Source organism: Actinoplanes sp. 13, assembly GCF_056134165.1.
Map to the genome: position 1 here is coordinate 1 of NZ_JBVYOQ010000021.1, position 57,466 is coordinate 57,466.

General features: G+C 70.4%; 50 protein-coding genes (1 of these 50 cut by a window edge). 18 read left to right on the top strand and 32 right to left on the bottom strand.

Going from position 1 to position 57,466, the window contains the following annotated elements; translation table 11 throughout:
- Positions 1 to 150 precede the first annotated feature (150 nt).
- Entirely contained in the window at positions 151 to 705 is a 555-nt protein-coding gene (locus AC0NH5_RS30965; RefSeq protein ID WP_474410344.1) for a DUF4262 domain-containing protein, read from the top strand.
- Here the strand turns inward: AC0NH5_RS30965 and AC0NH5_RS30970 are convergent.
- Positions 660 to 1,445, bottom strand: a complete 786-nt coding sequence (locus AC0NH5_RS30970; protein ID WP_474410345.1) for a WecB/TagA/CpsF family glycosyltransferase — start codon at positions 1,443 to 1,445, stop codon at positions 660 to 662. The genes AC0NH5_RS30965 and AC0NH5_RS30970 overlap by 46 nt on opposite strands.
- 61 nt (positions 1,446 to 1,506) lie before the next feature.
- Between AC0NH5_RS30970 and AC0NH5_RS30975 the strand changes: the two genes are divergently transcribed.
- The 4 genes from AC0NH5_RS30975 (at position 1,507) to galT (ending at position 5,311) form a co-directional block, all read left to right on the top strand.
- Positions 1,507 to 2,436, top strand: coding sequence for a sulfotransferase (locus AC0NH5_RS30975; RefSeq protein WP_474410346.1), 930 nt, complete (start codon positions 1,507 to 1,509; stop codon positions 2,434 to 2,436).
- Positions 2,433 to 3,347 (top strand): glycosyltransferase family 2 protein, encoded by a 915-nt coding sequence (locus AC0NH5_RS30980; RefSeq protein ID WP_474410348.1) that lies wholly within the window; start codon positions 2,433 to 2,435, stop codon positions 3,345 to 3,347. Before AC0NH5_RS30975 ends, AC0NH5_RS30980 begins: the two co-directional genes overlap by 4 nt.
- 99 nt (positions 3,348 to 3,446) lie before the next feature.
- Positions 3,447 to 4,223, top strand: a complete 777-nt coding sequence (locus AC0NH5_RS30985; RefSeq protein ID WP_474410350.1) for a DeoR/GlpR family DNA-binding transcription regulator — start codon at positions 3,447 to 3,449, stop codon at positions 4,221 to 4,223.
- Positions 4,220 to 5,311 (top strand): galactose-1-phosphate uridylyltransferase, encoded by a 1,092-nt coding sequence (gene galT, locus AC0NH5_RS30990; RefSeq protein ID WP_474410351.1) that lies wholly within the window; start codon positions 4,220 to 4,222, stop codon positions 5,309 to 5,311. Before AC0NH5_RS30985 ends, galT begins: the two co-directional genes overlap by 4 nt.
- Before the next feature lie 53 nt (positions 5,312 to 5,364).
- On the opposite strand, the gene AC0NH5_RS30995 is transcribed toward galT, so the two are convergent.
- Positions 5,365 to 6,579: an NADP-dependent isocitrate dehydrogenase gene (locus tag AC0NH5_RS30995; protein WP_474410352.1), complete on the bottom strand. Its 1,215-nt coding sequence runs from the start codon at positions 6,577 to 6,579 to the stop codon at positions 5,365 to 5,367.
- Between the two features lie 241 nt (positions 6,580 to 6,820).
- On the opposite strand from AC0NH5_RS30995, the gene AC0NH5_RS31000 reads away from it, so the two are divergent.
- On the top strand, positions 6,821 to 7,459 hold the full coding sequence (locus AC0NH5_RS31000) for a hypothetical protein (protein WP_474410353.1): 639 nt from the start codon (positions 6,821 to 6,823) through the stop codon (positions 7,457 to 7,459).
- Between the two features lie 99 nt (positions 7,460 to 7,558).
- On the opposite strand, the gene mdh is transcribed toward AC0NH5_RS31000, so the two are convergent.
- The 3 genes from mdh to purN all read right to left on the bottom strand — a co-directional run bounded on the left by mdh (position 7,559) and on the right by purN (position 11,010).
- The gene (mdh, locus tag AC0NH5_RS31005; RefSeq protein WP_474410356.1) at positions 7,559 to 8,509 is read right to left on the bottom strand and encodes a malate dehydrogenase; all 951 of its coding nucleotides are present in this window, start codon (positions 8,507 to 8,509) and stop codon (positions 7,559 to 7,561) included.
- Between the two features lie 327 nt (positions 8,510 to 8,836).
- Complete coding sequence (gene purH / locus AC0NH5_RS31010) at positions 8,837 to 10,396, bottom strand: bifunctional phosphoribosylaminoimidazolecarboxamide formyltransferase/IMP cyclohydrolase (RefSeq protein ID WP_474410358.1); 1,560 nt, start codon at positions 10,394 to 10,396, stop codon at positions 8,837 to 8,839.
- Positions 10,393 to 11,010: a phosphoribosylglycinamide formyltransferase gene (gene purN / locus AC0NH5_RS31015; protein ID WP_474410359.1), complete on the bottom strand. Its 618-nt coding sequence runs from the start codon at positions 11,008 to 11,010 to the stop codon at positions 10,393 to 10,395. The genes purH and purN overlap by 4 nt, the downstream gene beginning before the upstream one ends.
- Before the next feature lie 141 nt (positions 11,011 to 11,151).
- On the opposite strand from purN, the gene AC0NH5_RS31020 reads away from it, so the two are divergent.
- A complete protein-coding gene (locus AC0NH5_RS31020) occupies positions 11,152 to 11,499 on the top strand; it encodes a DUF4190 domain-containing protein (protein ID WP_474410361.1) in 348 nt (115 codons plus the stop codon).
- A gap of 103 nt (positions 11,500 to 11,602) precedes the next feature.
- Here AC0NH5_RS31020 and AC0NH5_RS31025 read toward each other — a convergent pair whose 3' ends face one another.
- From AC0NH5_RS31025 to AC0NH5_RS31040, 4 genes are all read right to left on the bottom strand, one after another.
- Positions 11,603 to 13,057, bottom strand: a complete 1,455-nt coding sequence (locus AC0NH5_RS31025) for a cell division protein PerM (protein WP_474410362.1) — start codon at positions 13,055 to 13,057, stop codon at positions 11,603 to 11,605.
- A 106-nt stretch (positions 13,058 to 13,163) separates the two neighbouring features.
- Positions 13,164 to 14,045, bottom strand: coding sequence for a succinate--CoA ligase subunit alpha (sucD, locus tag AC0NH5_RS31030; RefSeq protein WP_474410363.1), 882 nt, complete (start codon positions 14,043 to 14,045; stop codon positions 13,164 to 13,166).
- Positions 14,046 to 14,049: 4 nt separating this feature from the next.
- Positions 14,050 to 15,228, bottom strand: a complete 1,179-nt coding sequence (sucC, locus tag AC0NH5_RS31035) for an ADP-forming succinate--CoA ligase subunit beta (protein WP_474410364.1) — start codon at positions 15,226 to 15,228, stop codon at positions 14,050 to 14,052.
- A 685-nt stretch (positions 15,229 to 15,913) separates the two neighbouring features.
- Positions 15,914 to 16,318, bottom strand: coding sequence for a cobalamin B12-binding domain-containing protein (locus AC0NH5_RS31040; protein WP_474410365.1), 405 nt, complete (start codon positions 16,316 to 16,318; stop codon positions 15,914 to 15,916).
- Positions 16,319 to 16,728: 410 nt separating this feature from the next.
- On the opposite strand from AC0NH5_RS31040, the gene AC0NH5_RS31045 reads away from it, so the two are divergent.
- Together AC0NH5_RS31045 and AC0NH5_RS31050 are read left to right on the top strand one after the other, a co-directional pair.
- Complete coding sequence (locus AC0NH5_RS31045) at positions 16,729 to 17,472, top strand: M23 family metallopeptidase (RefSeq protein ID WP_474410366.1); 744 nt, start codon at positions 16,729 to 16,731, stop codon at positions 17,470 to 17,472.
- A 266-nt stretch (positions 17,473 to 17,738) separates the two neighbouring features.
- Positions 17,739 to 18,581 carry a M23 family metallopeptidase gene (locus AC0NH5_RS31050; RefSeq protein WP_474410367.1) on the top strand — a complete coding sequence of 281 codons (843 nt, stop codon included), beginning with the start codon at positions 17,739 to 17,741 and terminating at the stop codon, positions 18,579 to 18,581.
- Between the two features lie 2 nt (positions 18,582 to 18,583).
- On the opposite strand, the gene pcrA is transcribed toward AC0NH5_RS31050, so the two are convergent.
- Positions 18,584 to 21,058: a DNA helicase PcrA gene (pcrA, locus tag AC0NH5_RS31055; protein WP_474410368.1), complete on the bottom strand. Its 2,475-nt coding sequence runs from the start codon at positions 21,056 to 21,058 to the stop codon at positions 18,584 to 18,586.
- Between the two features lie 169 nt (positions 21,059 to 21,227).
- Between pcrA and AC0NH5_RS31060 the strand changes: the two genes are divergently transcribed.
- Entirely contained in the window at positions 21,228 to 23,069 is a 1,842-nt protein-coding gene (locus AC0NH5_RS31060; protein ID WP_474410369.1) for a bifunctional metallophosphatase/5'-nucleotidase, read from the top strand.
- Between the two features lie 315 nt (positions 23,070 to 23,384).
- Positions 23,385 to 23,675, top strand: coding sequence for a chorismate mutase (locus AC0NH5_RS31065; protein ID WP_474410370.1), 291 nt, complete (start codon positions 23,385 to 23,387; stop codon positions 23,673 to 23,675).
- A gap of 398 nt (positions 23,676 to 24,073) precedes the next feature.
- On the opposite strand, the gene AC0NH5_RS31070 is transcribed toward AC0NH5_RS31065, so the two are convergent.
- The 8 genes from AC0NH5_RS31070 to AC0NH5_RS31105 form a co-directional block, all read right to left on the bottom strand.
- Complete coding sequence (locus AC0NH5_RS31070) at positions 24,074 to 24,568, bottom strand: hypothetical protein (protein ID WP_474410371.1); 495 nt, start codon at positions 24,566 to 24,568, stop codon at positions 24,074 to 24,076.
- A gap of 284 nt (positions 24,569 to 24,852) precedes the next feature.
- The gene (locus tag AC0NH5_RS31075) at positions 24,853 to 25,860 is read right to left on the bottom strand and encodes an ABC transporter ATP-binding protein (protein WP_474410372.1); all 1,008 of its coding nucleotides are present in this window, start codon (positions 25,858 to 25,860) and stop codon (positions 24,853 to 24,855) included.
- Complete coding sequence (locus AC0NH5_RS31080) at positions 25,853 to 26,863, bottom strand: ABC transporter ATP-binding protein (protein WP_474410492.1); 1,011 nt, start codon at positions 26,861 to 26,863, stop codon at positions 25,853 to 25,855. The genes AC0NH5_RS31075 and AC0NH5_RS31080 overlap by 8 nt, the downstream gene beginning before the upstream one ends.
- Positions 26,864 to 26,978: 115 nt before the next feature.
- Entirely contained in the window at positions 26,979 to 27,920 is a 942-nt protein-coding gene (locus AC0NH5_RS31085) for an ABC transporter permease (RefSeq protein WP_474410373.1), read from the bottom strand.
- Positions 27,913 to 28,839, bottom strand: a complete 927-nt coding sequence (locus AC0NH5_RS31090; protein WP_474410374.1) for an ABC transporter permease — start codon at positions 28,837 to 28,839, stop codon at positions 27,913 to 27,915. Before AC0NH5_RS31090 ends, AC0NH5_RS31085 begins: the two co-directional genes overlap by 8 nt.
- A gap of 129 nt (positions 28,840 to 28,968) precedes the next feature.
- Positions 28,969 to 30,606, bottom strand: a complete 1,638-nt coding sequence (locus AC0NH5_RS31095; RefSeq protein ID WP_474410376.1) for a peptide ABC transporter substrate-binding protein — start codon at positions 30,604 to 30,606, stop codon at positions 28,969 to 28,971.
- 242 nt (positions 30,607 to 30,848) lie between these two features.
- On the bottom strand, positions 30,849 to 31,517 hold the full coding sequence (locus AC0NH5_RS31100) for a response regulator (protein ID WP_474410377.1): 669 nt from the start codon (positions 31,515 to 31,517) through the stop codon (positions 30,849 to 30,851).
- Positions 31,514 to 32,779, bottom strand: coding sequence for a PspC domain-containing protein (locus tag AC0NH5_RS31105; protein ID WP_474410493.1), 1,266 nt, complete (start codon positions 32,777 to 32,779; stop codon positions 31,514 to 31,516). Before AC0NH5_RS31105 ends, AC0NH5_RS31100 begins: the two co-directional genes overlap by 4 nt.
- Positions 32,780 to 32,928: 149 nt before the next feature.
- On the opposite strand from AC0NH5_RS31105, the gene AC0NH5_RS31110 reads away from it, so the two are divergent.
- Genes AC0NH5_RS31110 through AC0NH5_RS31120 form a run of 3 tightly spaced genes read left to right on the top strand, consistent with a single transcriptional unit; the run spans position 32,929 to position 35,956 of the window.
- Complete coding sequence (locus AC0NH5_RS31110; RefSeq protein WP_474410379.1) at positions 32,929 to 34,398, top strand: PspC domain-containing protein; 1,470 nt, start codon at positions 32,929 to 32,931, stop codon at positions 34,396 to 34,398.
- Entirely contained in the window at positions 34,395 to 34,733 is a 339-nt protein-coding gene (locus tag AC0NH5_RS31115) for a hypothetical protein (RefSeq protein WP_474410380.1), read from the top strand. The genes AC0NH5_RS31110 and AC0NH5_RS31115 overlap by 4 nt, the downstream gene beginning before the upstream one ends.
- The gene (locus AC0NH5_RS31120; protein WP_474410381.1) at positions 34,730 to 35,956 is read left to right on the top strand and encodes a phosphatidylserine decarboxylase; all 1,227 of its coding nucleotides are present in this window, start codon (positions 34,730 to 34,732) and stop codon (positions 35,954 to 35,956) included. Before AC0NH5_RS31115 ends, AC0NH5_RS31120 begins: the two co-directional genes overlap by 4 nt.
- A gap of 244 nt (positions 35,957 to 36,200) precedes the next feature.
- On the opposite strand, the gene AC0NH5_RS31125 is transcribed toward AC0NH5_RS31120, so the two are convergent.
- From AC0NH5_RS31125 to AC0NH5_RS31145, 5 genes are all read right to left on the bottom strand, one after another.
- Positions 36,201 to 36,989, bottom strand: a complete 789-nt coding sequence (locus AC0NH5_RS31125) for a CDP-alcohol phosphatidyltransferase family protein (RefSeq protein ID WP_474410494.1) — start codon at positions 36,987 to 36,989, stop codon at positions 36,201 to 36,203.
- A 364-nt stretch (positions 36,990 to 37,353) separates the two neighbouring features.
- Positions 37,354 to 38,250 carry an NUDIX hydrolase gene (locus AC0NH5_RS31130; RefSeq protein ID WP_474410382.1) on the bottom strand — a complete coding sequence of 299 codons (897 nt, stop codon included), beginning with the start codon at positions 38,248 to 38,250 and terminating at the stop codon, positions 37,354 to 37,356.
- 5 nt (positions 38,251 to 38,255) lie between these two features.
- The gene (locus tag AC0NH5_RS31135) at positions 38,256 to 39,203 is read right to left on the bottom strand and encodes an NUDIX hydrolase (protein ID WP_474410383.1); all 948 of its coding nucleotides are present in this window, start codon (positions 39,201 to 39,203) and stop codon (positions 38,256 to 38,258) included.
- Positions 39,204 to 39,334: 131 nt separating this feature from the next.
- On the bottom strand, positions 39,335 to 40,882 hold the full coding sequence (gene guaA, locus AC0NH5_RS31140) for a glutamine-hydrolyzing GMP synthase (protein ID WP_474410384.1): 1,548 nt from the start codon (positions 40,880 to 40,882) through the stop codon (positions 39,335 to 39,337).
- A gap of 83 nt (positions 40,883 to 40,965) precedes the next feature.
- Positions 40,966 to 42,780: a S8 family serine peptidase gene (locus AC0NH5_RS31145; RefSeq protein ID WP_474410386.1), complete on the bottom strand. Its 1,815-nt coding sequence runs from the start codon at positions 42,778 to 42,780 to the stop codon at positions 40,966 to 40,968.
- Between the two features lie 151 nt (positions 42,781 to 42,931).
- Between AC0NH5_RS31145 and AC0NH5_RS31150 the strand changes: the two genes are divergently transcribed.
- Complete coding sequence (locus AC0NH5_RS31150) at positions 42,932 to 44,038, top strand: LCP family protein (protein WP_474410387.1); 1,107 nt, start codon at positions 42,932 to 42,934, stop codon at positions 44,036 to 44,038.
- Between the two features lie 16 nt (positions 44,039 to 44,054).
- Entirely contained in the window at positions 44,055 to 45,470 is a 1,416-nt protein-coding gene (locus tag AC0NH5_RS31155) for a M1 family metallopeptidase (protein ID WP_474410388.1), read from the top strand.
- 55 nt (positions 45,471 to 45,525) lie between these two features.
- On the opposite strand, the gene AC0NH5_RS31160 is transcribed toward AC0NH5_RS31155, so the two are convergent.
- Both AC0NH5_RS31160 and guaB read right to left on the bottom strand, forming a co-directional pair.
- Positions 45,526 to 46,644 (bottom strand): GuaB3 family IMP dehydrogenase-related protein, encoded by a 1,119-nt coding sequence (locus AC0NH5_RS31160; RefSeq protein ID WP_474410389.1) that lies wholly within the window; start codon positions 46,642 to 46,644, stop codon positions 45,526 to 45,528.
- Between the two features lie 56 nt (positions 46,645 to 46,700).
- Positions 46,701 to 48,188, bottom strand: coding sequence for an IMP dehydrogenase (gene guaB / locus AC0NH5_RS31165; protein ID WP_474410390.1), 1,488 nt, complete (start codon positions 48,186 to 48,188; stop codon positions 46,701 to 46,703).
- A 119-nt stretch (positions 48,189 to 48,307) separates the two neighbouring features.
- Here guaB and AC0NH5_RS31170 point away from each other — a divergent pair, with 119 nt between their 5' ends.
- Positions 48,308 to 48,697 carry a DUF5319 domain-containing protein gene (locus tag AC0NH5_RS31170; protein WP_474410391.1) on the top strand — a complete coding sequence of 130 codons (390 nt, stop codon included), beginning with the start codon at positions 48,308 to 48,310 and terminating at the stop codon, positions 48,695 to 48,697.
- 226 nt (positions 48,698 to 48,923) lie between these two features.
- On the opposite strand, the gene AC0NH5_RS31175 is transcribed toward AC0NH5_RS31170, so the two are convergent.
- On the bottom strand, positions 48,924 to 49,772 hold the full coding sequence (locus AC0NH5_RS31175) for a helix-turn-helix transcriptional regulator (RefSeq protein WP_474410392.1): 849 nt from the start codon (positions 49,770 to 49,772) through the stop codon (positions 48,924 to 48,926).
- 231 nt (positions 49,773 to 50,003) lie between these two features.
- Between AC0NH5_RS31175 and AC0NH5_RS31180 the strand changes: the two genes are divergently transcribed.
- Positions 50,004 to 50,390 (top strand): WhiB family transcriptional regulator, encoded by a 387-nt coding sequence (locus tag AC0NH5_RS31180; protein ID WP_474410393.1) that lies wholly within the window; start codon positions 50,004 to 50,006, stop codon positions 50,388 to 50,390.
- Between the two features lie 159 nt (positions 50,391 to 50,549).
- On the opposite strand, the gene AC0NH5_RS31185 is transcribed toward AC0NH5_RS31180, so the two are convergent.
- The 6 genes from AC0NH5_RS31185 to AC0NH5_RS31210 form a co-directional block, all read right to left on the bottom strand.
- Positions 50,550 to 52,202, bottom strand: coding sequence for a molybdopterin-dependent oxidoreductase (locus tag AC0NH5_RS31185; RefSeq protein ID WP_474410394.1), 1,653 nt, complete (start codon positions 52,200 to 52,202; stop codon positions 50,550 to 50,552).
- A 72-nt stretch (positions 52,203 to 52,274) separates the two neighbouring features.
- Positions 52,275 to 54,014, bottom strand: coding sequence for a peptidase M16 family protein (locus AC0NH5_RS31190; protein WP_474410395.1), 1,740 nt, complete (start codon positions 54,012 to 54,014; stop codon positions 52,275 to 52,277).
- The gene (locus AC0NH5_RS31195; RefSeq protein ID WP_474410396.1) at positions 54,011 to 54,955 is read right to left on the bottom strand and encodes a hypothetical protein; all 945 of its coding nucleotides are present in this window, start codon (positions 54,953 to 54,955) and stop codon (positions 54,011 to 54,013) included. The genes AC0NH5_RS31190 and AC0NH5_RS31195 overlap by 4 nt, the downstream gene beginning before the upstream one ends.
- Before the next feature lie 51 nt (positions 54,956 to 55,006).
- Positions 55,007 to 56,443, bottom strand: coding sequence for a peptidase M16 family protein (locus tag AC0NH5_RS31200; protein WP_474410397.1), 1,437 nt, complete (start codon positions 56,441 to 56,443; stop codon positions 55,007 to 55,009).
- The gene (locus AC0NH5_RS31205; RefSeq protein WP_474410398.1) at positions 56,440 to 57,378 is read right to left on the bottom strand and encodes a hypothetical protein; all 939 of its coding nucleotides are present in this window, start codon (positions 57,376 to 57,378) and stop codon (positions 56,440 to 56,442) included. The genes AC0NH5_RS31200 and AC0NH5_RS31205 overlap by 4 nt, the downstream gene beginning before the upstream one ends.
- Before the next feature lie 54 nt (positions 57,379 to 57,432).
- Positions 57,433 to 57,466 carry the 3' end of an ROK family transcriptional regulator gene (locus AC0NH5_RS31210; RefSeq protein ID WP_474410399.1) on the bottom strand. Its footprint extends 1,145 nt past the window's final position, so only the last 34 of its 1,179 coding nucleotides appear in the window; the start codon falls outside the window, past its right edge; it ends in the stop codon at positions 57,433 to 57,435.

The window sequence follows — 57,466 nt, forward strand, 5'->3', positions numbered from 1 at the left end:
CCCCCCCCCCCCCCCCCCCCCCCCCCCCCCCCCCCCCCCCCCCCCCCCCCCCCCCCCCCCCCCCCCCCCCCCCCACGCCGGCCGGAAAGTGTCGTACACCTGTTCCATAGTGAGCAGGTCAGTACGAGCGCGACCCCGGGGGTGTCACCGATGTCCTTCCGCGACGACTTCTTCGACCACCAGAGCGAGCTCATCGAGGAGTACGGGTGGGCTGTCGTCCACGTCGTGCCCACCGACGAGGACCCCGAGGACGCGGTCCCGTTCGCCTACACGGTCGGCCTGACCGGCTTCGGTCTCGCCGAGCTGACCGTCACCGGCCTGCCGCCCGAGGTCGGCCACGCGCTGCTCAACGAGCTGGCCGTCCGGCTCCGCGACGAGGGCCTGCAGCTGCGCCACGGCCAGCCGCTGGACGATCTGATCGCCGACCAGACCGTCGTGATCGTCGCCGGCGGCCCGACCGAGGACGTGTTCCCCGGCGCCGCCCTCCGGCGGTACGGGGACGAGCGCGTCCACCTTCACCAGATCGTCTGGCCCGACCCGTGGGACAAGTTCCCGTGGCAGCGCGACTACGAGGCCGCCCTCTACCCCCAGCCCGTGATCAGCCGCCCGGCCCGCACCTCCGGCGCCCGATGCCACACCTTCCGCGGCATCCCGCAGCCTCACGGCCGGCGCCGGGGCGCCCGGGCGAGGAGGCGCAGGGCATAAGGGGCGTCGTGCGCGAGATATCGCTTGGCCAGCCGCCGCGGCTCGGTGCCCAGCCGGTGGGCCCACTCCAGGCCGGTCCGCTGCATCCAGCGTGGCGCACGGTGCACGTCACCGGCCACGAAGTTGACCGCCGCGCCGCAGCCGACGAACCATGCCCGCGGCAGGTGGTCACGCAGGCGTGCGATGACGTTCTCCTGCTTGGGGAAGCCGAGGCCGACGAAGACCAGATCCGGCTCGGCCGCCACCACCGCGGCCCGGAAACGGGCGAAAGCCGCCTTGTTCTTCTCGAAACCGAACTCCGGGCTGATCGCGCCGGCGATCCGCAGGCCGGGGCTGGCGGCCGACAGCCGGGCGGCCGCCCGCGTGGCGCCGTCGGCGTCGTCGTGCGTGGCCGGCACGCCACCGACGACGAAGATCGAGCGGCGGTCGCGGCCCAGCCCCGCGGAGAGCGACCAGATCAGGCTGCTGCCGGCCACCCGCTCGGGCAGCGGGGCGCCGCCCAGGCGGCTGGCCCAGATCAGCGGCATGCCGTCGGCGCAGATCAGGTCGGCGTTGTCGAGGTGGCGGCGCACCTTCGGATTGCGCGAGGCGCGGCGCAGGATGTCGATGTTCGGAGTGATGATCCGCCCGCCCCGGCCGTGGGCGAGAGCGTCCCGGACCACGGCCACGACCTCGTCCTCGGTGATCCGGTCGATGCCGGTTCCGTCCAGGTGGACGCGATCGAAAGCCTCGATAGTCACCTAACGCCTCCTTTTGCTTGCTTCACTCGTTACCAGAGCGAAACGAGCGAAGGTGGCCAAAGTGGCAAGGGTGCTTTTTCTGGGTGGATTAGGACGAAGCGGAACAACGCTCGTCGAACGTCTACTCGGCGAGCTGCCCGGGATGTGCGCGCTCGGCGAGGTCGTGCACCTGTGGCAGCGCGACGTCCGCGACGACGAACGATGCGGGTGCGGCGCCCGGTTCTCCGGCTGCACCTTCTGGCGCCGGATCGGTGAGATCGCCTTCAACGGCTGGGCCAACGTCGACGTGGACCGGGTGCACGCGTTGCGCGACGCCGTCGAGCGCACCAGGCACATCCCCCGGCTCGCCTCGGCCACCACGGCCCCCGCCGAGGTCCGGGAGTACGCATCCTTCTACGCCCGGATCTACGCCGCCGCGGCCGAGGTCGCCGGCACCCGGGTCGTCGTCGACTCCTCCAAGCACTCGGCGCTGGCCCACGTGCTGCGCTGGGCCGACGACATCGACCTGCGGGTGGTGCACGTGGTGCGGGACGCCCGCGGCGTGGCGTACTCGTGGACCAAGACTGTGGCCCGCCCGGAGACCGACGGCACGGACGAGATGACCCGGTATTCTCCGGGCCGCTCCGCGCTGCTCTGGAACGCGCACAACGCCGCGTTCGGCCTGCTCGCCCGGCGCGGCGTGCCGGTGCGCCGGATCCGTTACGAGGAGTTCCTGGCCGACCCGCGGGCCGGCCTGATCCGCCTCGCCGACTTCGCCGGCGTCCCGCTGCACCCCAGCGACCTCGACTTCCTTCGCCCCGGCCACGCCGACCTCAAGGTCGGGCACAGCGCCGCCGGCAATCCGATGCGGTTCACCGTCGGCCGGCTGCCGCTGCGCCGCGACGACGCATGGAAGCACGCGCTGCCCAGCACACAGCGCCGCCTGGTCGGCGCGGTGTGCGGGCCGATGCTGCGCGCGTACGGGTACCCGATCAACGTGGAGGCACGATGAACTGGCCGTCCGTCGGGGTCGTCATCCCCACCCGGAACCGCCCCGAGCTGGTCCGCCGCTCGATCGCCGCGGTCCGTCAACAGCACTACCCCGGCGAGATCAAGGTCGTGGTGGTGTACGACCAGACCGAGCCCGACTACCTGCTCGCCTCCACCGAGGACGTGCCGGTCCTGGTCCTCACCAACTGGCGCGCGCCCGGCCTGGCCGGCGCCCGCAACACCGGCCTGATGGCGTTGGACACCGAACTGGTGGCGTTCTGCGACGACGACGACCGATGGCTGCCGGACAAGCTGCGCCGTCAGGTCGCCGCACTGCTCGCCGAACCCGCCGCCGAGTTCGCCACCTGCGCGATCGAGGTCGAGTTCGAGGGCCGCTCGACACCACGTCTCGCCGGCCGCAGCCGGGTCACCGTGGACGACCTGGCCCGGTCCCGGATGGCGATGCTGCACTCGTCGTCGTTCCTGGCCCGCCGGGAGGCGCTGACCGCGGAGGGCATCGGCCTGGTCGCCGAGGACGCGCCGGGCAGTCAGAACGAGGACTGGGACCTGCTGCTGCGGGCCGCCCGCCGGTCCCCGATCGTGCATCTCGACGAGCCCCTCGTGCGGGTCCTCTGGGGCCGCACCTCGCACTACGCGTACGAATACGCCACCAAGATCTCGTCGCTGCGGTGGATGATGCAGCGGCACCCCGAGATCAGCGGCTGCCGGCCCGGCGCGGCCCGCGTCTACGGCCAGCTCGCCTGCTGGTCCGCGGCGACCGGTAACCGCAGCCAGGCCTGGCAGTACAGCAAGGAGGCGGTCCGCGCGAACTGGAAGGAGCCGCGCACCGCGATCGCGTTGGCGGCCATGACCGGCGCGGTGAAGGTGGAGAACGTGCTGTCCGCTCTGCACAAGCGCGGCAGAGGTATCTGACTCACTCTTTCGCACCGAGCCGATCACACGGTAATGTTCGAGTGTGTTCGAATTAGTTCGGTTGCTCGCCGCGGCGGGTCAGAAGCTCAGGTCCTGCGGATGCTAGCCCAGCAGCGACAAGCCGCGATCCTCGATCGGGTCCGCGCCACCGGTGGTGTGCGGGTCAGCGAGCTCGCCTCGGAGTACGGCGTCTCCGACATGACCATCCGCCGCGACCTGGAGGCGCTCGCCGACCGTGGCCTCCTGGCGAAGGTGCACGGCGGCGCCACCACGGTAAGCCCTGGCTCGGCGCACGAGCCAGGTTTCGCCGCGAAATCCGACAGGCAGCGCGACGAGAAGTCGGCGATCGCGATCCGGGCCGCCACGCTGGTCTCCCCCGGCGACGCCATCGCGCTCTCCGCCGGCACCACCACCGCGGAGCTCGCGCAACGCCTGGTCGACGTGCCCTCGCTGACCGTGGTGACCAACTCCATCCCGGTCGCCGACGTCTTCTACCGGGCCGGGCGCCCCGACCAGACCGTCGTCCTGACCGGCGGCACCCGAACCCCCTCCGACGCCCTGGTCGGCCCGGTGGCCGTGTCCGCGATCGGCGCCCTGCACCTGGACGTGCTGTTCCTCGGCGTGCACGGGATGAGCGAGCGCGCGGGTTACACCACTCCCAACCTGATGGAGGCCGACGTCAACCGCGCCCTCGTCGAAGCCGCCGAACGCCTGGTGGTGCTCGCCGACCACACGAAGTGGGGCACCGTCGGCATCTCCTCGATCGTGCCGCTCGGCCGGGCGGACGTCCTGATCACCGACAGCGGCCTGGACGAGGAAGCCCGCACCCTGCTCGTGGAATCCGTCTCCGAACTCGTGGTGGTGAACCCCCAGTGACCCCGACCCGCTCCGCCGTCCGCCTCTCCGACGGCCGGGAGCTGATCTACTTCGACGAGTCCCCGGACAGCGGGCGCTCGGCGTACCCCGACACCCGGCACCTGCCGCCGCCACCCCCGGCCTCGCAACTGCGGTACGACCCCCTCGTAGACGAATGGATCGCGATCGCCGCGCACCGCCAGACCCGCACGTTCCTGCCGCCCACCGACGCCTGCCCGCTCTGCCCCACCACCGACCGGTTCGCCGGCGAGATCCCCGCGCCCAGTTACGACGTCGTGGTCTTCGAGAACCAGTTCCCGTCGTTCAGCGACCGGATCGCGCCCGACGAGATCACCGAACTCACCGGCATGGTGCCGGTCCGGCCCGGACTCGGACGCTGCGAAGTGGTCTGCTTCACCAGCGACCACAACGCCGCCTTCGGCACGTTGCCGCCCACTCGCGTACGCACCGTGGTCGAAGCGCTTGCGGACCGCACCGCCGAGATGTCGGCGCTGCCGGGCGTCGCCCAGGTCTTCCCCTTCGAGAACCGGGGCGTCGAGATCGGCGTGACCCTGCACCACCCGCACGGCCAGATCTACGCCTATCCCACCGTTCCCCCGCGGACCGCGGCCATGCTCCGCGCCGCGGCGCGGCACGCCGAGAGAACCGGCGGACGCAACCTCTACGCCGACGTCCTGGCCGCCGAGCAGGAGGCGAAAGTACGGGTGATCGCCGCCAACGAGCACTGGACGGCGTACGTGCCTGCGGCCGCCCGGTGGCCGTTCGAGGTGCAACTGGCCCCGCACCGCCAGGTCCCGGACCTGCCCGCCCTGTCCGACGCCGAGCGCGACGCGTTCGGGCCGCTCTACCTCGACGTGCTGCGCCGGTTCGACGGGCTGTTCGGCAAGCCGATGCCGTACATCTCGGCGTGGCACCAGGCGGTCGTCGGGGAAGGGCGCGAGCTGGGGTATCTGCACCTCCAGCTGTTCAGCATCCGGCGGGCGGCCGACAAGCTGAAGTTCCTGGCCGGCTCCGAGTCCGCGATGGGCGCCTTCGTCAACGACGTGGTCCCGGAGAACGCCGCCCAGTTGCTCCGCGACGCCGCCTGACCAGTGTGTGAATTTCGGGCTCGATTCGAGCCCGAAATTCACACACCGCGTGGTCAGCCCAGCTTGCGGGCCAGGTTCTCGTCGAGCGCGTTCATGAACTCGTCGGTGGACAGCCACGGGGCGTCCTTGGCGATCAGCAGCGCCAGGTCCTTGGTCATCTGCCCGCCCTCGACGGTCTCGATGCAGACCCGCTCCAGCGTCTCGGCGAACTGGGTCACCTCGGGGGTGCCGTCCAGCTTGCCGCGGTGCTTGAGACCGCCGGTCCAGGCGAAGATCGAGGCGATCGGGTTGGTGGAGGTCTTCTCGCCCTTCTGCCACTGCCGGTAGTGCCGGGTGACGGTGCCGTGGGCGGCCTCGGCCTCGACGGTCTTGCCGTCCGGCGTCATCAGCACCGAGGTCATCAGGCCGAGCGAGCCGAAGCCCTGGGCCACGGTGTCGGACTGCACGTCACCGTCGTAGTTCTTGCAGGCCCAGACGTAGCCGCCCTCCCACTTGAGCGCGGCGGCGACCATGTCGTCGATCAGCCGGTGCTCGTACGTGAGGCCGGCCTCCTTGAACTGCTCGGCGAACTCGGTCTCGAAGATCTCGGCGAACAGGTCCTTGAACCGTCCGTCGTACGCCTTCAGGATCGTGTTCTTGGTGGAGAGGTAGACCGGGTAGTTGCGGGCCAGGCCGTACCGGAACGAGGCGCGCGCGAAGTCGCGGATCGACTCGTCGAAGTTGTACATCGCCATGCCGACGCCACCGGCCGGGAAGTCCGCGACGTGGAACTCCATCGGCTCGGAGCCGTCGTCCGGCGTGAAGGTGACGGTGAACTTGCCGGCCTTCGGCGCCACGAAGTCGGTGGCCTTGTACTGGTCGCCGTGGGCGTGCCGGCCGATGATGATCGGCTTGGTCCAGCCGGGCACCAGCCGGGGGACGTTCTTCATGATGATCGGCTCGCGGAACACGACGCCACCGAGGATGTTGCGGATGGTGCCGTTCGGCGACCGCCACATCTTCTTGAGACCGAACTCCTCGACCCGCGCCTCGTCCGGCGTGATCGTGGCGCACTTGACGCCGGCGCCGTGCCGCTTGATGGCGTTGGCCGCGTCGATCGTCACCTGGTCGTCGGTCTCGTCGCGGTACTGGATCGACAGGTCGTAGTACTCGAGGTTGACGTCGAGGTAGGGCAGGATCAGCTGCTCACGGATCTGCTTCCAGATGATCCGCGTCATCTCGTCGCCGTCGAGCTCCACGACCGGGTTCTTGACCTTGATTTTCGCCATCGGCCGGCGCTCCTCTCCCGAAACACATGCTTAGCAGTACGAGCGTACTGCCCGCCCGTTGAAGATCGCCGGGCGGCCCCGGACCCGCGTTCTCCCCTTACCTTCCCAGGAGTGGCGGATCCGAACTGCCGATAAGCGCTATCAGGCCGGCCCGGACCCATCGAATCAGGCGAAAGCGGGCGTACGGCCACCGCAGCGCCACGGGCCAGCAGTCTGGTGTCCACACCCTACGATCATTTTCATGACGTCCGATGCGCGGCGGACCCGCTCCCGGGGACTGGCCCGAGAGCGGCAGCGACGCATGCCCCCGGTGGAGAAACCCGCTGAACCGGTGCCGTGGAGGGAACGCCGCACCCTGGAGAAGGTCCAGGACGCGGCCGGTCTGCTGCTGCCGGCCGGCTGGATCGCGCTGTTCATCGTCGCGGACGAGATCGGCGCCGCCCTGGTCGACGCGGCCCGCGGCCTCACCGGCGGACAGGTCCAGGGCATGGCGGCCGCCGGCTGGCTGATCTACTTCGCCCCGTTCGGCGCGCTCTTCGCACTGGCGCTGCCCGGGATGCGCCTCAACACCTGGCGGCGATGGGTGCCGGGCGCGATCGTGGCCGTGCTGACCCCGCTGACCTGGCACCTCGCGCCCATCATCGACAACGTCGACCTGCGCGGAATCGTCAGCGGGCCGGGCGGCGGTGGTTTCGTCGCCGGGCTCAAGAACGGCGCCCTCGGCGGCCTCATCGTCATCGGCCTGGTCGCGGTCCTCGCGCTCAACGAGCAGCCGCGCTCGGCACTCCGGGAGGACGCCGGCCTGCGCTGGACGGTCATCGTCGTCGTCGTCGCGATCATGGTCGCCACGTTGGGCGCGGCACTCGCCCTTGCCGGATAGGCATCGGCTGGATTCGGGACGCTTCACGCGTACCCCGGAAAGGGCGAAAGGCCGGGGCGACGGCCCCGGCCTTTCCCGAACAGATCTCGCGGGCGGAGATCAGAGGTTGGCGACGTCAGCCTGCTTCGCGCGTACGGCCTCGGCCGCCTCCTTCAGACCGGCCAGCTCGGTGTCGGTGAGCTTGTCCTCCACGATCTTCTTGATGCCCTGCGCGCCCAGCTCGGCCTCGACGCCCAGGTAGACGCCGTTGATGCCGTACTCGCCGTCGACCCAGGCGCAGACCGGCATGACCACGCCGGAGTCCTCGGCCACGGCCTTCGCCATCCGGGCGGCGGCGGCGGACGGGGCGTAGTAGGCCGAACCGGTCTTCAGCAGCGCGACCACCTCGGCGCCACCGTTGCGGGTGCGGACCACCAGCTCCTCGATCTTGTCGGCCGGGAGCAGCTCGGAGAGCGGCTTGCCGTCCACGGTGCACCGGCTCGGGACCGGGACCATGGTGTCGCCGTGCGAGCCCAGCGTGAGCGCCTTGACGCTCTTCACCGGGACGTTGAGCTCCTCGGCGATGAAGTTCGTGAAGCGGGCGGTGTCGAGCACGCCGGCCTGGCCGAAGACGCGGTTCTTCGGGAACTGGGTGGCGATCTGGGCGAGCGCGGTCATCTCGTCGACCGGGTTGGACACCACGATCACGACGGCGTTCGGGGCGTACTTCGCGATGTTCTCCGCGACCTGACGCACGATCTTGGCGTTGACCTCGAGCAGGTCCATCCGGCTCATGCCCGGCTTGCGCGGCAGGCCGGCGGTCACGACGACCACGTCGGAGCCCTCGATCGCCTCGTAGCCCTCACCGTTGGGTCCGGTGGTGGCGCCGATGACCTTGGTCTCGTAGCCCTCGATCGGCCGGGACTGGTTGAGGTCGAGCGCGAGGCCGGCGGGCTTGCCCTCGATGATGTCGGTGAGCACCACCGTCTCGAAGATGTCGTACTCGGCGAGACGCTGCGCGGTCGTGGACCCGTAGAAACCGGCGCCTACGACGGTTACCTTCTTGCCCATAGCTCTCACTCCCAGTGTCCTGGCGATTTTTCGCGACCGTATCAGCCGGTAAACGCAGCATTACGAGCCGGTCGGCGGAACGGGACGTAAGCCACTGATGTTGCGCCTGTCCACAGGCCCTCCGACAAGATCATCCGCTTCCGGCCATGCTGTCCCCCGTGCCCCGAGGCGCAACGGTCCCCGCTCCGCGGCGGCCGAAGGCGCATCGACTGGGGGCGCTGCTGTCACTGCGCTGCGCCGGCTCAGCTCGGCTGGCACCCAACCACGTGATCAAGTATCTGAGGGGTGGATGGACGCCAGCCGGCCGGTGCCGCGGCGGGAGGGTCGTCAGTGGTAGAAGTGGCGGGTGCCGGTCAGATAAACCGTGAGCCCCGCCTTCTCCGCGGCTTCGATGACCAGGTTGTCCCGGATGGACCCACCCGGCTGCACGACCGCCTTGACCCCCGCCTCGATCAGCACTTCCAGCCCGTCCGGGAACGGGAAGAACGCGTCCGAAGCCGCCACACTCCCCGAAGCCCGCTCCACTCCCGCCCGCGAGACCGCGAGCCGCGCCGAGTCCACCCGGTTGACCTGCCCCATTCCCACGCCGACGGTCGCACCGTCGCGCGCCAGCAGGATCGCGTTGCTCTTCACGCTGCGGATCGCCCGCCACGCGAACACCAGGTCCGCCAGCTGCTCGTCGGACGCCGCCTCCCCGCACGCCAGCGTCCACCCCGACGGGTCGTCGCCGGGCGCGTCGATCCGGTCCGCCATCTGCACCAGGAAGCCACCGCCGACCTGCTTGACCTCGGCGGGCGGCGGGTTCCAGGCCGGCGCCACCAGCACCCGCAGGTTCTTCTTCTCGCGCAGCAGCGACAGCGCCTCGTCCGCGAACGACGGCGCCACGATCACCTCGGTGAAGATTTCGCTGACCTGCTGGGCCAGCTGGAGGGTCACCTGCTGGTTGACCGCGATGACCCCGCCGAACGCCGACACCGGGTCGCACTCGTGCGCCTTGCGGTGTGCGTCGGCCACATCGGCGCCGACGGCGATTCCGCACGGGTTCGCGTGCTTGATGATCGCCACGCACGGTGCGGTGAAGTCGTTCGCGCTGCGCCAGGCGGCGTCCGCGTCGACGTAGTTGTTGTAGGACATCTCCTTGCCGTGCAGCTGCTCGGCCTGCGCGAGCCCGGCGGGCGCACCCGGGTCGGTGTAGAGCGCGGCCTGCTGGTGCGGGTTCTCGCCGTACCGCAGGACCGATCCGCGGCGGAGCCCGAGCCCGGCGAACTCCGGCCATTCCGACGGCGCGAGCACGGTGGCGCACCAGTTGGCCACCGCCACGTCGTACTCCGCGATGTCGGCGAAGGCGCGGGCGGCGAGCAGCTTGCGCTGCGTCAGCGTGAAACCGCCGTCCGTCAAGGACGAGAGGATCAGGGGATACGCCGAGACGGAGGTCACCACAGCAACCGAGGCATGGTTCTTGGCGGCCGCGCGCACCATGGCCGGCCCACCAATGTCGATCTTGGCGATGCACTCGTCGACGTCGGCTCCCGAGGCGACCGTCTCGGAGAACGGGTAGAGGTTGCTCACCAGCAGGTCGAACGGCTCGATGCCGTGTTCGGCGAGTTCCGCGACGTGGCTCTCCAGCCGCATGTCGGCGAGGAGGCCGCCGTGCACCTTCGGGTGCAGCGTCTTGACCCGGTCGCTGAGGATCTCCGGGAAGCCGGTCAGCGACTCCACCCGGGTCACCGGCACGCCGGCCTTCTCCACGGTCGACGCGGTCGAGCCGGTCGAGACGATCTCCACGCCGGCGGCGTGCAGCGCCTGCGCCAGCTCGACGATCCCGTCCTTGTACCAGACGCTCAGCAGCGCCCGCCTGATCGGCCGGCGGCCCTCGTCAACGCTCACGGAACACGTACCTTTCTGTCCTGGATGGTCCAGCCCTCGCGGACCAGGCGGCCGACCTGCTCGACCAGCTGGGCCCGTTCGGCCACCTTGATCCGCTCGGTGAGCGTCTCCTCCGTGTCGTCGTCGAGCACGGGCACGGCGACCTGAGCGATGATCGGGCCGGTGTCGACGCCGGCGTCGACGAAGAACAGCGTCGCGCCGGCGATCTTCACGCCGTACGCGAGCGCGTCACGCGGCCCGTGGATGCCGGGGAAAGCCGGCAGCAGCGCGTTGTGGGTGTTGACGTACCGGTCGCCGAACGCGTCCAGGAACTGCTTGCCGACGAGTTTCAGGAAACCGGCCGAGATCACCAGATCGGGGGTGAAGGACGCCACGTGCGCGGTGAGCGCCGCATCCCAGTCGTCACGGGTCGGGTACGCCTTCACCGAGTCCACGAACGTGGGGATTCCCGCGGCGGTGGCCCGCTCCAGTCCGGCGATGCCGTCCCGGTCTGCGCCGACGGCCACCACCTCCGCCCCATATGCCGGATCAGCCGTGGCGTCGAGGAGAGCCTGCAGGTTGCTGCCCGAACCGGAGATCAGGACGACCAGGCGGGCGGGCGCGGGGTCAATCACCCGTGCACCCTATCTCCGCAGGGAGAGGCCGCTGACAACGGGGCATTCCGGGACACGCGGATCGGCTTACATCCATTACGCTGCGCCAGCAGACTGAACATGTACTTGATCGCCGTTCGCGGCGAACCGGAGGAGTAAAAAGTGGCATACCCGCCTCCTGCTTATGGACCGCCTCAGCAGCCCTACGGCGCCGCACCGCAGAACGGCCTCGGCCTGACCAGCATGATTCTGGGCATCATCTCGATCCCGATCTCCTGCTGCTGGTACATCAGCGGTGTCGTCGGCATCATCGGCCTGGTCTTCGGCTTCCTGGGCAAGAAGAAGGTCGACCAGGGACTCGCGAACAACCGCGGCATCGCGATCGCCGGCATCGCGACCAGCGCGGTCGGCCTCGCGCTCGCGATCCTCTTCATGATCCTGTCGTTCGTCCTGCAGGACTTCGACGTCCAGCAGTGGATCACGGAGCAGCAGCAACAGCAGAACGCCTGATCCACCGCGACGGCCCGGCGCTTCGGCGCCGGGCCGTCGGCACCATCAGACCGATCAACGGCGGTCTTGCGTGTGAAGTTCGGCCCATATGCGAGCCGCAACTTCACACGCGGGTGTCACGCCGTGGGTGTGGTGGGCCGAACAGGCGTGCCGCCGCCGAGCCGAGGGCCACTGCCACCCCGGCGACGATCGTGCCGATCAGCAGCACCTGCAGCGGAGCGGGCCCGATCTCGGACAGCCGCCCGTCGCCCAGCGCGCCGCCGGAGAGCCAGGACAGCAGGCCCAGCACCGCGCCCGCCACCGGCCCGGCGATCAGGCTCGCACCGACCAGCAGCAGCCACGGCGGCTCCACCACGTCCGTGCCACCCCGGCGTCCCGGACGGCGCGGGCCGCCCCGCCCGTACCGCAGGCGCTGGGTGAGCAGCCAGCCCGCGGCGGCGCCGGCGATCACCGGCAGCGTCAGCAGAGCCGCGCCGGCCGCGCCCATCGGCCCCGCCGGGAGCCCGGCGAGCAGCGGCAGGGTGGGCAGCGGGCCGACAGTCACCTCGGTCAGCCGGATCGTCGAGTCGGAGCCGAGCGCGAATCCCGGCCCGAGCAGGTAGGCCGCGGCCCAGATCGAGGCGTTCACCGCGTACGCGATGCTGATCAGGGTGATGCCGGCCTGGCCGGCCACGCCGGTGCGGTAGGCCGCGATCATCTCGGCGGCCTGGCCGCCGCCGAGGGCGAGGGAGAGCCCGCCGGCCACCGCCCCGGCGCCGAGGATCAGGAAGGCGGCCATCGAACCGGCGCGGATGCCGTGCCGCATCACTGGTGGGACACGCCGGGCCAGCACGGAGATCGCGTCGGTGCCGCGCAGCGATCCGATCAGCGCCCCGGCCACGCCGAAGGCGAGAAAGTGCAGCGCGGCGCGGGTGGTGGAGACGTCCGTGCCGCGACCGTCGACCAGATGGGCGCCGAGCCAGCCCACCATCGCGTACGCGCAACCGAGCGCGCCGGCCACCAGCAGCGCCCGGCCGATCGAACCGGAGCGCCGCGCCCCGATCGCGCGGGTGACGTGCAGCCCCGCCCGGTTGAGCCGCCAGAGCACCAGCAGCGTCAGCAGCAGCGGCGCGATGGCCAGCGGGCCGATCGAGGTGCCGATCGGCACGCCGTGGCCGAGCAGCCAGCCCGCCAGGCCGGCGTGCGCCGCGCCGGCGACCCCGCCGGAGCCCTCCAGGGTCCGGGCCAGGCCGATCACCGCGGCGACCGGCAGATAGGTCAGCAGCGCCGCCCAGATCGTCGCGAAGGCGACCGCCACCAGCATCGGCGCCCGCCGCACCGGCTGGTCGAGGGGGCGCCGGGGGCCGGGCAGCAGAACCGTGTCGCGGCGGCCGAGCATCTCGTCGTCGACCACGACAGTGTCGCGCTGCTCCGGGACGGCTGCCGCGATGTCCTCGGTGTCTCGCGGCTCGCGTTCGCCGGGCACCAGCGGCTCGGTGTCCCGCACCACGGACTGCAGCGCCTCGGCGACCGCGAAGGGGTCTTCCGAGCCGTCGGGCCGGTCGGTTGTGCTGGGCATCGCCGCCTACTTTTTCACGCCGCGGCGCTCACGGCGATGCAGAAACAGCGGCGCGCCGCCGATCGGGTCCCGGTGACCCGTCCGGCGGCGCGCTCGCAGATGCTGCTCAGCTCATGACCTCACGCATGAGCCGTGCGGTCTCACTCGGCGTCTTGCCGACCTTGACACCGGCCGCCTCCAGGGCTGCCTTCTTCGCGTCGGCGGTGCCCGCGGAGCCGGAGATGATGGCGCCGGCGTGGCCCATCGTCTTGCCGGGCGGGGCGGTGAAGCCGGCGATGTAGCCGACCACCGGCTTGGTCACGTTGGCCTTGATGAACTCGGCCGCCCGCTCCTCGGCGTCGCCGCCGATCTCACCGATCATGACGATCGCGTCGGTCTCCGGGTCGTCCTGGAAGGCCTTCAGCGCGTCGATGTGGGTGGTGCCGATGACCGGGTCGCCGCCGATGCCCACGCAGGTGGAGAAGCCGAAGTCGCGCAGCTCGTACATCAGCTGGTAGGTCAGCGTGCCGCTCTTGCTGACCAGGCCGATCCGGCCCTGCGGGGTGATGTCGGCCGGGATGATGCCGGCGTTCGAGGCGCCCGGCGAGGCGATGCCCGGGCAGTTCGGGCCGATGATCCGGGTCTTCTCACCCTTGGCCACGTTGTACGCCCAGAAGGACGCCGAGTCCTGCACCGGCACGCCCTCGGTGATCACCACGGCGAGGGGGATCTCGGCGTCGATCGCCTCGACCACCGCGGCCTTGGTGAACGCCGGCGGGACGAAGATGACCGACACGTCGGCGCCGGTCTCCTGGATCGCCTCGGCGACCGTCGCGAAGACGGGCAGCTCGGTGCCGTCGAAGTCGACCTTCGTGCCCGCCTTGCGCGGGTTCACGCCGCCGACCACGTTGGTGCCCGCGGCGAGCATCCGGCGGGTGTGCTTGGAACCCTCCGAGCCGGTGATGCCCTGGACGATGACCTTGGAGTCCTTGGTGAGCCAGATAGCCATTAGTTCACTTCCCCGCAGCCGCGAGCTCAGCGGCGCGCTCGGCCGCTCCGTCCATCGTGTCCACCCGCTCGACAAGCGGGTTGTTCGCTCCGTCCAGGATGGCACGACCGGCCTCGGCGTTGTTGCCGTCGAGACGCACCACGAGCGGCTTGGCGACCTGCTCGCCACGCTCCTCGAGCAGCTTCAGGGCCTGGATGATGCCGTTGGCGACCGCGTCACAGGCGGTGATGCCGCCGAAGACGTTGACGAAGACGGACTTCACGGCCGGGTCGCCGAGGACGATCTCCAGGCCGTTCGCCATCACCTGGGCGCTGGCACCACCACCGATGTCGAGGAAGTTGGCGGGCTTCACGTTGCCGTGCTTCTCACCCGCGTACGCCACCACGTCCAGCGTCGACATGACCAGGCCGGCGCCGTTGCCGATGATGCCGACCTCGCCGTCCAGCTTGACGTAGTTGAGGTTCTTCGCCTTGGCGGCCTGCTCCAGCGGGTCGACCGCGGACTTGTCCTCGAGCCCCTCGTGGTCGGGGTGCCGGAAGCCGGCGTTCTCGTCCAGCGTGACCTTGGCGTCCAGCGCGAGCACCCGGCCGTCGCCCACCTTGGCGAGCGGGTTGACCTCGACCAGCGTGGCGTCCTCGGCCACGAAGGCCTGCCACAGCTTCACCGCGATGTCGACGACCTGGTCGGCGACCTCGGCGGGGAACTTGGCGGCGGTCACGATCTCACGGGCCTTCGCCTCGTCCACGCCCTTGCTGGCGTCGATCGCGACCTTGGCGACCCGCTCCGGGTCCTCCTCGGCGACGGTCTCGATCTCCATACCGCCGGCGACGCTGGCGATGCAGAGGAAGGTCCGGTTGGCCCGGTCCAGCAGGTAGGAGAAGTAGTACTCCTCCTGGATGTCGGCCGTCTCGGCCAGCATCACCTTGTGGACCGTGTGCCCCTTGATGTCCATGCCCAGGATATCGCCCGCGCGGGCCTGCGCCTCGTCCGGGCCGTCGGCCAGCTTCACGCCGCCGGCCTTGCCGCGGCCACCGACCTTGACCTGCGCCTTGACGACGACCTTGCCGCCCAGCCGCTCGGCGATCGCCCGGGCTTCCTGCGGGGTCTCGGCGACGCCGCCGCCCAGCACGGGCAGCCCGTGCCGTTCGAACAGGTCGCGCCCCTGATACTCGAACAGGTCCACGTGTCTCCTTTCGCTCGCGACGCCAAGCGCCGGCAAGCCGCACCGTTGCGTCCCGACCTGTGTGCGCGGCGCGTCGCAGTGGCGCCGCCAGCGTGAGGATCGTCCGGCCCTCCGCAAGGTACGGAAAGGCCCTCATCCGCAGACTAGCGACCGATTCGACCCCGGCGACCGCGCGGGTACACGCTGTGCAAGACCACACACCGGAGTGGCGAAAACGCAGCTCCGGGGCAGTCGTGGCTGGTGTGAACGGTGCGTACGGCCCGGTTCTCCCCCGCCCCTCCACACTCACCGGTCACCGTGGCCGCCGATTCTCCTTGATCGATCCGGCCGGGTGATCTCCGGCGAAAAAAGTCATACCGGCGCGCGTAACCGGCGTGTGAGGGGGTCGTTGAGTGTGATGTCGGAGCGCTACGGCGCGCGGCAAGGAAGCGGCCGATGCCCTGTCGGTCGAGGGGTGGCGGCGGGGCATCGCGCATAGAGAGGCCGGACGTGTGAGGGGTGCGTCCGGCCTCTCCCCTTGCCCTTGGGGCCGGGACAACCGCAGCGCCTCGCACTGACTCCGGATCTTTCCCGCGCGCACCGGCCGGCCGCCGCCGGCGACGTCGCCGCAGGGCGATCACCAGGCACGGGACCTCACCGGGTACGGCCCACGCCGGCAGAAATGGACGGCGCGGGCCACCGGAAATCAGGCCACCGGCTCCGGCACATTGGCGCGCACCCATTCGACGATGGACGCCATTGTGGCACCGGGAGTGAATACCGCTGCTACGCCGAGTGATTTCAATTCGGCGATGTCGTCCTCCGGAATGATGCCGCCGCCGAATACCTTGATGTCAGCTGCGTCACGTTCCGCCAACAACTCCAACACTCTCCGAAAGAGCGTCATGTGCGCCCCGGAGAGCACCGACAGGCCGATCGCGTCCGCGTCCTCCTGGATGGCGGTCTCCACGATCTGCTCCGGTGTCTGGTGCAACCCGGTGTAGACGACCTCCATGCCGGCGTCGCGCAGCGCCCGCGCCACCACCTTGGCGCCGCGGTCGTGCCCGTCCAGGCCGGGTTTCGCGACGACCACCCTGATCCGTGCTTGCATGCTGTCCCCTTCGGGCTCCGACCCGGCGCGAGACGCCCGTCACCGGCCGCCCTCCGTGGTCACCTGAACGAACGGTAACCCGCGAGGCCGGGCCGGGGTAGCGCCGGGCCGACCTGGCAAGCGAGTTGAATAGTTCTCCCGGTCACATTACGTTCCGTTTTATAGGCGATCACACACGGTTGCCATATCGGCCCATGAGAAAGGTAACCAATTCGGACAATCGATGATCAATACTGACCAGGAACTGTCATGAAATTGGCGCTGCGACTTGTGACCCGGCTGCCGTTTCGTTACCGTGGCCCACGGCTGTCGCACAGGTTCACTCCTAAGCGAGGGCCCGGCCAACCATCGTTCACCGCTGAGGCGGGGCATGGTGGTGCCGCCGCAATGCCACTGACGGAGGGTTGTTCGTGCGCCAGCGCTTGTCGTCTGAGCCCGATCGCTATCGCGGCCGCCGCCGCGTTCCTACCCCTCCGCGCAGCCGTTATGCAGTCGTCGTCACGTCGGCTTTCGTCGGTGCCGGCGTGGTGGCTCTCGGAGCCGCCTCCAACCTCCCGGATGCCAAGGCGGTCAGCCCGGACATCCTGAAGAGCCTCGAGACCTCGCAGATCGCGGCGGACGCTCTCGACAGCCGCGCGGAGGACGACTCCCGCGCCTCCCGCAGCAACGACCGCGGCGCCGAGGATCTCGCCGCCGCCGAGGTCTCGGCCGAGGACATCTACGTCCTGCCGATCGACGACTATGAGTTCACCTCCCCCTACGGCGTCCGGTTCGGCAAGCTGCACGCCGGCATCGACCTGGCCGCCCCGGACGGCACGCCCTACAAGGCGGTGCACGCCGGCGAGGTCACCGCCGCCGGGTACGCGGGGGGCTACGGCTACTCGATCACGATCCGCCAGGCCGACGGCACCGAGATGATCTACGCCCACTCCCGGCGCCTGCTGGTGAAGAAGGGCGACCAGGTCAAGGCCGGCCAGGTGATCGGCGAGGTCGGCAACACCGGGTATTCCTACGGGACGCACCTGCACCTCGAGGTGCACGTGGGCGGCAACCCGGTCGACCCGATCGTCTTCCTCAAGGACAACGCGGTCGACATCAAGCTTCAGATCGAGTCGCCGTACGCCGGCATGGTCGCGGCCGAAGCCGCCTCCTGACCGATCCGCTCCCCCAGGCCGCAAGGCCAACCCGCGTGTGAACTTGCGGCTCGTATGCGGGCCGAACTTCACACGCACGGCCAGTGTGTGAACTTGCGGCTCGTATGCGGGCCGAACTTCACACGCGACGGCTGGGCGGCTTTCGCGACCGGGTAGCGCTCGGTTGCATGTTGGTAGAACCCCCGCAACAGCCTTCAGTGTCCCCCCACCCCGGACCGACAGGTACGTGACAGCGAAAGTCACGGAAGTCGGGGAGGGCGCGTCGCGTGGGGCAGCACAGGTCATCAGGCACGGGTGGCAAGCACCGTCAGGAGCTGCTGCACCGTCACCGCGCCCCCGCCTTCCCGGAACTCTTCGCCACCCGTAGCCGGTCCGCCCTCTCGGTCACCGCGCTCGGCGCCACCCTCGCTGCCGGGATCGGCGTCGCCGGCGTCTCCGCGACCGCGGCCCCGATCGGTGGCGGCGGCAGCTCCCCGGCCGGGCACGTGACCGCGGCTCACCCGTACGCCGCCCTGCCGATCGAGGCGCCGGCCGGCGACGACGCGCCGGGCAAGGCTTTCCCGCACGGCACCGGCGTCGAAGACCAGTCGGCCTGGCCGTCCGCCGCGCCGGCCGAACGCAAGGAGCGCCCGGTCGTCGTCGCGGCCGCCGCTTCCGTCGCGGAGTGGGTGAACCCGCTCGCGGCCGGCCAGGTCACGTCCTGCTTCGGGCCGCGCTGGGGCCGCCTCCACGCGGGTGTGGACCTCGCCGCGCCGCACGGCGCGACGATCGTGGCCGCCGGCGCCGGTGTCGTCGTCTCGGCCGGCCCCAACGGCGGGTACGGCAATGCGGTCCTGATCGACCACGGCAACGGGTACCTCACCCATTACGGGCACATGTCAGCGATCGCCGTCGAGGTGGGGCAGCGGGTCACGGCCGGCGAGCACATCGGCGACGAGGGCTCGACCGGGCACTCCACCGGACCGCACCTGCACTTCGAGGTGCATCAGGAGCACTTCCAGAACCCGGTGGAGCCGACCGCCTGGATGCGCGACCACGGCGTCGACATCCCCGGCTGCGCCTCCGCCGCCCGGAAGGCGGAAGCCGCCGAGGACACCCACGAGCACTAGGGTCAGATCTTCTCGATCGGGGCGTGCCGCAGGACCAGCCACATCACTTGATCACCGAAGTCGATCTGGGCCCGGGTGCCGGGGCCGTGGCCCTCCACGGCGACCACCCGGCCCAGTCCGTACCTCTGGTGGTTGACCCGGTCCCCGGGATCGACCTTGGGCCCCGCTTTCAGGTCACTCGCCGTGGCCAGTTTGCTCCCGTCGATCCCCAGGCGCTCCGCGATGCGCTGTGCTTTGGGCGTACCCCCGGCGAAGCCTCCGCCGCGTTGGCGGTCTCCCCCACCGCGGCCACCCACCCCGCCGCCCGTCCCGGACCAGGAGGTGTACGACCCGCCGGTCCGTTCCCAGCGGACCAGCTCGGCCGGCAGCTCGTCGGTGAAGCGGGAGGGCGGATTGTACTGCGGCTGGCCCCACGCCGAGCGCGTCACCGCGCGGGAGAGGTAGAGCCGCTGCCGGGCGCGGGTGATCCCCACGTAGGCCAGCCGGCGCTCCTCCTCCAGCTCGGTGTTGTCGCCGAGCGCCCGCATGTGCGGGAAGACCCCGTCCTCCAGGCCGGTCAGAAAGACCACCGGGAACTCCAGGCCCTTGGCGGTGTGCAGGGTCATCAGCGTGACCACGCCCTGGTGGTCCGGGTCGTCGCTGGGAATCTGATCAGCATCGGCCACCAGCGCCACCTGCTCCAGGAAGCCGGCCAGCGTGGCCGCCTGCTCCCCACCCGACCCGCCGCCCGTCTCTCCGCCGCCCGTCTCGGAGTCGGAGTCGTCCGGCTCGGCCAGCGACTCCACCCGCTCGGTGTACTCCCGGGCGACGCTCACCAGCTCCTGCAGGTTCTCCACCCGGCCCTGGTCCTGCGGGTCCAGGCTCTCCTCCAGCTCGCTGAGCAGGCCGGAGCGCTGCAGCACCGCCTCCAGCACCTCTTCCGGCGGCGCGGTGGCGGCCAGGTCGCGCAGGTCGTCGAGGAGCTGCACGAAGTCGCCGATGCTGTTGACCGCGCGGGTCGAGATGCCGGGCGCGTCCTTCGCGTGCCGCAGCGCCTGCCCGAACGAGATGCGGTCCCGCGACGACAGCGCCTCGATGCAGGCCTCGGCCCGGTCGCCGATCCCGCGTCTCGGCGTGTTCAGCACCCGGCGGATGCTGACCGTGTCGTCGTCGTTCACGACCGCCCGCAGGTAGGCCAGCGCGTCGCGGACCTCCTTGCGCTCGTAGAAGCGCACCCCACCGACCACCTTGTACGGCAGGCCGACGCGGATGAACACCTCCTCGAAGACACGGGACTGCGCGTTCGTCCGGTAGAAGACCGCGACGTCGCCGGGCCGCGTCTCGTGGTTGTCGCAGAGCCGGTCGATCTCGCGGGCCACCCAGTCGGCCTCGGCGTGCTCGGTGTCGGCGACGTAACCGACGATCTGCTCGCCGGAACCCTGGTCGCTCCAGAGCCGCTTGGGCTTGCGGGACGTGTTGCGGTCGATCACCGCGTTGGCAGCGGAGAGGATGGTCTGGGTGGACCGGTAGTTCTGCTCCAGCAGGATGGTGCGCGCGTCCGGGTAGTCGCGCTCGAACTCGAGAATGTTGCGGATCGTCGCGCCGCGGAACGCGTAGATCGACTGGTCGGCGTCACCGACCACGCAGAGCTCGCCCGGGTCCTCGGTGCCGATCAGCTCGCGGATCAGGGTGTATTGCGCGTGGTTGGTGTCCTGGTATTCGTCGACCAGGACGTGCCGGAACCGGCGCCGGTAGACCTCGGCGACGTGCGGGTGCGACTGGAACAGGTGCACCACGGCCATGATGATGTCGTCGAAGTCCAGCGCGTGCGCCTCACGGAGCCGGCGCTGATAAAGCTCGTACGCCTCGGCGACGGCCCGCTCGTTCGGCCCCTTCGCCTGCGTCTTGTAGTCGTCGGGACCGATCAGCTCGTTCTTCAGGTTCGACACCTGGGCGGCCAGGCCGCGAGCGGTGTAACGCTTCGGGTCCAGGTCGAGCTCGCGCGCGACCAGCTGCATCAACCGGCGCGAGTCGTCGGCGTCGTAGATCGAGAAGGTGCTCTTCAGCCCGGCGTGCTCGTGCTCGGCCCGCAGGATCCGCACGCACGCGGAGTGGAACGTCGACACCCACATCAGCCGGGCGCGCGGCCCGACCAGATGGGCGACCCGCTCCTTCATCTCGCCGGCGGCCTTGTTGGTGAAGGTGATCGCGATGATCTGGCCGGGGTGCACGTCGCGGGCGGCCAGCAGATAGGCGATCCGATGCGTCAGCACCCGGGTCTTGCCGGAGCCGGCGCCGGCCACGATCAGCAGCGGCGCGCCGGAGTGGGTCACGGCGTCGCGCTGCGGACCGTTCAGCCCGGTCAGCAGCGCCTCCGGATCCAGCCGCCGGGCGGCCGGCCGGGACTGCGCATGCTCGGGGGCACGCCGGGGAGCCTCCGGAACCCGCACCGCGGGCAGGGAGAACAGGGCTTCGGAAGGTTCAGAGGAAGGTCGCATCGCGGGAGACAGTGTATGCCGACCCACCGACAAGAATTCCGAGCCCGACCCTGGTACGCATCGGCGCACGGCAATTCATTTGTCACCCTGAAGTGGTAGCGCTGAGTCAGCCGATCGACCAGGCTGACCAGGTCGGCGAAAAAATCACTCCGATCGGGGGATCGAAGACATGGCTCCTCCCCAGCGCCGGGGCCGGGCGGTTCTGACCGCGGCCCTCCTGGCAGTCGCGGGCGTCGTCGTGGCGATCCCGGACGGTCGCTCCGCTGCCGCCGCCCCGCCGTCCGAGTTCACCCCGGTGACGGCGGCGTACGAGGGCGCGGCAGGTCCCACCGTCAAGGGCCAGTTCCTCAGCTACAACGACTTCCACGGGGCGATCGATCCGCCGACCGGCAGCGGCGCGGTGGTCAACGCCGGCGGCACGAGCACCCCGGCCGGTGGCGTGGAATACCTCGCGACGTACCTCAAGAGGCTGCGCGCCGAGGCCACCACCGACGGCCGGTCGACGATCACCGCGGGCGCCGGCGACCTGATCGGCGGGACGCCGCTGGTCAGCGCGGCCTTCCACGACGAGCCGACGATCGAGCTGATGAACGAGATCGGGCTGCAGGTGAGCTCGGTCGGCAACCACGAGTTCGACGAAGGCGTGGACGAGCTGATCCGCATGCAGCGCGGCGGCTGCCACCCGGCGGACGGCTGCCAGGACGGCGACGGCTTCGGCGGCGCCGACTTCACCTATCTCGCCGCCAATACCATCGACAAGCGGACCGGCCTGCCGATCCTGCCGCCGATCGACATCAGGTACGTGGGTGGTGTCCCGGTCGGCTTCATCGGCATGACCCTCGAGGGCACCCCGAACATCGTCAACCCGGCCGGCATCAGGAACGTCCGGTTCACCGACGAGGTCGAGACCGCCAACAAGTGGAGCAACCTGCTGCGGCTCTTCGGGGTGAAGGCGCAGGTGTTGCTGCTGCACGAGGGCGGCTCCCAGGCCTCGGCCACGCCGACGCCCGGCGTGTCGGACTGCGCCGGCTTCACCGGGCCGGTGGTGCCGATCGTGGCCGGCCTCAACCCGGCGATCAGCATCGTGATCTCCGGGCACACCCACCGCTTCTACTCCTGCAAGCTGCCGAACAGCTCCGGCGCCGAGACCGTCGTCACCAGCGCCGGCACCAACGGTCAGCTGGTCACCGACATCGACTACACGCTCAGCAAACGGACCGGCCGATTCGTCGAGATCACCGCGAAGAACGTGATCGTCGAGAACGGCGTGCCGGACGGCAACGGTGGCTGGGTGCGGGACGCCGCGGGGGCGTACGTGAAGAACCTCGACACCGTCGACGCCGCGGCGAAGAAGGTCGCCGACAAGTACCGGACCGCGGTCGCCCCGATCGCGAACCGGACGGTCGGCAGCATCAGCGCGGACATCGTCCGGACCGCCACCGCGGCCGGGGAGAGCCCGCTCGGTGACGTGATCGCGGACGCGCAGCTGGCGCACACGCGGAGCGCCGGCGCGCAGATCGCGCTGATGAACCCCGGTGGCATCCGCGCCGACCTGGACGCCGACCAGTCCAGCGGCGGCGAGGACTACGGCGTCGTGACGTACGGCGAGGCGTTCACGGTCCAGCCGTTCAACAACCTGGTGGTCACCCAGACGTTCACCGGCGCTCAGCTCAAGAACGTGCTGGAGCAGCAGTTCGTCGGCTTCGGCGGGCAGACCACACAACGGATCCTGCAGGTGTCGGCCGGTCTGACCTACACCTGGAGCGCGTCGGCCGCACCCGGGTCCAAGGTGAGCGACCTGGCCCTCGACGGCGTCCCGATCGACCCGGCCGCCAACTACCTGGTCACCACCAACGACTTCCTGGCCAACGGAGGCGACGGGTTCAGCAACCTGACGCTGGGCACCGGCCGCGTCACCGCACCGGGCTTCGACGTGGACGCGCTCGTGGCGTACCTCGGCACCGGCCCGATCGCGCCCGGCCCGGCCAACCGCGTCTCCGCCACGCCGTGATCACCCGGCCGGCCGCTCCCCTCGGGGCGGCCGGCTCGGTCGCCCGGGGCGGCCTCGTTCGGCCGGTGGCGGCTCGGCGGGACCAGGGAAGTCCTGTCCCAACACTCGGGCGGTTTCCTTGCGGGCCGGTCCGTGACGGAGGCATACTCAGCTCGTGATCCAGCAGGCGCGATTTTTTTACTACGGCACCGGAGGTCCGGCAGCCGTAGGTCGCTCCTGAACCACAGACCTACATCAAGCCCCGGGCTTCACCGCCCGGGGCTTGATGCTGCCCGGGCCGGGTTGACCGGGACACCAGCACCCGAGGAGCAGGACATGACCGCCGACGTGATCGACGAGGCCACCGGCGCGGCCCAGGCACCGGCCGCAGAGAAGATCCGCGAGATGCGCGAGCGGATCAACGAGATCGACCAGACCATCATCGACCTCTGGCTGGAACGGGCGAGCCTCTCGCAGGAGGTCGGCAAGACCCGCATGGCCAGCGGCGGCACCCGGCTGGTGCTGGCCCGCGAGCGCGAGATCATCGAGCACTTCCGCAACGCGCTCGGCCCGGACGGCACCCAGGTCGCGCTCCTGCTGCTCCGTTCCGGCCGCGGCCCCCTCTAGCCGGTCCCGCGGCGCCGGTCCGAGTGGCTGCGGGCTCCGCTGGCCGGTCCGCAATGCGGCCCGGCGCGGCCTCGTCTGCCCGAACCGGCACCCACGCATGATCCTCGGACGTTCTGCCTGCCCGGCTGCCGGCCGAGCAGCCCGAGCCGGCACCCGAACATGATCCTCGCTGGGCGAGGCGGTGGGCGAGCCCGGTCGGACGTACGCGGTTGAAGGGTGGATGCGCGGGCCGAGCGTGGTTGGAGGGTGGACGCGCGCGGGCCGGGCGCACGCCTTTCGGCATGGCCCGGCCACGTGGTGCACCGCCGGCGCGGGTCGGCTGTTGCCGCAGCCGCCCGCCGGTGGAAACGCCGCGGCCGGGCGCACACCTCTCGGCATGGGCCCGGCCACGTGCGTGATCAGTTCCCGCGGATCCCGTTGCGGTAGTCGATGCCACCCTTGTCCCCGAAGCCGTGGCCCCGGTCGTGGCCGCGGAAGTCGTGGCCGCCGAAGCCGTTGCCACGGATTCCGATGCCGCGGAAGTCGCGCCGGTCGTGGTCGCCGAAGTGGCCCCGGTCGCGGAAGTGGCCGCCGTTACCGAAGTGGCCGTGACGCCGCTCCTGCTCGACCTTCAGCAGCCACATGCCCCGGCGGAAGCCGACACGCACCGGGTAGCAGCGCGGGTTGTCCCACTTGCCGACCCAGTCGCCGACCGCGCCGGCCTTCTTGCAGGCGCCGAGGGTGCGGTAGAAGCCGGCGACGTACTCCCGGCCGCCGTGCTGCTGGACCTGCGCACCCGACGTCTTGCCGGCGGTCTTGGTGGTGCTGTCGGCCGCCAGGGCCGGCGCCCCGAGCGACGCCCCGGCCAGCAGTCCCAGGCCCGCCATGGTCAGTGTCCGAACGATCTTGCTCATTGATTTTTCCCTCCGGGTTGTTTGCTCCGTTGGGATAGACGATGCCATAACGGACACAAGTTATTAAAGGCCACTTACCCGTACTTTTGGTCAACTTCTCCTTGATCTTCGGCCAGGTTCGACCGGTAAATGATCTATTTCGCCGGGTTGCCGGATGCCTGGCCCGCGGGCCGCTCGTTGGCGACATTGCGGACGACTGCGCCCACCGAAAAAGAGGCGGAGGCGGCCCGAAAAAGGAAACGGCCCGGACCGAAGTCCGGGCCGTACCAGAAACAATGAAGCTGTCAGTGACCGTGCACCACGTCGCGGACCTCCGCGAAGTGGCAGGCGCTCGGATGCGGCGAGCGATCACGAACGGTCAGCGCCGGGTCCTGCTTGGCGCAGACGTCCTGCGCCTTCCAGCAGCGCGTGCGGAACCGGCAGCCGGAGGGCGGGTTGGCCGGCGACGGTACGTCGCCCTCCAGGACGATCTGGTCACGGTGACCGCGCAGGCGCGGGTCCGGGACCGGCACGGCCGAGAGCAGGGCCTGGGTGTACGGGTGGGTCGGCTGATCGTAGATCTCGGTGTCGTACCCGTGCTCCACGATCCGGCCGAGGTACATCACGGCGACGCGGTCGGAGATGTGCCTGACCACCGACAGGTCGTGCGCGATGAAGATGTACGACAGGCCGAACTCGTTCTGCAGCCGCTCCAGCAGGTTGATGACCTGCGCCTGGATCGACACGTCGAGCGCGGACACCGGCTCGTCGCAGACGATGATCTCGGGCTTGAGGGCGAGCGCGCGGGCGATGCCGATGCGCTGGCGCTGACCGCCGGAGAACTGGTGCGGATAGCGGTTGATGTGGTCGGGGTTGAGGCCGACCGTGTCCAGCAGGTCCTGGACGGCCCGCTCGCGGCCCTTCTTGGGGACCACCTCCGGGTGGATCTCGAACGGCTCACCGATGATGTCGCCGACCGTCATCCGGGGGTTGAGCGAGGTGTACGGGTCCTGCAGCACCATCTGGATGTTGCGGCGGGCCCGGCGCAGTTCGCCGCCCTTGAGCCGGACCATGTCCTGACCGCGGACCATGATCGAGCCCGAGGTCGGCTTCTCCAGGCCGACCAGCAGCTTGGCCAGGGTCGACTTGCCGCAGCCGGACTCGCCGACCACGCCGAGGGTCTCGCCGCGGCGCAACTGGATGTCGACGCCGTCGACGGCCTGGACGGCGCCGACCTTGGTCTTGAAGACGATGCCCTGGTTGATCGGGAAATGCTTGACGAGACTCTTGGTCTCGAGGACTACCTCACTCACCGAGGACCTCCCGGAAGTAGTGGCAGCGGGCGGTACGGTGCGGCGCGACGGCGTAGGGCGGCGGCGCCGGATCCTGACGACACGGGTCCTTCGCGTACCGGCAACGGGGGTTGAAGGCGCAGCCCTGCGGCACGTCGGTCAGCGCCGGCGGCAACCCGCGGATGACGTTGAGCTGCTGGCCCTTCATGTCCAGGCGCGGGATCGACTCGAGCAGCGCGCGGGTGTACGGGTGCGCCGGCCGGGCGTAGATGTCGTAGACCGGCGCCTCCTCGACGACCTTGCCCGCGTACATCACGGAGATCCGGTCGGCGACGTCCGCGACCACGCCCATGTCGTGCGTGATCAGGATGAGGCCCATGTTGCGCTGCTTCTGCAGATCCGCGAGCAGGCCCATGATCTGCGCCTGCACGGTCACGTCGAGCGCCGTGGTGGGCTCGTCGGCGATCAGCACCTCGGGGTCGAGCGCGAGCGCCATGGCGATCATGACGCGCTGCCGCATACCGCCCGAGAACTGGTGGGGGTAGTCGCCGACCCGGGCCTTGGCAGCCGGGATCTTGACCTGGTCGAGGAGGTCGATCGCCCGCTTCTTGGCGTCGCCACGGGACATGCCGCGGTGGATCCGGAACAGCTCGCCGAGCTGGAAGCCGACCGTGTAGACCGGGTTCAGCGCGGAGAGCGCGTCCTGGAAGATCATTGCGATCCGGTTCGCCCGGACCTTGCGGCGCTGCTGCTCGGAAAGGGTGAGCAGGTCGACACCGCGGTACTTCACCTGGCCCTTGGTGATGAATCCGGGCGGGCTGTCCAGGATGCCCATGATCGCCTGAGCGGTCACCGACTTGCCGCAACCGGACTCGCCCAGGATGGCGAGCGTCTCGCCCGGGGAGAGCCGGAAGTTCGCGCCGTTGACGGCCTTGGCCACGCCGTACTGGGTGCGGAACTCGACGTGCAGGTCGTTGACCTCGAGCAGGAGCGCGCGGGGGTCGACGCCGGGTAGGACGTCCATCTCCGCCTTTATGTCAGTCACCGTGTCTCCTTTGGCATGCCCTCTTGGCCCTCGTCTGCGAGGCCGAAGGGCTGGCTGCGGATTGCTGCCACTCGGTGCAGTCGGTCATGCCGTATCACCGCAACTTCGGGTCGAAGGCGTCGCGGATGGCGTCGCCCAGCATGATGAAGGCCAGCACCGTCAGGCCCAGGAACGTCGCGGGCCAGACCAGCGGAGCGGCTGCCACACGCGCGGACGGAGTGGCCTCGGAGATGGCGATACCCCAGCTGATCGCGTCGCCCTTCAGACCGACGCCGAGGAACGACAGCGTCGCCTCCACGCCGATGTTGATGCCGAGCAGGATCGTCAGCACGACGATGAAGGACGCGATCGAGTTCGGCAGGATGTGCCGGAGCATCAGCCGGCCCGGGCCGGCGCCGAGCATCCGGCCGGCGGCCACGTAATCCTGGTTCTTCGCCGAGATCACCGCGGACCGCATGACACGGGCGCCGGAGGTCCAGGTGAGCAGCCCCAGCGTCAGGATGACCGCGATCAGGCCGTTGTCGTTCGGATCGGCGGAGAGCCGGGTGGAGAGCACGATGCCGGCCAGCAGGAACGGGATGGCGAGCATGACGTCGATGAACCGGGACAGCAGCGCGTCCACCCAGCCGCCGAAGAAGCCGGAGGAGAGGCCGATGACGATGCCGATGACACCGGCGATGAACGTCGACACCACACCGACGATGATCGAGTACCGGGCGCCGTGGATCGTGCGGGCGAAGACGTCGCAGCCCTGGAAGTCGTACCCGAAGTAGGCCGAGCCCGTGGCGCCCTTGTGCTGGTTGGCCAGCGCGCAGGCGCGTGGGTCCGCCGAGGTGAACAGCGACGGCCAGGCGGCCATCAGCAGGATGATCGCGACCAGCACGACCGCCACCCAGAAGATCTTGCTCTTGCGCAGGTCGTTCCACGCGTCGCCGGCGAGGCTGCGCGGCTTGTCGGACTTCCCGCGCTTGGGCTGAGGCTGGACCGCACTCGGGTCCGGCACCTCGGCCGCGGTCACAGCATTCAAGTCACTCATAGCGGATCCTGGGGTCAAGGGCGGCGTAGAGCAGGTCGACGACGAGGTTGACGACCAGGAAGACGATCACCAGCGCGCTCACGAAACCGACGACGAGCGGGCCGTCCTCGGTGCGGATGCCCTTCGCGAGGTTGAAGCCGACACCGGGAATGTTGAAGACGCCCTCGGTCACGATCGCACCGGACATCAGATTGCCGAGGTCGACACCGATCAGTGTGATGACCGGGATCAGCGAGTTGCGGAGCACGTGCACCGAGGTGACCCGCCGGGACGACAGGCCCTTCGCCCGTGCGGTCCGCACATAGTCGGCCCGCAGGTTCTCGGCGACCGAGGTCCGGGTCACCCGTAGCTGGGTGGCGAGGACCGAGGTCGCCAGCACGATCGCCGGCAGGAGTAGTTGATAGAAGGTCGCCTTCGCGTTGGCTGTCGGCGGGAACCAGCCGAGCTGAATGCCGAACAGGAGCTGGGACAACGGCGCGATGACGACGATCGGCATCGACAGCAGCACCAGCGTGGCGACCAGAGTGGTGTTGTCGAAGGTGCCGCCCCGGCGGATGGCCGAGAAGACACCGGCGGTGATGGCGACAGTCGCCGCGATCACGACCGCCATGGCCGCCAGCTTGAGGGTGATCGGCCAGGCCGTCTCCAGCGTGTCGGCGATGCTGCGACCGGTGAGCGACGTGCCGAAGTCGCCGGTGAGCAGGCCCTTCATGTAATACCAGTACTGGGTGAGGAAGGGCTCGTCCAGGTGGTATCGCTCGGTCAGCGCGATGCGCTGACTTTCAGTGATGGGTCGTTCGCCCGCCAACGCCTGGAGGGGGTCGTCCTGGTTGGCGAACATCAGCGCGAAAACTACGAAGGTGGCCCCGAAGAAGGTCAGGACCATCTGCAGTAAGCGCCGCACGATGTAGCGGAACATACGGGTTTAGCCTCTTCCGCGGAAGAGCGCCGGCCTCGTGAGCTCGGCGACGGGGAGGGTGGGGTCAACACAATGGTGGCGCCACGGTTTCACATCCTCCGTGACGCCACCACCGTTCGAGCGGTTGGATCAGCTCACTACTTCGATCTCGTACAGCTCAGTCTTCTGGAACAGGTCGACCTTGACGTTGGTGACCCGCTCCGAGTAACCGAAGACGTTCTGGCCGACACGCAGCGGGATCACCGGCATGTCCTGGGCGAGGATGTCCTCGGCCTGCTGCCACTTCGCGATCGACTCCTCCGGCGTCTTGGCCGCGGAGCCCTCCTTCAGGAGGTTGTCGAACGCCGGGTTGCTGTACCCGTAGTAGTTGGAGGAACCGCCGGTCGCGTACAGCGGGCCGAGGTAGTTCTCCATCAGCGGGTAGTCCATGATCCAGCCGAGGCGGATCAGGCCGACGGGCTGCTTCTTCTCCACCTTGGTGAGCAGGTCGGCGAACTTCGGCTCGCCCACACCGGTGCAGTTGACGCCCAGCGAAGCCTTGATCTGGTTGCACGTCGCGTCGACCCACGCCTTGTGCGGGCCGTCAGCGTTGTACGTGATCTTCAGCTCGGAGGGGCCGCCGCCCTCGGTGTAGAGCTTCTTGGCCTCGGTCGGGTTGTACTCACAGTTGGCGCCACAGGTGTTCTCGCGGTAACCCGCCACCACCGGGGAGACGAACGAGGTGGCCGGGGTCTGCGAGCCCAGGAAGATCTGGTCGGTGATCTCCTGGCGGTTGATCGCCATCGAGATCGCGCGCCGGACCTTGACGTCCTTGAACTCCTCGAGGAACGTCGGGAAGCCCACGAACTGGAACACCGAGTTCGGGCTCTTCTGGAAGCGGTCGCCGAGGTCCGCGGAGGCCTTCGCGAGGCTCTCCACCGGGATCTGGGTCTGCACGTCCAGGTTGCCCGCCACCAGGTCCGCGTACTGCGCCGCGTCCTCCTGGTAGATCTTCCAGGTGATGCCGTCGATCTTCGGGACCTGGCCCTTGAAGTCGGCGACCTTCTCCACGACGATCTGCGAGTCGTGCTCCCACTTGCCCTTCATCTTGAAGGGGCCGTTACCGACGATGGCGTCCTCGAAGCCCTCGGCGATGACGCCGTCGCTCGAGAAGGCCGCCTTCGGCAGCGGGTAGAAGACGGTGTAGCCGAGCAGCGACTTGAAGGAGGCGAACGGCGCCGACAGCTTGATGGTGAAGGTGCTGTCGTCGACGACCGTCAGACCGGTCAGTTTCTTGGCCTTGGGCTCGGGAGCCTTCTTCGGGCCCTCCTCGCCGTCCGGGTCCTCGGACTGCAGGGCCTCGTACCCGTCGATGCGCGAGAAGAAGTAGGCGCCACCGTTGCCGTTGGGGCCGTAGGCACCGTGGTTCCAGGCGTCGACGTAGTTCTGTGCGACGACCGGCTCGCCGTTGTGGAAGGTGAAGCCGGGCTTCAGCTTCACGGTCCAGGTGGTGTTCGTGGCGTCCGGCGTGATCGACTCCGCGGCGACCTCGACGGGCTTGTTCTCGGCGTCGAAGTCGACGAGCGGGTAGAAGAGCGACGCGAGAACCTCGGCACCGTTGGACTCCGTCGTGTTCGACGGGAGCAGGTGCTGCGGCTCGGCGATGCCGATTGAGACAGTATTCGAGGTAGCGGCCGAGTCATCGGACCCGCCGCTACCGCAACCGGCGGCCAACAAGGCGATGGCGGTCGCTCCGACCGCCATCTTCCATGGGCTTTTCCCAAGCATGGGAGTGCCTCCTTCAGGGGCGCTCACGAGGGGTTGTGTGAGTAGCTGCCACTGTGACACAGGGGCACGGAAACCGATGAGCGCCGTTATCAAGCCGATATTAGCCGTTTACGTCCCGGCGGAGACGCAAAGATCGTTCTTTCAGCCATTCTGACCGTCCTGACCTGCAAGGACTCCCGCTTGTGCCCTTTCGGCCACTCTTCGCAGCCGAACGTACCACCGGAAAGTCACTTGACGTACTCCTAGACGAGTCTCCGGTCCGCGGCCCACCGTGACAGCTCGTAGCGGTTGCTCATCTGGAGTTTGCGCAACACGTTGGACACGTGCGTCTCGACCGTCTTGATGCTGATGAACAGCTCTTTTGCGATCTCCTTGTACGCGTACCCACGGGCCAGCAGGCGCAGAACCTCGCGTTCGCGGTTGGTGAGCTGGTCCAGCTCGGGGTCGGCGACCGGCACGTCCGGCCGGGAGGCGAACGCGTCCAGCACGAAGCCGGCCAGCCGCGGGCTGAACACCGCGTCCCCGTCCGCGACCCGGCGCACGGCCGCGGCCAGCTCGTCCGGGGAGATGGTTTTCGTGACGTAACCCCGGGCACCGGCCCGGATCAGGCCGATCACGTCCTCCGCCGCGTCCGAGACGGACAGCGCCAGGAACTTGACCTGTGGATGGCTGCGCCGCACCGACTCCAGCACCGCCCGGCCACCGCCGTCCGGCATGTGCACGTCGAGGAGCACGACGTCGGGCTGCATCGACCCGATCCGGCTGATCGCCTCGCTCACCGTGCTGGCCTCGCCCACCACGTCGACGTGCGCGCCGAGCTCGGCGCGCACCCCGGCGCGGAACATGGCGTGATCGTCGACGAGGAAGACGGTGAGGCGCCGGAACTCGGCGTCCGTGACAGGCTCGGTCATCGTGCTGTCTCCTTACCTGCGGTAACGCTCTCCCGGTACACCGGGAGCATGAGGCGGACCTCTGTCCCCTCACCGGGCGCGCTGCGAATCTCGGCTTTTCCTCCATGGCGCTGCATCCGCCCGATGATCGAGCCACGGACACCGTGCCGCGTATCCGCCACACCGTCGATCTCGAAGCCCGCGCCACGATCCCGGACGAAGACGCTCAGCTCATCCTCCTCCACCTCGGCATAGAGCGAAACCGTCTGCACGCCCGCGTGCCGGGCCGCGTTGACGAGCGCCTCCCGGGCCGCGGCGACCAGCGCGCCGACCCGCTCGTCGCTCTGCGTGTCGCCCACCACCACCGTCTCCACGGTGATCGCGTAGGTGTCCTCGACCTCGGCGGCGGCCTGTTCCAGGGCGGCGGCGAAGCGCTCGGCCGGCGAGCCGGTCGGCCTGTACAGCCAGTTGCGCAGGCTGCGCTCCTGCCCGCGGGCGAGGCGCTGCACCTCTTTGATGTCGGCGGAGTTGCGCTGGATCAGCGCCAGCGTGTGCAGGACCTGGTCGTGGATCATGGCGGCCAGCTCGGCGCGCTCCTGCTCGCGGATGCGGCCCTCGCGCTCGGCGCGCAGCTGCCCGAACGTGCGCCAGACCAGCGGCGCCACCACGACACCGACGCCGAGCAGCCCGACGAACGCGAAGATCACGCCGTTGAAAACGGCGGACAGCGACTCGGCCGGGGCGTAGACGGCGACCACGCCGATGATGCCCACCGCCACGAGGATGCCGCCGCCGATGAAGCGGAACAGGAAGGAACGGCGATCGTTCTCGGACACGAAGGCCGCGAACCACGGCGCCGCGGCGATGTGGCTGTCGGCGCCCTGATCGCGCCGGCTCGGATCCGACTGGTGCCAGATCACGCCGGCGCCGACCGCGATCACCGCGATCATCCAGCCTGCCGTGGTGGCCACCTGGTCGTCGAAGACGAGCGCCTGGAGCAGGATGACGCCGAGGCCGATGGCGGCGAACGGCATGATGGCCGCCAGGTCGCGGCGGGGCGTCTCCTCGTCGCCGCGCGCCTCCTGCGGCAGCACCGCCCAGTACGCGGCGTAGAGCAGCAGTCCCAGGGCGTTGAACCCGAGCAGGACCACGAGGGCGATGCGGACCGCGAGCACCGGCACGCCGAGGTGGCGGGCCAGGCCGACGGCGACGCCCGCCACGATGCGGTGATCGCGTGGCCGGTACAACCGGCGCGGCTGCGGCGTTACGGTCGTGGTAGTGATCGGATTCCCCTTTCCTGCCCTCCGATCGTCACACGCATCGAGGAACCGGGCCACGGGGACTTCCCCGGTAATCCGGGCCAGGATCTCAGGGTGGCCTCAGGGTCGGCGCCGGAAGCGCGTCGGGTGACGGGAGCAGCACGATCGAAGGCATGAACGACGAAGCTGCCGAACCGCGCGCCGACCGTGTCGACTCCACGGCCGGCACCTTCGACCCGAAGGCCGAGGCCTCCGGCTCGAGGGCCGGCACCGAGGAGTCCGGGACCGGCGGATACCCGCCGAACGTTCCGCCGTGGCTGGCCAACGCCGGCGCCGCCTTCACGCGCCAGCAGCTCGTTCGCCCGCGCAACGGCCGGTACGTGGCCGGCGTCTGCGGGGCGCTCGCCCGGGCCACCAACACCGATCCGGTGCTCTGGCGGGTCCTGCTCGCCGTGCTCGGCCTGCTCGGCGGCACCGGCGTGCTGCTCTATCTGATCGGCTGGCTGGTCATCCCGTCCGAGGGCGACACCGCCTCGCCGATCGAGTCGCTGCTCGGCAAGGGCCGCTCCGGGATGCAGCCGATCTCCGTGGTGCTGCTCGGCGGCGCCGCGCTGATGACCTTCGCGTTCATCGTCAACAGCGGAGCACGGGCCAGCATGCTGGCCGCCGCGGTGATCATCGGCGCCTTCCTGCTGATCAAGCGGGGTGGGGTGACCGGGCGGGACGATGCGGCCTTTCCCGCGGCCGCGGCGCCGCCCCCGCCGCCCGGCCCGGCTCCGGCGGCTGACCCGGCACCTGCCGAGCCGCCTCTTGAGGAGCCGACCCTGGCCTTCACCGCGCCGCCCGCAGCCGCGCCGGCCACGGAACCGGTGACCCCGCAGCCGACGCCCGCCCGGCCGACGGTTCCGCCGGTGGCCCCGCCGCTGATCACCAAGGAGTCACCGATCAGCGGCTACCGCCCGCCGTTCGCGCCGCACGGCCCGTACGCGAGTGCCCCGCCTCCTCCCCCGCAGCCGCCCGCCGGCAAGCCGAAGCCGCCGAAGCCGCCGAAGGAGCGCTCGGTCCTCGGCCGCCTCACCTTCTTCGCGGTCGTGCTCGTGATGGGCGTGCTGGCCGTGCTCGACATGGCCGGGGTGAGCGTCGCGATCTCCGTCTACTTCGCCACCGCGCTGGTCACCATCGCGCTCGGGCTCATCGTCGGCACCTGGTTCGGCCGGGCCCGCGGTCTGATCGTGCTCGCTCTGGTGGTCACTTTCGGCCTCGTCGCCTCCACCGGCATCGAGCGCTTCGGCCAGGACGTCACGCCCAGCGTCTACCGCCCGGCCAGTCTCGCCGAGGTGGCCGACCGCTACGACTTCACGTTCGGCAACGTGACGCTCGACCTGACCCAGGTGGACTTCACCGGACCGGAACAGGTCACCGCCATCACCATGAACCTCGGCCAGTTGCGGGTGCTGCTCCCGCCGAAGGTGGACGTCAGCACCGAGGTGCGCGTGGAAGGCGGCCGCGCCGTGCTCTTCGGCACCCAGCACAACGACCCCGGCGCCCTGTCGACGACCGACCTCGGCGCCGACGGCGCCGGTGGCGGGACCCTGCTGCTCAACGTCAAGATGGATGTCGGAAACGTGGAGGTGGCCCGATGAAGCCGCACCGGATGGACGCCGTCTCGCTCAGCTTCGGCCTGCTCTTCCTGGCGATCGCCTTCTGGTGGGCGATCTCCCGGGTGGTCACGCTGCACCTGCCGGCCCTCGGCTGGATCGTCGCCGGCGGACTCATCTTCTTCGGGATGGTGGGGCTGCTCGGAGCGATCCGTTCCGGTCGCCGCGAGGTGCCCGGGCCGGTCCCGGCCGAGGCTGTCGTCGAGACGCCGGGTGACCTGCCGCCGGAGATGCACGCCTCGATCGTCCAGGAGCTGCTCGACAACCCGGCCACCCGCCTGGACGAAGAGCAGCGCAAGGGCAATATGCTCGCGGAATGACCCCGAATCCCGTACCCGGTGTGGGTGCCCGGGCCGCTCGTGCCCTGACCGCAGAGTTCGCCCGCCAGAACACGGCCACGTCGGCGCTGCTGATCGGCGCCGACCACGCCTCCACCGTGGTGGCGGCCGCCGTCGAGGCGCTGCTTCCCGGTGACACCCTGACCCTGGTTCCCGGCGAGCACAGCAGCACCGACGTGCTGCGCGGGCACATCACCGGCCTGGGCAGCTGGGTCGCTGACCGGGTGAAGATCGTCGAGTCGCTGGACGAGGCGCAGCCGGCCGACGTGGTCATCCTGGGCGAGCCGCTGACCGGCACCGCCGACGAGACCCGGGCCCTGCTGGACCGGCTCGGCAAGCACCTCTCCGACGGCGCGGTGCTGTCGGTCGCCACGCCCGCCGCGCCGGGCCGGACCGCGGGCGCCGCCGCCGAGCTGTTCCGGCAGAGCGCGCTCTTCGGCGTCGGCTCCGACCTCGTCGTCCGCAACCAGCCGCCGCTGCGGGTGCACAAGCTGCGCTTCAGCCCGGCCGACGTGACCACCGCCGCGACCCTCGCCCCGACGTACCGGCCGTCCAGCGTCCCGGTCACCCGCACCATGCACATCGACTCCAACGGCGTCGCCGCGGCCGGCATCGCGCTCGGCCTGGCCTACGTCGCCCGCCGCGCGCGGCCCAAGTCCAAGCTCTGGCTGCTGCCCGCGATCGCCGCCGCCCCGGTCGCCGCGTTCTTCCGCGACCCGGAGCGTGACGTGCCGGGCGACGCGTCCGCCGTGGTCGCCTCCGCCGACGGCAAGGTCCTCTCGGTCGAGCGCATGCAGGACGAGCGTTTCGGCCCCGGTGAGTGGCTCCGCATCGCGGTCTTCCTGTCCGTTTTTGACGTGCACGTCAACCGCTCGCCGGTGGCCGGCCGGGTGGCCGACTACTTCGTCGAGGAGGGCGGTTACGCGAACGCGATGACCGCCGCGGCCGAGCACAACGTCGCCGCCTACACCGTGCTCGACACCGAGCAGGGCACCGTCGTGGTCGCGCAGCGGACCGGCCTGATCGCCCGCCGCATCGTGCAGCGCACCCCGGTCGGCACGCTGCTGGCCAAGGGCGAGCGGTTCGGCCTCATCCGGTTCGGCTCGCGCACCGACGTCTATCTGCCGGCCGACAGGGCCGAGGCGGTCGTCAGCGTCAGCGAGCGGGTCATCGGCGGCTCCACCGTCATCGCCCGCTGGAAATAACCCCTGTTCAGTACGGCCAGCAAAGTCCCGTACCCACACCGCGAGGTCGCTGCACGCCCCAGGCCGTGCAGCGACCGCCGGGCGTGAGCGCTTGGTCCCCCTCCACCCCAGAAGCGTGGGGAGTTCGGGTGCGCTCCGCGCCCGAACTCCCCACACAAGAACTCGCAGCTCGGGGTGCGCTGCGTGCCCGAGTCGATCAACAAGAAGAGGCCGCCCCGAAGGGCGGCCTCTTGTCTGTTTCGGGTCAGACGCGCTTGGCGCGCATCCAGAGGACCGGGCCGCTGACCAGGTAGGTGGCGACGATCAGCACGAAGGTCATCCGCGGCTGCATGAGCGCGCCGACCACCGGCAGCAGCAACAGCCACGGCGGGAGCTTCACGATCCGGGCGAGCTTCGCGTACGGGAAGCTGGAGACCATCGCGACGGCCAGCAGCGCCACGCCACCGAGCAGCGCCATGCCGGGCAGCGGCAGCCCGATCAGCACGGTGAGCGCGAGCACCGCGGCGGCCATCGTGGTGGGCACGCCGCAGAAGAACCGGCCGTCCTTGGGCGAGACGTTGAACCGGGCCAGCCGGACCGCGGCGCAGCCGGCGACCAGCGCGCAGGCGACCGCGGCGGCGGCCTGCGGCACCGAGTCGACGAGTGAGGCATAGACCACGACGGGCGCGGCGAGACCGAAAGAGCACATGTCGGCGAGCGAGTCCATCTGGGCGCCGAACGGGCTCTGCACGCCCAGCTTGCGCGCCAGCGCGCCGTCCAGGCCGTCGAAGATCACGCAGGCGACCAGGAACGCGGCCGCGAGCCGCGGCTGTCCGTCCATGGCCAGGAAGATCGCCATCAGGCCGAGGCCGAGGCTGGCCAGGGTGCAGCCCTGGACCACGGCGAAGCTCACGCGGCGGGACAAGGTGTGCTCACCCGGAAGCAGAGGAATCGACTCCGACGTCGACTCGGCGGCGGCTGCCGGCGCGTCGACCAGCGCGCTGGGCGCCGGCACAGTGCGGGTCCGGGACAGCTCCGGCCCGGTGTACAGCACCTCGGCCCGGGTCGCGGTCGCGGACCTCCTGGTCTCGGCAGAGCGGCGGCCCACCCGAACCAACAGGGCTTGCCGGGCGAGCGTTCCGCCGCGGCGCAGCCGGCCTGCCCAACGACGTCCGGCGGGACGGGGACTATCCGTCGAACGACGCCGGCGCCAAGGGGTACTCGGCACGTGCTTCCTCCATGGAGTTCGGGTGTTCCGCCGGACTGTCAAGAGACCAGCGAAATTGCGGACTACACCATCGCACAGCCGGACGGCCTTGGCGAGAGGGCGAACGATCCTCGAGTACAACAACGACAACCGACGGTTTCATCCCGCTGACGGACCGACGGACGCTCACTCAGCCTTCCGGACACTAATTTTAGCCCGTGTGAGCCACAGCATCCCGTGACAGCTCGGTGAGGGGGAGGTTGTCGAGCTCGGCGGGAGCGAACCAGGCGGCCTCCGCAGTCGAGCCGCCGGCCGCCTCAGTGACTGCGGCGACGGTCGGCTCATCGACTCTGACCTGGTACAACACTCTAATCACGTGCCAGTCCATCGGGACGCCCTCGGGACCCATCGCGGCTGGGTCGTACCGATGGCCGACCCCCAGCAAATTCATGATCCGGCCCCGTTGTGACGTCTCTTCATAGAGTTCCCGGGCCAGCGCGCGCTCCGGGGTCTCGCCGAAGTCGGTGCCGCCACCGGGGAGGTGCCAGCGGCCCCCGCCCGGATATCCCGGGGCGATCCGGGTCAGCAGGACGCGGCCGGCCGGGTCGGTGACCAGCCCGTACGCGCCGAATCGCTGCACCCGGGTGGACGGGACCGCCGGAACCGGACCGGGCGGCGGCGCCACCGGGGCGTCGGAGAATCGGATACCGAGGACACGAGCCGTGAACGGCAGCAGCGGCCGGTCCGCCACCTCCGCCGGTTGGACCCAGGCGGCCAGGTCGGTGGTGCCGTCGGCCTCGGGCCGCAGGTCGCCGCCGGCCACGTCGACGTCGTAGATGATCCGGTCGACGTGCTCGATCGAGTCGTCGGGCAGGCGGGTCAGGTCGGCCAGCACCGTCCGCGGGCGGATCACGCGGACCGCGAGGCCGGTCTCCTCGGCGAACTCCCGGACGACAGTGTCGTCCGGGTGCTCACCGTGTTCGATGCCGCCGCCGGGCAGCGACCAGACATCGGGGAAGGCGCTGGCGGCCGATCCGCGGGTCAGCAGCACGCGGCCCTCGGCGGTGCGGCACACCGCGTACGCCGCGGCCCTTCTCCTGATCTTCACCGCGCCTAGATTAGCCGCGCGGCTCGCAACGCATCGGCGGTGACCTCGGTCAACCGGTCGGCGGCCAGCTCGGCGACCTCCTTGAGCGGCATCCACCGGGCCTCGTCGGTGGAGCCGCCCACGTCGTGGATGGCCACCTCGGTCGGCTCGTCCACCACCACCCGGTAGAAGGCGCGCACGCCGTGCCAGTCGATCGGGTAGCCCTCCGGGCCGAGCGAGGCGGCGTCCCGGTGACTGGCCACGCCGAGCAGCTCGACCAGCCGGCCCCGCTGCCCGGTCTCCTCGACCAGCTCACGGATCAGCGCGGTGCCGGGCTGTTCGCCGTAGTCGGTCCCGCCACCGGGCAGGTGCCAGCAACCCGCACCCGGATATCCGGGCGAGATCCTGGTGAGCAGCAGATTTTCGTACGGGTCGGTGGCGATCGCGTACGCCGCGAACCGCTGCGCCCTATGCAGGCCGTCCGGCCCCCGATAGGCGTAGAAGGAGGGGAAGTCGGGCACCTCCTCGGGCCGCAGGTCGGCGGAGGCGGCCGGCAACCCGAGCGCGGCCGCGGTGAACGGTCGCAGCCGCAGCCCCTGGGCCTCTTCGAGGGTGTGCCAGCGGGCCAGGTCGGTGGCCTGGCCGACCCGGTCGATCAGGTTGCCGCCACGGATCGACACCGAGTAGATCAGCCGGTCGGTGTGGATGGTGACGCCTCGGTGCGGCAGCGAGCGCATGTCGGCGAGGACGTCACGCAGCCCGGAGACGGCGACGGAGAGGCCGGTTTCCGCCGCCGTCTCACGGACGACGGTGTGGTTGGGGTCTTCGCCGTGGTCGACGGCGCCGCCGGGCAGCGACCAGACTCCGGGTGTGCCGGAGCGGGTCGAGGCCCGGACCAGGAGGATGCGGCCCGCGTCGTCATGCGCGACGGCGTAGGCGGCGATCCTGCGGAGCGGTTCCAGTGCGGGGGTCACGGGCGGCAATTCTGCCCGGATTATGTTACCTCTCAAGAACTTCTGTCGGGTTCCTGACAGTGGGATAGCGGTGAGTAATGGCAGCTCAGGACGATTTCACCTGCCCTGAGCTATAGATCCACTACTGACAGTCACTCCCACTCGATGGTGCCCGGTGGCTTGCTCGTGACGTCCAGAACCACCCTGTTGATCTCGCGGACCTCGTTGGTGATCCGGTTCGAGATCTTGGCGATCAGGTCGTACGGCAGGCGCGACCAGTCGGCGGTCATCGCGTCCTCGCTGGAGACCGGCCGCAGCACCACCGGGTGCCCATAGGTGCGGCCGTCGCCCTGCACACCGACACTGCGCACGTCGGCGAGCAGCACCACCGGGAACTGCCAGACACCCCGGTCCAGCCCGGCCGCGGTCAGCTCCTCGCGGGCGATCAGGTCGGCCTGGCGCAGGATGTCCAGCCGCTCCCGGTCCACCGCGCCGATGATCCGGATCGCCAGGCCGGGACCGGGGAACGGGTGCCGCTGCACCATCGCCTCGGGCAGGCCCAGCTCGGCGCCGAGCGCCCGCACCTCGTCCTTGAACAGGGTGCGCAGCGGCTCGATCAGCGCGAACTGCAGGTCGTCGGGGAGGCCGCCGACGTTGTGGTGCGACTTGATGTTCGCCGTGCCGGTGCCACCGCCGGACTCCACCACGTCCGGGTAAAGCGTGCCCTGCACCAGGAACTCGATGTGCCGCTCGGCGTCCAGCTCACGAGCCGCGGCCTCGAAGGTGCGGATGAACTCGCGGCCGATGATCTTCCGCTTCTGCTCCGGGTCGGTGACCCCCGCCAGGTGCCCGAGGAACTGGTCCGAGGCGTCGACGACCTTGAGCCGGATGCCGGTGGCGGCGACGTAGTCCTTCTCCACCTGCTCGGCCTCGCCGGCGCGCAGCAGCCCGTGGTCCACGAAGATGCAGGTGAGCTGGTCACCGATGGCCTTGTGCACGAGGGCCGCGGCGACCGCGGAGTCGACCCCGCCGGAAAGACCGCAGATGACCTGCTTGTCCCCCACCTGCGAGCGGATCAGAGCGACCTGGTCATCGATGATGTTGCCGGGGGTCCAGGTCGGCTCGATGCCGGCGATGTCGTACAGGAAGCGCTTGAGCATCTCCTGGCCCTGCTCGGTGTGCGCGACCTCGGGGTGGAACTGCACACCGGCCCGCTTCGCGGTGAGGTCCTCGAAGGCCGCGACCGGGGCGCCCGGCGTCGACGCGGTGACCGCGAAGCCCTCCGGCGCGACCGCCACGCTGTCGCCGTGACTCATCCAGACCGGCAGGTCGGCAGGCAGGTCGCGGAGCAGGGTGCCACCCTGCGCGGCGAGCAGGGTCCGGCCGTACTCCCGGGAGCCGGTGTGCGCGACCGTGCCGCCGAGCGCCTGGGCCATCGCCTGGAAGCCGTAACAGATGCCGAAGACCGGCACGTCGTTGTCGAACAGGCCGGCGTCGAGCACCGGGGCGCCCGGCTCGTAGACGCTGGACGGGCCGCCGGACAGGATGATCGCGGCAGGGTTCTTCGCCAGCATCTCGGCCACCGGCATCGAGTGCGGGACGATCTCGGAGTAGACGCGGGCCTCACGGACCCGGCGGGCGATCAACTGGGCGTACTGGGCGCCGAAGTCGACGACGAGAACGGGACGCGGGGTACTCACCCGGCGAGTTTACCGGCGGCGATGAACACGGAATGCGACGAGGGGCCGGTCCTTACGGACCGGCCCCTCGTGAAAGCGGAGCGTCAGGCGCGGTAGTAGGTACGGGTGGTCAGATAACGGACGTTGCCCGCCTTGTCGTACACCCGGACCCGGACCTTCATCGTCTTCTTCTGCTTGGCCACCTTGAAGGAGAGCTTGTAGCCCGCCGTCGTGTCGGTGGCCGCCACCTTGCCGTTCACCAGCAGCTGGACCTTGCTGATGCCCGACTTGTCACTGGCCTTGACCGAGACCGAGACGGTGCCCTTCACGCGCGCCTTGTTCTTCGGCGCCTTGGTGATCGTCGCGGACGGCAGGACGTTGTCCGCGACGAGCGTGCGAACTCCGGTCCAGCGGGCGTTGCCGGCCTTGTCGGTGATCTTCATCTGCACCTTGACGGCGCCGTTACGGCTCCTGGTGTAGAGCTTCGGGCCCCACGGGTAGGTGTAGTCCCAGCTGTGCCACTTGCCGTCGACGTACAAATCGATCTTGCCGATGCCGGACCAGTTGTCCTTCAGGCCGGTCGGCGTGATGGTGACGGTGCTGCGCACCTTGGCGTTCTGGGCCGGGCTGATGCCGGTCGCGACCGGCGCCGTGGTGTCGGTGCCCTTGGTGAGCGCCGCGTTCGCGTCCACCAGGCCCTTCTCGGTCCAGCCGTTGTACCGGGCGGAGGCGCGGATCGAGTTCATCAGGCTCCACCCGTTGTACCGCGGGTTCTTCGACGCGACGAGCGCGGCGACACCGGCGACCAGCGGCGCGGCGAACGACGTGCCCTGCACCTCGTACTCGTCGTAGTCCCGGTCCCAGCAGCGCGACCGGTCGCCGTCCCAGCAGTAGTAGCCGTTGTTGCGCATGCCGGCGGTGATGCCGGGCGCCGCGACATCCACCCAGCTGCCGTAGCTCGAGAAGCTCGCCCGGGCCTGGCCCCCGGACCGGGTGTTGCTGGCGCCGACGGCGAGCACATCGCCGTACGCCGCGGGGTACTGCTTGGCGCTGGTGCCCTCATTGCCGGCCGCCGCCACGACCAGCACCCCACGCCCGGCCGCGTAGGCCACCGCGTCCTGCACCGCCGGCGAGTTGCCCGGGCCACCGAGCGACAAGTTGATGATCTTCGCACCCTGCTGGGCGGCGTAGATGATGCCCTGAGCGATGTCGGTGTTCCAGCCCGAGCCGCCGGCGTCGAGGACCTTGACCGGCAGGATCTCGCACTGCGCGCACACACCGGCCATGCCGGTCCCGTTGTCCGGGGTGGCGGCGATCAGGGACGCGACAACGGTGCCGTGCGGGAACCCGCCGTCGTCCGAGGCGTTGGTGTCGTTGTTGACGAAGTCGTAGCCGGGCAGCACCCGGCCGGACAGGTCGCCGACTGCCGAGACGCCGGTGTCGATCACGGCGACCTTCACCGGGCCGCCGGTGGTGGTGTTCCACGCGGTCGGGATCCGGATCTGACCGAGCTCAGGCTGGCGATTGTTCGTGTACACCGGGTCGTTCGGGGCGGCGAACGCCTTCACCTGTGTGTCCACCTGCACGTACGCGACATCCGGGTCGCGCTTCAGCGAGGCGATCAGGGAAGCCTGCCGGTTCTTCGGGACCTGGAGCGACTTGGCGCCCACCTCGGCGAGCAGGTCGCGGGAGAAGGTCCCGCGCCGCGCGTCGAGACCGGCCATGCCCAGCGCGCTCAGACTCGACAGGTTCGCCTTGGCGTCGACGCCGGCCTTGAGGCCGACGATGAGCCGGACCTGCTCCGCGGACGTGGACGTGGGCGGACTGGTGGCCGCGTTGGCCACGCCGTAGGCACCGAGGCCTGCGGCGAGTGAGGCGGCCGCCAAGCCGACGGTGGCTCGCCGGTGCAAAGACTTCATTCGCTACAGACCCTCCCCGTAGCGACGGTCGCGTATCGACGCATCGCGCGGGTCAGCGTACTGGCGATCTTAAATTCCGCAATCCCCGATTCCATTGAACGGGATGTGCACCGCCATTGAGCAGCACAGGGTTGTCCTCTACGGTTCCGGTATGCGGAACAGCAAGATCACGTGGGCGGTGATCGCCGGCGCGGTGATCGCACTGCTCGCGGGCGTGGGCGTGGCGATCGCGGTGAGCCGAGGATCATCCGAGCCCACCGCCGCCCCGGTGGGCGCGGCATCGCCGTCCGGAGCCCTCGCCGCACCCTCGGCCTCCGCCTCACCCGCGCCCTCCCCCGGCGCCGACATCAAAGGCCCGCTCAACCTGGTGCTGATCGGTGTCGACACCCGGGTGTCCGTCCCGGATTGGGAACCGCACGCGGACGCCATCCTGCTGCTGCACGTCGACGCCGGACTCGACTCGGGCTATCTCTACTCGCTGCCGCGCGACCTCCGCGTCGACATGCCGGCCTTCCCGAAAGCGGGCTTCGGCGGCGGACGCTACAAGATCACCGAAGCGATGAGCCGCGGCTCCCGGATCCCGGGCTCCGACCGGACCAGCGTCGAGCAGGGTTATGAGCTGCTCACCAGGACCCTCAGCGGATACACCGGGATCAAGACGTTCCAGGCCGGCGCGGTGCTCAACTTCGGCGGCCTGCGCAAACTCGTCGACCAGCTCGGCGGCATCGACATGACGATCGACCAGCGGGTCCGGTCGCGGCACCGCAAACCGGACGGCTCACTGCGCCCGCTCGCCCCCGGAGGCGGGGACCACGTCGGCCCGCAGAAGGTCTACAACCCCGGCCGGCAGCGCCTGGTCGGGTGGGAGGCGATCGACTACGCCCGCCAGCGCTACGGCCTGCCCAACGGCGACTACGACCGGCAGCGGCACCAGCGGCAGATGATCGAGGCCATCGTCACGAAGGGGCTGTCCCTCGACCTCACCGACCCGGGCCGGCTCGGCGGCGTGATCAACGCCCTCGGCGAGTCGCTGGTGTACGTGGGCGGGCGTACCCCGTTCGAGTACGCGTACGCCCTCCGGGACCTCACCCCCGCGAAGATCACCACCGTCGACCTGCCCGGCGACGGAATCGGCCGGGGCGGTGGCTACCTGGGAGAACAGCTCAAGGAAGAGGGCCGCGGCTTCATCAAGGCGGTGGCCCGGAACCAGGCCGCGGCATATCTGCGGCAGCATCCCGGGCTGATCGACAAGGGGTAGACGTAACCTCGATCTCATGACGCGACGGGGTGCCGGCCTGCTGGCCGCGGTGGTGCTGCTCGCCGGGTGCTCGGACACCCCTGACCCCGGCCCGGCGCCCAGTCCCACCCGGGCGCCGGATTTCCGGCCCGGGGCGGACGGCGCCGGCGACCCCTACTTCCCCAAATACGGCAACGGCGGATACGACGTCGCCGGGTACGACCTCGACCTGCGCTACGAACCGGACAACGGACGCCTCAGCGGCACCGCCACCATCACCGCGACCGCCACACAGGACCTGTCCCGGTTCAACCTCGACCTGGCCCGCCTCACCACCAGCAAGGTCACTGTGGACGGCGCCGACGCCACCGCCGCCGCGCAGGGCAACGAACTCGTGATCACGCCGGCCACCGGCATCCCCACCGGGCGCGAGTTCACCGTCGTGATCCGGTACGCCGGGGTTCCCGGGCCGCTCGAGAACGAGACCCTGGGCGAGGGTGGCTGGCTGCGCACCCAGGACGGCGCCATCGCCCTCGGCCAGCCCGAGTCGGCCAGCACCTGGTACCCCGTCAACGACCACCCGTCCGACAAGGCCACCTTCCGGCTGGCGATGACCGTCCCGAACGGCGTCGAAGCGATCAGCAACGGCGTGCCCGGCGAACGGCAGACGAAGGACGGCTGGACGACCTGGCGCTGGTCCGAGAACTCACCGATGGCGAGCTACCTGTCCACCGTGGTGATCGGGCAGTACCGGATCACCACCGGCACCCACGACGGCAAGCCGATGATCACCGCGATCCCCGACTCCCTGCCCGCCGACGGGGCGGCCGCCCGGTCCCTCGCCCGCACCGGCGAGATCACCGACCACCTCGCCACCTGGTTCGGCCCCTACCCGTTCGGCGCGAACGGCGGCGTCGTGGTCGACGAGGACCGGATCCGGTACGCACTGGAGACCCAGACCCGCCCGGTGTACGGCAACACGTTCTTCGCCGGTGGGGTCAACCCGGGCGTGGTGGCCCACGAACTGGCCCATCAGTGGTTCGGCGACAGCGTGGCGCTGAGCCGGTGGCAGGACATCTGGCTGAACGAGGGGTTCGCCACCTATGCGGAATGGCTGTGGTCCGAGAAGGACGGCGGGGACACCGCGGAGGAGATCTTCGAGCGGACGTACCGGGCGTTCGACTGGAGCGAGCCGCCCGGGGACCCGGGGGCCAGCCGGATCTTCGGGATCTCGGTCTACCAGCGGGGCGGGATGACTGTGCATGCGCTGCGCCGCACCATCGGCGACGACGCGTTCACCAAGCTGGTCACATCCTGGACCAGCGAGCACCGCGACGGCAACGTCACCACCGACCAGTTCATCGCCGCCGCCGAGGCCGCCTCCGGCAAGCAGCTCGACGACCTCTTCCAGGCGTGGCTCTTCGGCACCGAGCGGCCGCCCGCCCCGCAATGACGGAACCGGTGCGGAGAGCTGCCTCCGCACCGGCCGTAGGTCGTACCCGGAAGGTCTATCGGTCGAGGACCAGACCGACCTTCTGGAACTCCTTGACGTCGCGGTAACCGCATTTGGCCATCGCCCGCCGCAACCCGCCGAACAGGTTCAGCTGGCCGTCGGGGCGGTTGGCCGGCCCGTACAGCACCTCTTCCAAGGTGCCGTCCGGCTCCCCGGCGATGCAGAAACCGCCGCGCGGCAGGGCCGGGTGGCTGGCCGCGGAATGCCACCACGCGCCGCCGGCGGGGGCACCCTCGGCGAGGGACAGGGGCTCGCCGAGCATGACCGCGTCGGCGCCGCAGCCGATCGCCTTGGCGATGTCGCCGGACGTGGCGATGCCGCCGTCGGCGATCAGATGCACGTACCGGCCGCCGGTCTCGTCCAGGTAGTCGCGGCGTGCGGCCGCGGCGTCGGCGATCGCGGTGGCCATCGGCACCCGGATGCCGAGGACGGTGTCCGTCGTGGACCATTCGTCGGCGCCGACACCGACGATGACGCCGGCCGCGCCCGTCCGCATCAGGTGCAGGGCGGTCTTGTAGTCGGTACAGCCGCCGACGATGACCGGCAGGTCGAGGTCGGCGATGAACTCCTTGAGGTTCAGCGGCTCGTCGGTGGTGGAGACGTGCTCGGCGGAAACCAGGGTGCCCTGGATGACCAGCAGGTCCACACCGGCGTCCAGCACCACCGGGGCGAGCGTCAAGGTGTGCTGCGGGGACACCCGTACGGCCACGGTGACGCCACCGGCGCGGATCTGGCGGACCCGTTCGGCGATCAGCTCCGGCTTGATCGGTTCGGCGTACACCTCCTGGAGCCGCTTGGTGGCGTCCGCGTCCTCGTCCAGCGAGGCCAGCTCTTCGAGGATCTTGGTGGGGTCCTCGTAGCGGGTCCAGAGGCCCTCGGCGTTGAGCACACCCAAGCCGCCGAGACGGCCCAGGGCGACCGCCGAGTCGGGGCTCATGGTGGCGTCCGAAGGATGCGCGATGCAGGGGATCTTGAAGGGGTACGCGTCGAGGCGCCACTCGGTGGACACGTCGTCCACGTCACGGGTGCGACGGCTCGGAACGACCGCGATGTCATCCAGGTGGTAGCCGCGCTGGGCGGTCTTGCCTAGGCCGATCTCCACTACGTCACGCATGGCAGGGATGCCTTCAATTCGTTCTCAGGGGCGGTGGTCGGGGTGGTCGGAACCGGTCAACGGGAGTGGTAGTTCGGAGCCTCGACAGTCATCTGGATGTCGTGCGGGTGGCTCTCCTTGAGCCCGGCCGCGGTGATCCGGATGAGCTGTCCCCGCTCCTGCAGGTCGGGGATGGTCTCCGCGCCCACGTAGCCCATGGCCGCCCGCAACCCGCCGATCAGCTGGTGCGCCACCCTGGACAGAGGTCCACGATAGGGCACCTGGCCCTCGACACCCTCGGGAACCAGCTTGTCCTCGTTCACGTCCTGCTGGAAGTACCGGTCCTTGGAGTAGGACTTGGCCTGGCCGCGGGACTGCATCGCGCCGAGCGAACCCATACCGCGGTACGACTTGTACTGCTTGCCGTTGGCGAAGATCAGCTCGCCGGGGCTCTCCTCCGAGCCGGCCAGCAGGCTGCCCAGCATCACGGTGCTGGCGCCGGCCACGATCGCCTTGGCGATGTCACCGCTGTACTGGATACCGCCGTCACCGATCACCGGGACGCCGGCCGGGCGGCAGGCCCGGTTCGCCTCCATGATGGCCGTGATCTGAGGCACGCCCACACCCGCGACGATCCGCGTCGTGCAGATCGCGCCCGGCCCGACTCCGACCTTCACCGCGTCGGCACCGGCCTCGACGAGAGCCTGGGCCCCCGCGAACGTGGCGACGTTGCCGCCGACGATGTCGATCGGGACGTCCTTCTTCAGCCGCGCGACCATCTCCAGCACCGCACGCTGGTGGCCGTGCGCGGTGTCGACGATGACCACGTCCACACCGGCGTCGACCAGCTCGCGGGCCCGCTTGTAAGAATCGTCGCCGACGCCGACGGCCGCCGCCACCCGCAGCCGGCCCTGCGCGTCCTTCGCCGCGTTGGGGAACTGCTCGCTCTTGGTGAAGTCCTTCACCGTGATCAGCCCACGCAGACGGCCGCTCTCGTCGACCAGCGGCAGCTTCTCCACCTTGTGCCGGCTCAGCAGCACCAGCGCGTCGTCCTTGCTGACCCCGACCGGCGCGGTGATCAGCGGCGCCTTGGTCATCACGTCGCGGACCTTGGCGTCGAAGTCGCTGACGAACCGCATGTCACGGTTGGTCACGATGCCGACCAGCACACCGTCGGCGTCGACGACCGGGGCGCCGGAGATCCGGTACCGCGCGCACAGCGCGTCGACCTGCCGCAGCGTGTCGTCGGGGCCGCAGGTGACCGGGTTGGTGATCATGCCGGACTCGGACCGCTTCACCAGGTCGACCTGCGCCGCCTGATCCTCCACCGAGAGGTTGCGGTGCAGCACGCCGATGCCGCCCTGACGGGCCATGGCGATCGCCATCCGCGCCTCGGTGACGGTGTCCATGCCGGCGGACAGCAGAGGAATGGAGAGCTCGACGTTGCGCGTCAGGCGCGTCAAGGTGTTGACCCGGCTGGGCACCACGTCCGACTCGCCGGGCTGCAGCAGCACGTCGTCGAAGGTCAGACCGAGAGGAACGGTGCGGGCGCTGTCAGTTTCCACAAATCATCCCTAGACAAGAGGCGGAGTCCATCATCCTACCCATCCCGGCAGTGGCACCCGGGCGGCGGACAGAACGTGCGGGCCAGCACAGCAGCGGGCGGGGTGAGTACGGTATGGGGGTGCAAGATGAGCCGATCGACCCGTTCAACGGCGACCCGACCGACCCGGCCGCCGGACTCGACGACCCCAACGAGGACGCCGAGTCCGAACCGCTGACCGAGGACGAGCGCCAGGACGTCCTGGAGGACCTTTCCGACCTGGAGATCTACCAGGCGTTACTGAGTCCGACAGGCATCCGTGGGCTGGTGATCGAGTGCGAGGACTGCCACGAGCCGCACTACTTCGACTGGGACCTGCTCCGGGGCAACCTGCGCCACCTGCTGAGCAGCGGACGGCCGCGGGTGCACGAGCCGGCCTTCGACCCGGACCCCGACCACTACGTCACCTGGGAGTACGCCCGGGGTTACGCCGACGGCGTCCACGACACCCTGACCGAGGGCACTGATTAATTGCTCCGCTTCGCTCCGCGGGCAAACGCCTTTTAACCGGTGAGGAGGCAGGCGATTTCCCGCCGCCCGCAAACCCCGCGGGCGTCGGAAAATCACTTGCCTCCTCACCGGCGGCGTTTGCGGGGGTGACCGGGACGGCCACGAGTACCGCGGGGGTGGCCGGGTTGGCCGCGGGTTCCGCAGGTTGGCCGTGGGTGACGGTGGGTGGCCTGGGTGTTGGTGTTGGTTAGGCGACCAGGCCTGCTCGGAAGCCGGCGGCTACCGCGTGGGCTCGGTCGCGGGCGCCGAGCTTGCGGAAGAGCCGCCGGGCGTGGGTCTTGACCGTGTCCTCGGACACGAACAGCTCCCGGCCGATCTCCGCGTTGCTCTTGCCGTCGGCCATTCCCCGGAGCACCTGCAGCTCCCGCTCGGTGAGCGTGAGCCGCCGGCCGGTCGGCGCCGCGTCGGCCATGCCGACCCCGGCCTCGTTGCCGGGCCACGCCACCATCGGCCGTCCGGTCGCCGGGTCGATCGGCGCGTCACCGCGCTGCGCCGGGACCATCGGTGAGTTGGGCAGCATGGCCGGCACAGCGGCCGCGTTCGGCACCCCCATGCCGGGGCCCCCGTGATACTGGCCACGGGCGGCCGGTGAGTTGTTGTTGCGAGCGCCGCCGGCCACCGTGGCCGGTTGCGCGTTCGCGCCGTTGATCGGCATGCCCTGTGGCCGTACCGGCAACAGCAGCAGGAGCAGTGCCTTGGCGACGACACTGACCAGGTCGTGCTCGACGCCACGGATGACGCCCCGGGCGCCGGCGGCGACGGCGGCCGCGGCGACCCGCGGATCTTCCGCGCCGAAGAGCACCACCTGCGCCTGAGGGGCACGGGCCAGTACGCGCCGGGTGAAACCGACGCTGTCAGGACGGGTCACGGCGGTGTCGGCCAGGACGACTTCGGCCGGCCGTTCCGCCAGTCGGATCATGGCCTCGGTCTCGCTGACCGCGGTCCGGACGACGCCGGTCATGCCGAGCCGGGCCGCGGTGGACGCGACGGTCTGGGCCGCCAGCGGGGTTCGGACGCACACGAGGACGGTACGCACAGTGATCCTCCTTCTCTCTCAGAGGAGATCACGCGAGGGCCGCAGCATTACGCGCTTTAGATGGAAAAAACGGGAAAGAAAGGTATGACTTGCCACCCCTTTGCCATGCCGCTCACGAAGACATCGACATCGTGCGTGTGAGGCGGCTGTGGCCGGGGTACACCGGCGAAAGGCCTGAGCCAGGCTCCCCACGAACAACACTCCGCGGTGCCGCGCGGGAGGAGGGTGTTGATGTCGAACGTTCGCAGACTGCCCGGACCCATCGCCGATCTTTGGGACTGGCAGCGGCTGGGACTTTGCCGGGGCCGGGACAGTGCGCAGTTCTTCCACCCCGACGGCGAACGCGGGTCGTCCCGCAACCGCCGTGAGGCCAAGGCGAAGTCCGTGTGTGGCGCCTGCCCGGTTCGGGCGGAGTGCGCCGCGCACGCCCTCGCGGTTCGCGAGCCGTACGGCGTGTGGGGAGGTTTCAGCGAATCGGAGCGGCTGCGGCTGCTCGCGGTCGGCTGGGAGGATCTGGCCGATCGTCACGGACGTGTCGACCTTGTCCGGCTCGAGGCACGCCTCGGCCGACCCCACAAGTCGGCGGTGCCCGCACAGCGGCAGGCACCGGCGGCCTGACGCCGCCCGGCGCGCGGCAGCACCAAACGGCTGGCGATACGGTCCTCGGACGAGGGCCGTGTCGAGTGGTTCCGCGGTTCTTCAACCGCATCGGTGGACATGCAAGCCACCGTATGAGCGACTTGCGCATTCGAGTCGGACCGAAAGTGCGGCTTCGGGCTAATCGATGTCGAGGGTGACCGCGTGCCACCCGGTCGCGCCGTCGGGATCCGGTGGGGCCGGCTCGGAGGTCTGTGTCACTCCATCGAGATCGGTCGCGCGCACCCGTAAGGTGTGTCGCCCGGCGGAGGCCGCCCAGCTCAGGCTCCACTGGCGCCAGGTGTCCGTGGAAACTGCCGGCGCCAGGTCGGCGAGCTGCCACGGGCCGTCGTCGACCTGCACCTCTACCTTGGCGATGCCGCGGTGTTGCGCCCAGGCCACCCCGGCCACCGTGACCGGGCCGGCCGGCCGGGCAGCCCCGGAGCGGGGAGTGTCGATCCGCGACTGGGTCTTCACCGGCGCCTGCGCCGACCAGCCGCGCGGAACCCAGTAGGCGTCGAAGTCGGCGAACCGGGTCAGCTCGATCTCGGTGATCCACTTGCAGGCGGAGACATAGCCGTACAGTCCGGGAACGATCATCCGGACCGGAAAACCGTGCCGGATCGGCAGCGGCTCGCCGTTCATCCCGATCGCGAGCAGCGCGTCCCGGCCGTCACGCAGCACCGCGGTCGGCGCGCCACAGGTCCAGCCGTCCACCGACCGCTGCACGACCTGATCGGCTCCGGGCAACGGGTCGGCCTCGTCCAGCAGCTCCTTGATCGGCGTGCCGAGCCAGAGCGCGTTGCCGATCAGATCCCCGCCCACCTCGTTGGAGACGCACGCCAGCGTCACGTACCGCTCGACCATCCGCCGCCGCAGCAGATCGTCCCAGGTCAGCGTGATCGGGTTGCGCACCATGCCGTGGATCCGCAGCTGCCAGGACGTCGGGTCCACCTGCGGCGAGACCAGCGCCGTGTCGATCTGGTAGAAATCGCGGTTCGGCGTGACATAGGGGACGGCACCGGGCGCCTGCACCCCCGCGGGCACCACGGGCGGCGGTTCGGCGGCGGCCGGGAGCGTCACCGCTTCGCGGGCCTCGTCGACCGTGCGCCAGGCGGTCAGCATGCGACCCGCCGCCCCACCGGCCGCGGCAACCGCGGCGACGATCCCCAGATCACGGAGGAACCTGCGGCGGCTTTCTTTGGGGTACGCGCCGAAGGCTCCCTCAACCGCAACGGCGCGTCCCGCCGGCGGTGACTCGGCACCTGCCGGGTCGAGGCCGTCCGCCTCCGCCGGGCTGAGCTGCCCACTCACCGGCCCGGCCGAACCCGCCGGGATCAGCTCCCGCGCCGGGACCGCCGGCTCCGCGTGCGCCGCCAACCGCAGCAGGTGCCGCAGCACGACGACCGCGAGCACCGCCCCGGCGACCGAGGGCAGCACCGATTCCAGGCCCGCTCCGGCCCGGGTGACCGCCGCGCCCGCCCCGATCGCACCGAACACCGCGATCCCGGCGGCGCCCGCCGCCCACCTGCGCCGGGCGAGGACGCCCATGCCGTACGCGTAGAGGCTCAGCAGCACGGCCGTGCCCACCAGCAGAGCTGTCTTGTCATGCACCCCGAAGACCTGGATGCCGAAGTCCTTGACCGCGGCCGGCACATGGTCGACCACCACGCCGCCGACCGCCACGATGGGCGCGGACCGCGCCCCGGTCACGACCGCGACCAGTTCGGCCGCGCCGATCGCCGCCGCCGCGGCGGCCACCCCGGACAGGCCGGCTTGCAGGGATGCTCTCACCACACCATCCTGCACCGGCGCGGACCGTTTCCACGGGTCGCGCCGGCGGCGGATCGATCGATGTGGCTCTTCCTAGCGCCTCCGCAGGCGGCGGATCGACTTGACGATGCCGTAGCCGCAGCCGGCCGCGACGGAGAGGAAGGACAGCCCCATGATGACTTCGACGCCGGTCTCGTCGTTGTCGGCCACCGCGGCCAGCAGCATCACGGCGGCGAGCAGGCCGGCGAAGAGCAGGATCGGGGAGAGCAGCACGAGCGCGACGACCGCGCCCGCCGAGCCGCCCCCGCCCTCCGCGGAGCTCTCCTGCGACGAGGGGCCCTGATAGGCCGGCGGCAGCTGACCCGGCTGCTGCTGGTCGGACGGGCGCGGCACCGGGATCCGCTCCGCGTCGCGCGGCGGCATCGGGGTGCGCAGCTCCGGGCGTACCCGGGCGTCCAGGGCCGGGACCAGGGCGTGCCCGTTGGCGAACAGCGTCGGCTCGAAGCTGACCTGGATGCCGTCGTGGCCGACGAACCGGCGGGCGCCGTCCGGCCAGGCCAGCACCGCGGCGCACTGGTCGAACCAGACTGTGGCGGCCGAGCCGTCGCCGACCACGCTGACGCCGCGCTCACCGGCGACCAGGCTGAGCTCGGGATCCTCCAGCGATGGGTACGACGTGCCCTGCACGACCTCGTCGGAGGAATTCGGGGCGGCCGTGTAGCCGGCCCAGTCGGCGCCGGTGCGGCCCGGCGTCATCATCAGGCCGTCGGCGTACGCCCTGGCGGCGACGGCGGCAACATCGTCCCGGGTGACCGCCCGCAGCTCGGTGAGCGCTTCGTCGAGAGTCAGCACCGACCGACCGGCCAGCAGGTTGAACGCCTGACCGGGCAGCCGGGAGCCGTTCTCCTCGGCGTGCGTGAGCTCCTCGCAACGCTGGTTCACCACCGTGGTCACGTCGGCCTGATCGATCACGCCGAGTCGCACGGCCGCCAGCACGTCCACGAAGCCGCCGAGGACGGCGCCCTGCTTCTCCGGCAGCGCGTCGGCGAACGCCGAGATCACCGCGGAGCCGTCGGCGCGGGGCTCGTAGTTGGAGGCCACCGTGTAGGAGAGACCGCTCTCCTGCCGCAGCGAACGGAACAGCATCCGCTCCAGCACGCCGGAGAAGACCGCGGCGCGCGGTTCCCGCCGCACGACCGAGTTCCAGGCGACCACGTTGGACGGACCGCTGAAGTACGCCGGCCGTACCGGAAGAGCGGACGACGGCGCCGGAACCGGCTGCCGGTAGCCGGCCGGTAGGTTGAGCTTGAGCCCGGCCGGCACGCCCGGGCCGGCGATCCAGAGCGCCGCGTTCTGCTGGGTGAAGTACCGCGCGACCCAGCCGCGCAGCTCGTCCGGGGTGATCCCGGTGAGACCCCACTCCGGATAGGTGACGACGCCGTAGTCCCGGGCGCCGTGCCGCCAGAGCGCCAGCGCCTCGGTCGGTCCTTCGCTGCGCCCGTTCTCCTCGGTCCGCAGGATCTCCTTCTCGGTGCTGAGCCGGTGCATCGGCAGGTCGCTCAACCCGGTGCAGACGCCGTTCAGGAAGGCGACGATGTCGGCCTCGGCGCCCTGCATGTGGAAGAACGTGTACTCCACCCCGGTGGCGCCGTTGTAGTGGTAGTCGGCCACCCCGAAGGAGTGCAGCGCCAGGTGCTCGACCAGGTGGGTGATGCCCCGCTTGGCCAGCGGCTCGTCGGCGAACCCGACCCGGAAGACCAGACCGGCGTGCATCGGTCCGTTCGTGGGCGCGAGGACGGTGGGTATCCCGTCGACGTCCAGTTGAGTGATCATCGGTTGCCTCCGAACGCCCAGGCCCGGGCCTGCTGGATCTGGGTGACGACGTCCTCGTTCACGTACGTCCACGGGTGCCGGGTGGCCATCGGGCCCAGCGCGCTGAAGGTGGCAGCCGCGGCCTGCCGGTCGTCGAGGAGCATGAAGATCAGGGCGAACGTGCTGAGCGCCTCGACCCAGCCGTACCCGCGGCGGAACTCCGGGTGCCAGATCGACCGCTGCGCGGCCTGGTAGATCTCCGCGCGCACCTGCTCACCGCGCAGGTAACCGAGCATGTCGTCGCGGGTGCTGCCGTCGAAGACGTGCTCGAGGTGCGCCTCCGCCACCAGCACCCCGTGCGGGCTGCCGGGCGGCGCGGCCTCCATCGCCTCCCGCGCGTACTGGTGCACCTGGTCCCAGCTGCCGCTCCACTTCGGGCAGAGGATCTGCAGGAGCTGGAGTTGGCCGGGCAGGTGGTGCGGGTCGGCGGTCATCAGCCGGTCGTGGCGGCGGCGGCTCTCCGCGACGCCGAGCTGGAGGCCGCGGGCCGAGGTGATCCGGGCGGTCCAGATCGCCGGGTCCTTCGGGTTGTACGCCGCCCCGTCGATCAGCACCTGCTCGGCCTTGCGCAGCCAGTCCCGGAACGCGGCGAACTGCTCCTGGCTCACGTACTGTGCGCTGGCCCCGGTGCGGATCTTCCACGCGACGTCGATCACGTGTGCTCCGAGCAGTGCGGAGGCCGTGCCGTCGGCCGGGTTCGCGGCCAGCACCGGGCGCAGGAGATCCTCCAGGCCCTTCTCCTCGGAGACCGTGTCGATGATCGCGGTCCGCAGCGCCGGACCGGCGGCGTCGAGCACGGCACGGCAGGCCGGCCAGTCACGGCGGGCCAGCGCCACGCGCGCCGTCTCGATCTCGGGGTAGGCGGCGGCGCGGTCGAGCACCACGTCGGTGGGTTGGGACATGGCGGGCAGCATAAAGGTCGATCACCACACGGCGCACCGGTGATATCGACCTCAGCTGGAACCCGACTCCCGCGCGGGCATCGCGATGTGGGACCGCGCGAGCGCCCGGGCGTCGATCTCGCTGGTCAGCGCGTCGCCACCGCGGTACCGGGCGGGGTCGACGCGGACCGTCACGCCGTCCTCGCCGACCAGGTCGCGGACTCCGTCGGGCCAGGCCAGCACCGCTGCGCAGGCGTCGTACCGGACCGTGGTGGTCGTCCCACCGTCGATCAGGCTGACTCCCTCGTCGCCGTGCACCAGCCGCACGCCGCGTTGGCCACGGGCACGCCGGGCACGGCCGGCGACCGGGGGCGTGTCCTGCGGCCGGGCCGGCGGATAGCCGCCCCACTCGGCGCTCAGGCCGGCCGGGGTCATCAGCAGTCCCGCGTCGTACGCCGCCGCCGCGACCTCCGCGACCTCACCCGGGGTCACGGCACTCGCCTCGGTCACCGCGTCGTCGAGGTTCCGCACGCCCAGCCCGGCCAGCACGTTGAAGGCCTGCCCCGGCAACCGGCCGCCGCGACGTTCCGCCTCCCGCAGTCCCCGGCAGGTCAGCTCCACCACGGTGGCCACGTCGTCCGCCTCGACCCGCCCGGCCCGCATGGCGGCGAGCGCGTCGACGAAGCCGCCGAGCGCCGCGTCCGCCCGGCCGGGCAGCGGGTCGGCCGAGGCGGTGATCCGGGCGGTCCGGCCGGCCCGGGGCTGGTACTCGGTACGGACCGTCCCGGCGATCTCGCTGCGCCGGCACAGGTCCCGGTGCAACTGGCGCTCCAACACGTTGGCGAAGACCGCGGCGCGGGCCTCCCGGCGTACCACCGTGTCCCATGCCGTCTCGGTGCCGGCGCCGGCGAACGAAGCCGGTGTGGCCGCCAGCGCCGACGACGGAGCCGGCGCCGGCTGCCGCTCGCCCTCCGCGAGATCCAGCCGCAGACCTTCCGGCACCGCCTCGCCGGCCACCCAGAGCACCGCGTTCGCCCTGGTGAAATAGCGGGCGATCCACTCGTGCAGGTGGTCGGCGCCGAGACTGTGCAGGCCCGGCTCGCCGAAACTGGGCATGCCGAAATCGCGGGCGCCGTGCCGCCGCATCGGCATCGGATCGGCGGCCCGGCCGGTCTCCTCCGCCCGCACGGCGGCCTTCTCGGTGTCGATCCAGTCGACCGGCAACCGGCGCAGCGCGGCGCACACCCGGGTGACGAAGGTCCTGATCCGCTCGGCGTCGCCCTGCACGTGGAAGTAGGTGTGCTCGATGCCGACCTTGCTGTTGCGGTGGCTGCTCATCCCGAGGTCGTCGGTGCCGGACAGGACCAGGTGCTGGACCAGGTGGGTGATGCCCCGCCGGGTCAGCGGCTCGTCGGCGAGACCCACCCGGAAGACCAGACCGGCGTGCGCTGTCCCGGTGATCGGGGCCTGCAGCGCCGGCACGCCGTCCACCTCCAGCTGCCTGATCATGAGCTTCCTTCCCGTACGAACGCGGTGCGGATCCGGTAGGAGCGAATCACCGCGGCGGCGCTGTCCCCGAGGTGGTGCCACGGGTACTCGGTGCCCAGGCCGTCCAGGGTCTCGAAGATCGCCCGCGCCGTCCGGAGCTCGCCGGCCAGGCAGAAGGCCATCGCGAAGGTGTTCAGCGTCTGCACCCAGCCGTGGGTCCGCCGGAACTCGGGGTGCTGGACCGAGCGTGCCGCGGCCTCGCTCAGCTCGGTGAGCGCCGGGCCTGCGGAGAGATGCCGCCGGGCGCCGGACGCGGTGCCGCCGCCCTCGGCGAGCGCCTGTTCCAGGTGCGCCTGGGCGACCAGGACGGCCTGGTGCGTGCCGGGCGGAGCAGCGTCCGCGGCGGCCCGTGCGAACGCGTGCGCCTCCGGCCAGGATCCGCCCCAGCGGGGGGTCAGCTGCTGGAGCAGCTCCTCCTGCCCGGGCAGATGATGGGGGTCGAGCTCGGCGAGCCGGTCGTACCGGCGGCGGGCCTCGGCCTGGCCGAGCTCCAGGCCGCGGGCCGAGGTCAGGCGGGCGGTCCAGACCGCGGGGTCTCCGGGGGTCCACGCGGCGGCCGTGACGAGCGTCAGCTCCGCCGCCCGCAGCAGCTCCCCGGCCGGCGCGGTGTTCCGGCGGAAGGGCCGGCCGGTGCGCGCCGCCCACCCGGTGACCAGCAGACGTTGCGCGACCAGCACCGCCGCGGCGCCGTCGGCGGGATCGGCGGCCACCACGTCGCGCACGAAAGGGCTCTCCCGGTCGGCGCAGGAGCGCAGCAGGAGGGTTCGCTCCACCGGCTCAGCGGCGTCGAGCAGCTTCCGCACGGCCGGCCAGTCCGTCGCGTCGAGGGCGGCACGCAGCGACGCGATCGTCGGGTAGGCGGCCGCCGGGTCGAGCACCGGTTGACGCGGGAGCATGGCGCGCAGCATAGATGCTCGGCAGTGGACCGGCGCGCTGCGGGGTGAACGGGGTCAGGGCAGCAGCGGGTCGCCCAGGAGGTGCTCG

Bases quoted from the DNA above. Each gene is read 5' to 3' on its own strand.
- AC0NH5_RS30965 (WP_474410344.1), top strand. From the start codon at position 151: ATGTCCTTCCGCGACGACTTCTTCGACCACCAGAGCGAGCTCATCGAG.
- AC0NH5_RS30980 (WP_474410348.1), top strand. From the start codon at position 2,433: ATGAACTGGCCGTCCGTCGGGGTCGTCATCCCCACCCGGAACCGCCCC.
- AC0NH5_RS30985 (WP_474410350.1), top strand. From the start codon at position 3,447: ATGCTAGCCCAGCAGCGACAAGCCGCGATCCTCGATCGGGTCCGCGCC.
- AC0NH5_RS30995 (WP_474410352.1), bottom strand. From the start codon at position 6,579: ATGGCGAAAATCAAGGTCAAGAACCCGGTCGTGGAGCTCGACGGCGAC.
- AC0NH5_RS31000 (WP_474410353.1), top strand. From the start codon at position 6,821: ATGACGTCCGATGCGCGGCGGACCCGCTCCCGGGGACTGGCCCGAGAG.
- mdh (WP_474410356.1), bottom strand. From the start codon at position 8,509: ATGGGCAAGAAGGTAACCGTCGTAGGCGCCGGTTTCTACGGGTCCACG.
- AC0NH5_RS31025 (WP_474410362.1), bottom strand. From the start codon at position 13,057: ATGCCCAGCACAACCGACCGGCCCGACGGCTCGGAAGACCCCTTCGCG.
- sucD (WP_474410363.1), bottom strand. From the start codon at position 14,045: ATGGCTATCTGGCTCACCAAGGACTCCAAGGTCATCGTCCAGGGCATC.
- AC0NH5_RS31040 (WP_474410365.1), bottom strand. From the start codon at position 16,318: ATGCAAGCACGGATCAGGGTGGTCGTCGCGAAACCCGGCCTGGACGGG.
- pcrA (WP_474410368.1), bottom strand. From the start codon at position 21,058: ATGCGACCTTCCTCTGAACCTTCCGAAGCCCTGTTCTCCCTGCCCGCG.
- AC0NH5_RS31060 (WP_474410369.1), top strand. From the start codon at position 21,228: ATGGCTCCTCCCCAGCGCCGGGGCCGGGCGGTTCTGACCGCGGCCCTC.
- AC0NH5_RS31065 (WP_474410370.1), top strand. From the start codon at position 23,385: ATGACCGCCGACGTGATCGACGAGGCCACCGGCGCGGCCCAGGCACCG.
- AC0NH5_RS31070 (WP_474410371.1), bottom strand. From the start codon at position 24,568: ATGAGCAAGATCGTTCGGACACTGACCATGGCGGGCCTGGGACTGCTG.
- AC0NH5_RS31080 (WP_474410492.1), bottom strand. From the start codon at position 26,863: ATGGACGTCCTACCCGGCGTCGACCCCCGCGCGCTCCTGCTCGAGGTC.
- AC0NH5_RS31085 (WP_474410373.1), bottom strand. From the start codon at position 27,920: ATGAGTGACTTGAATGCTGTGACCGCGGCCGAGGTGCCGGACCCGAGT.
- AC0NH5_RS31090 (WP_474410374.1), bottom strand. From the start codon at position 28,839: ATGTTCCGCTACATCGTGCGGCGCTTACTGCAGATGGTCCTGACCTTC.
- AC0NH5_RS31095 (WP_474410376.1), bottom strand. From the start codon at position 30,606: ATGCTTGGGAAAAGCCCATGGAAGATGGCGGTCGGAGCGACCGCCATC.
- AC0NH5_RS31100 (WP_474410377.1), bottom strand. From the start codon at position 31,517: ATGACCGAGCCTGTCACGGACGCCGAGTTCCGGCGCCTCACCGTCTTC.
- AC0NH5_RS31110 (WP_474410379.1), top strand. From the start codon at position 32,929: ATGAACGACGAAGCTGCCGAACCGCGCGCCGACCGTGTCGACTCCACG.
- AC0NH5_RS31115 (WP_474410380.1), top strand. From the start codon at position 34,395: ATGAAGCCGCACCGGATGGACGCCGTCTCGCTCAGCTTCGGCCTGCTC.
- AC0NH5_RS31120 (WP_474410381.1), top strand. From the start codon at position 34,730: ATGACCCCGAATCCCGTACCCGGTGTGGGTGCCCGGGCCGCTCGTGCC.
- AC0NH5_RS31145 (WP_474410386.1), bottom strand. From the start codon at position 42,780: ATGAAGTCTTTGCACCGGCGAGCCACCGTCGGCTTGGCGGCCGCCTCA.
- AC0NH5_RS31150 (WP_474410387.1), top strand. From the start codon at position 42,932: ATGCGGAACAGCAAGATCACGTGGGCGGTGATCGCCGGCGCGGTGATC.
- AC0NH5_RS31155 (WP_474410388.1), top strand. From the start codon at position 44,055: ATGACGCGACGGGGTGCCGGCCTGCTGGCCGCGGTGGTGCTGCTCGCC.
- AC0NH5_RS31160 (WP_474410389.1), bottom strand. From the start codon at position 46,644: ATGCGTGACGTAGTGGAGATCGGCCTAGGCAAGACCGCCCAGCGCGGC.
- AC0NH5_RS31180 (WP_474410393.1), top strand. From the start codon at position 50,004: ATGTCGAACGTTCGCAGACTGCCCGGACCCATCGCCGATCTTTGGGAC.
- AC0NH5_RS31190 (WP_474410395.1), bottom strand. From the start codon at position 54,014: ATGATCACTCAACTGGACGTCGACGGGATACCCACCGTCCTCGCGCCC.
- AC0NH5_RS31195 (WP_474410396.1), bottom strand. From the start codon at position 54,955: ATGTCCCAACCCACCGACGTGGTGCTCGACCGCGCCGCCGCCTACCCC.
- AC0NH5_RS31200 (WP_474410397.1), bottom strand. From the start codon at position 56,443: ATGATCAGGCAGCTGGAGGTGGACGGCGTGCCGGCGCTGCAGGCCCCG.
- AC0NH5_RS31205 (WP_474410398.1), bottom strand. From the start codon at position 57,378: ATGCTCCCGCGTCAACCGGTGCTCGACCCGGCGGCCGCCTACCCGACG.